This window comes from Brumimicrobium salinarum (assembly GCF_002844555.1).
Taxonomy (GTDB): domain Bacteria; phylum Bacteroidota; class Bacteroidia; order Flavobacteriales_D; family Crocinitomicaceae; genus Brumimicrobium; species Brumimicrobium salinarum.
In genome coordinates, this window is sequence record NZ_PJNI01000009.1 from 173,014 (window position 1) to 215,193 (window position 42,180).

Below are 42,180 nucleotides of genomic sequence, written 5' to 3' on the forward strand. Positions count from 1 at the left end.
ACCAATTGCAAAAAATTGGAAGACAGACTTTTTACGAAACATTTTCGACAGGTAACACCCAAGAAAACATGCAGAAATATTTAGACGAACGATTTTCCATTGAAAAGCTGACGGCTGAATTGAACGACAAAAACGCCATATTTTATTTTGTCCAACTTGAAAATAAAATTGTTGGTTATCTGAAAATAAATTTTGGCGATTCTCAAACGGAATTAAAAGACGACAAGTCTCTTGAAATCGAAAGAATTTACGTACTTAAAGAGTTTCAAGGAAAAAAAATCGGACAAATTCTTTATGATAAAGCAATTGAAATAGCCAAGCAGAAAGATGCAGATTATATTTGGTTAGGCGTTTGGGAAGAAAATCCAAGAGCAATCAAATTTTACAAAAAAAATGGTTTTGTAGAATTTGATAAGCACATTTTTAAACTTGGCAACGATGAGCAAACAGACATTATGATGAAACTAAAATTAACAAACTAACAAACTAAAACGGAAGAAAAGAAGGCAGCCGCTAAAACAATTAAGCATCAATGAGGTCAAGTAAGGCTTGAGTTCATTGTCTTGGTGTTGAACTCTGCCTTTGGTGGCGGGTTCGAAGCCTAAAAAAAACTTTAGCATAAATACGCGCTGCTTTAACTGCGAGTATCTGTCGTAAATGGTATACAAGGGATTACGGTTGTCTGGAATAAATGAACTTATTCTTTTTAACAAGCCATGTTTTCTCTCTAATTGCTCCAAATAAATCAAGGCTCCATCAGAACTTATCTCTTGAGCTGAAAAATCTACTAAAACCTCCTTTTTACCTCGATAAAATACTGTATTTTTGATACTCATAATTGGGTGTGCTAAAAGTGTATGTTTTTTATGTTTAAGGACTTTAAAAATAACACTTTGCACCCTTTTATCCTATCTTTCTATGAATTTTTCGGGTTATTTTTGTATCGTATAAAACTACCCCAAATTTGGGTATCAGTCCTTAATGTTTGAATTCTTTTGATTTTATATTTCAATTGTAATTTGTTGATATAGAATACTATTATCATCAAATCACGAATCTCATCTAAAATACAAAATAATCTCATGAACCGAGCTTGCGAGTTCAACGAAGTTAATAATTCTATCTAACAAATTGACTAAGTTACTAAAATCAGCTATTTTATATCACAAAAGCCCCGCTACTTTAGAATACAGGTAATATTTTGATTCACGATTTTTTTTGTCATCATTTTTGTATTGCTACGCGACAAAAATGCCGCCAAAAAGAATTATACCGATATTTATAGCCCCGCGTTGCGCTTTGCTTACACGGGGCTATAATTACTTGACACCTTCAGCGTCAGGTGTAATTCAATCTAACCCGAATTATTCACCAATCTTAAAGTTTAAGAATATTAACATTTGTAAGTCAGTATTTTAACTGTATTTCCTGTAAAATTTGAGAAACCCATTTTTGGGTATTTGTGTATTTGTAAGATTTTGATTTAATTTTGATCTATTCGTCGTTACAAGCCCCGCGAAATATACATATATTACTTTAGGTCTTGTGCCTAGAATAGATTTAAAATTAAATGCATGAATAATCCGGGCTAAAAAATTCGACGTAGTCGATGAAGTTTGCTATTTTATGTTACAAAAGACCCTGTCTTGGAATCCGGGTTATGCTGAACATTATTTTTTGTAATCGGCTCAACTATTGATAATAATCCTTAGTATAGTTTTTATTGCACAGCTGAAAACAAAGTATTTTTTATTTCGCAAAAAGTAAGGGGAATAAGTTTGTTGCCCTGCCCCGGCGGTGGCGAAAAGCTTGGTGCACTTGATGTGCTATTACTCACGTTTTTGAAGAGCGACCTTGGAAGCTCCTTAAAAAGCGATGAAGTAATGCGCATTCAAGAAGGCAACTTGGAGATAAAGACGGAAAAAGGCCTTAATTTACTTTCTTTTCCAGTACTGTGTCCTGTAGAACCAACCTAAATATCCACGCACAGCGAGCTTATTATCTTCCATAAGCCATATTTTAGCATCGTAAACCTTACCGTTATTAGGATCTAGAAGCACGTCATCTGCTGTCCAATACTTTCCATCTTTTGTTAATCCAGACATGATTTCCATTCCAATTACGGGCTGATCTTTTCTGTAATCAGTACAGTCATAACATTTTGCTTTTGAAATAGGGATATTTAAATTGTGCAATTCGACGATTTTTCCGTATAGTTTTCCATCTTTCAAGTAAATTTTAACTTCAGATTTTAACTGCCCACTTTCATCATCATAAGTTTCCCATATCCCTTCTATAGATTGGGCATTCGTGTGAAGGAAAATAATTCCAAATAAGAGCGCTAAAATATATCTCATTGCGTTTTTTTATAAAGCTATTAAAAATTTCTGAGTATTAAATGTTATTGTTTCCTTTTCCAATATTGGGTTTCATATAGCCATCCCAGATATCCACGCATAGCTAATTTGTTTTCGTTGATTAACCATATTTTTCCGTCGTATTCCTTGCCGTTTTCGGGATCTAGTAAAACTTCGTCTCCCTCCCATTCATCTCCCGACTTTGAAAGACCATTCATAAAAGTTAAACCTACTAATGGTTGATTTTTTCTTTCCCCTTTGCATTTCAAACATTTTTTATCATTTTGATTGGCTTTGGAGTTATAAAACTTGAGCATTTTGCCATATAACTTTCCATTTTTTACGTAAAGTTTTACATCTGATTGTAATTCACCTGATTCACTAAATGTTTGCCAAATCCCTTCAACAGTTTGCGTATGTGAAACAAAAGAGAAAAAAGACAACATGAGTATGAGTAAAGCGTTATTCATAATTAATTTATTTTCTGATTAACAATATTAAGTGTATTAAGTTTTTTGTAGAATACTCATAAATGTCTAATAAATTAATTTTCTTTCGTTAAGAAATCCTAAAAAAGCAGTCGACCATGTGATTAATAGTTCATGCGAGAAAGCACAAAAAATCTCGTTTTAATCCTTACTTTTGTATTAAAAATCAAATATGTTGAACGCACCCACTACCCCATTAGCAGAACGTATGCGACCAAAAAGTTTGGACGAATATGTGGGACAAGAACATTTATTGCAAAAAGGTGCCAGTTTAAGAAAATCTTTGGATGCTGGTGTTCTTCCTTCTTTAATTTTATGGGGACCGCCTGGTGTTGGAAAAACAACTTTGGCTACCCTACTTGCTAAACAATTAAAACGGCCTTTTTATACGCTCTCAGCGATTTCATCGGGTGTGAAAGATGTACGAGAGGTCATTAAAAAAGCTGAAAACCAAGGAATGTTTGAACGGGCTGGCGCAATTCTGTTCATAGATGAGATTCACCGATTCTCTAAAGCACAGCAAGATTCTTTACTTGGAGCGGTTGAAAAAGGCGTGGTAACTTTAATTGGTGCGACGACAGAAAATCCGTCTTTTGAGGTAATTTCCGCATTGCTTTCTCGATGTCAGGTTTATACTTTAAAATCTTTGGATAAAAGTCAGCTTGAATTGTTGCTTAATAACGCTTTGCAAAGGGATGAGTATTTGTCACAGCTCGACATTAAACTTAAGGAAACCAATGCCCTTATTCGCATTTCGGGAGGTGATGCTAGAAAACTGCTTACATTGCTAGAAATTGTGGTGAATACTTTTCCAAAGGATGCCAAAATAGACGTGAAAGATGATGATGTTTTTTCTATCGCTCAGCAAAACATTGCACGATATGACAAAGATGGAGAGCAACATTACGACATTATTTCGGCATTTATAAAATCTATTCGAGGAAGCGATCCCAATGCTGCGGTTTATTGGTTAGCCAGAATGATTGAAGGAGGTGAAGACGCTAAATTTATTGCTCGAAGATTAATTATTTCTGCCAGTGAAGACATTGGTTTGGCTAACCCTACAGCGCTCATCATGGCGAACAATACTTTTCAGGCGGTGAACACAATTGGTTTTCCTGAAGCAAGAATTATATTGTCGCAATGCACGGTTTATTTAGCAACTTCGCCAAAAGGTAATGCAAGTTATATGGCTATAAATCAAGCTCAGGAATTGGTAAAAAAACGGGGAACCTGCCCGTACCACTGCCTTTAAGAAATGCACCTACAAGATTAATGAAGGAGCTAGACTATGGGAAAGGTTATAAATATTCGCATGATCATCCGGGCAATTTTGTTACTCAAGAATTTATGCCTGATGAAGTTAAAGGAGCGACGTTTTTTAAAGCTGGAAGTTCAAAAAGAGAACAAGATATAGAGAAGGAGATCAAAATGCGATGGGAAGGAAAATACTAATCAATTATTAATATTTTCACCTTCCCATTACAATGTTACGCATTGAGAAGCACCTTAAATGCATTTCCTATTTCTTCAATTATCGTTTCTGCTGTCATGGCGTATTCCGTTAAGCGTTCTGCAGCAAGCTCACCTGCAACACCGTGCAACACCAATCCAACCTTTGCTGTTTCCTCTGGTGTATATCCTTGAGCTAACAATCCAGTTAGAATACCTGTCAATACATCTCCAGTACCTCCTGTTGCCATACCTGGTGTTCCATTAAGACTAAATAAACACTTTCCTTCAGGTGTACAAACAATGGTTCTTGCATCTTTTAAAACAATATAAACCTTGTGTTTCATTGAGAAGCTGGTCAACAACTCAAGTTGTTTTAGACTATCTGTGGTGTCACCTGCTAATCCTCTAAATTCTTTCACATGAGGTGTAAGAATACTGTTTTCAGGCACTTTATTTAATAGTTCTGGATTTTCAGCAATACAATTAATAGCGTCCGCATCTATTACCACGGGACGATCGATTTTATCAAGAAAATTAGATAAAAACTGAACGGATGCCGCTGAAGTCCCCATTCCAGGACCAATTCCGTATGTATATTTTTCATCTATTTCGATTTCACCTTCTAATTGATGTTCTCCATATCGTGTTTCACACATTGCAACAGGCACGCGTTGTTGAAGTATTTCTAAACCAACCGATGGAACTGTTGAGGTTATTAGTCCTACGCCTGAAAAGCTTGCTGCCTTAGTCATTAAAACTGCTGCTCCAATCATTCCCTTGCGGCCTCCTATTAGGTTGGCGTGTCCATAATTTCCTTTATGCGTAAAAATAGTTCGCTTCTTTAAAGATGTTCCAACTAGTTCAGTTGTCAAATAAAAATATTTACTATCTATATCATTTGCATAAGCGTAGTCTAAACGGATATCTAAAACGATAATTTTCCCGACTGAATTTCCACCTTCTAAAAAGAAAAATGAAGGTTTAGGAACGTGAAATGTTAATGTGGTATCGGCAAGAACAATCGTATCATCAGGACTATTTAATTGATCGCAATACAAACCTGATGGCAAGTCAATAGCAATAACACTTTGTGTTAAGGAGGTATTTATTTTTTCTATAAAACTTGCTACCATATTTGCAGCAGGACGTGACAAACCGATACCAAATATTGCATCTATTACAATTCTTCCTGTAAGGTTAACCTCTTCGAAATCTGCTTCTGTTTTTACAGATTTTATCTTACAGTCAGATCGTTTTAACTTTTCTAATTCATAGGTATATTCTGGCGTATATGTATCACTAACTTCAAGCAATACACATTCTACGTCGTAGTCATTTCGTGTTAAAAACTGCGCCAAAACTAGACCGTCTCCGCCGTTATTTCCTGGCCCTACAACTACTGTATACGCATATTTTAATCCTAGGTTATGTTTGATCCAAAAATATGTTTTACTTGCAGTTCGCTGCATAAGATCTGCACTTGTTATGTTTTGTCGCTCCATCGTAATGGATTCTAACTCTCTTATTTGCTGTGCATTTAGTAATTTCATATATCTATTTTTGTTTTTGGAATGTTAACTTATTTGGTCCTATAGGGTAAATGATATTGAGCACTAGCTCCTCTTCATTCAATTCTTCTATCAACAAAAGTTCTGTACCATTTGTTTCAAGAAACTTTGACTCATATTTATAATCAATTAATTTTAAGGTGTCTGATGCTATGTAAAACATGCGTTCATGCAAAGGAACAACAATTCTTCCTTGAGAATCGACGTTAAAAACTTGACCATCTTGGGAAAATTTTAATCCTGAATGAAATCGCTTGAATGGCTGTTCACTCTCCACTAATCGCCAAGATCCATCCATTAATTGTTCTTTGACATTATCTATATTTGATTTTTCATTTGTACATGAAATTAATAATACGAAGAACAATAGAATAAAATGAAAACGCATATCAAGTTTTTTATGAAACCCCAAAGATAATGAAAACTACTCACATTTTATGCTACAAAAGACCTCTGTCTTAGAATATGAGAAAAGTGACTTTTTATTTGTCATATTTATTATTCGTCACTTATGGTTTGAATCTAGGTTTCTATACAGAATCTCAGTAGGTCAAGTGTTTGAATTCTCATGTAATTAAAACACAATTCAAGTCATAACTATCTGATAATTTAGTGTAGCGCAAAACTTTCTCTTTTAATAAAAAGTGAAGATCGAAATGTTAAAATGAGGTATAAAAATTAAAATCCATTACTATTTATATATTTTTTAATCTACTTTTATCCCGATTAAATTAAATGAAAAGAAACCTTAAGTTTTGGGATGAACAAATGGATTTGTTGGCCCAGCAGGATTATGTAATTATCGACCAATTTCTAAACCCCGAACAATTAAAAAACATCCACTCATTTTTTGAGCAGAAACAGTACGAAGGTGCTTTTGATAAAGCTGCAATTGGTCAATCGGGTAGCGAGAAAGTCATCAAAGAAATACGAGGAGATTACACCTATTGGTTAAATCGAGATGTAGACACACAAATCACTCCTTTATTCTCTGTTTTTGAAGAAGTAAAAAACATAATAAACCAGCTCATGTATTTGAGTTTAGCCGATTATGAATTTCATTTGGCTCATTATCCAAAAGGTTCTTATTACAAGAAACACCTCGATCAATTTGATGGCAGAAGAAACAGAATGGTCAGCATGATTATTTATTTGAACAAAGATTGGCAAAAAGGCGATGGCGGCGAACTCAGGGTCTATCCTGAAAACAACGTTCCTATTGATGTTGAACCACTAGAAAATAGATGTGTTCTTTTTAGGAGCGATGTGCTTTTTCATGAAGTTTTACAGGCAAATACTTCGAGGAAAAGCATAACGGGTTGGATGTTGTATCAGTCTACTGAATTACCACATTTGATGTAAAAAAATAGTGCAACTGTTGAACCAAGGTATTGTAAAGAAAAATGTAAGTTTATTCGGACGCGCTTTATTTTTTTTAGAAGTTGTAGCGCGCTGAAAATCGCTAATAATGGCGGAAGCTCTGGAGCTTGCGGATGAGATCACCGACATTATCGACTTTTAGAAGTGAAGACAAGAAAAAATATCAGGCGCTAGATTTTTTTGTTTCTTTTTGGAGCAATGCGAAAAAGAAAAGAAGCTAATTCTAGCTGCAAGCCTTGTATAAAAGCTGTCTTGGATGATTGAGTGGAGAAATTTTTGAATGCGATTTAAATGGATAACCCTAATGAAAATTAAAAAAGGTGATAAAAAATCAAGATTTTTCATCACCTCTTATTAAAATTTAATTGGGCTAACAAGATAGGTCGTTAACTCTTTATGTTGCAAATTGTAATCGATAAATTACAATTTTTTCATTATTAACACACGTAATAAATTGATTTGTAAAGATTTCTCGTCGCCCCGAATTCTCGGGACTCTGTCGAAATGACAAGGTTGTAAAGATAGATGGAAAAAACGAGGAAAAGCTACGCTTTTCCTCGTTTTTTCCTTTACCAACTCTAAAGTGAATGTCATTTCGATCATCCCTAAAATCTTTGGTTTTTGGGATGGAGAAATCTTTTAGCAAATAGTGATTAATTACCGACTAATTTTGGTCACCCAAATATTTTATTTAAGCGAAAGCAGGAAAAGTGCTGAGTCCTATTCCCTCTCCTTAAAATGTCAACGCATTTTTAGACATTAAATCTAAAATGCATTATATCTCCATCTTGAACGATGTATTCTTTTCCTTCAATTCCGAATTTCCCTGCTTCTTTGCAGGCAGCTTCAGAACCGTATTTTACAAAATCTTCGTATTTCATTACTTCGGCACGAATAAATCCTTTTTCGAAGTCGGAGTGTATTACTCCAGCAGCTTGTGGTGCAGTTGATCCTTTGAGGACTGTCCATGCGCGCACTTCTTTTACTCCTGCCGTAAAGTAAGTGTCTAAGTCCAATAACTTGTATGCCGAACGAATCAAACGGTTTACACCTGGTTCAGTTAAACCAAGTTCTTCCATAAACATTTGACGTTCTTCGAAAGTATCTAATTCGATAATATCGGCTTCAATTTGAGCTCCAATGACCAAAACTTCAGCTTCTTCGTCTTTTACCGCTTCTTTTACTTGGTCAACAAATTTATTTCCGTCTTTTACAGAAGATTCATCAACATTACATAAATAAAGAACAGGTTTTACGGTAATGAGTTGTAATTCATTTACGTGTGGCCATTCGTTTTCATCGAATTCCATTGAACGCACAGATTCCCCCGACTCTAAATGATTCTTGATTTTTTCTGCTAATTCAAAAGCTCTTTTTGCTTCTTTATCGCCAGATTTAGCTGCTCTGGCCAAACCGTTTAATCTTTTCTCAACTGTTTCAAGGTCTTTCAATTGCAATTCATAGTCAATCACCTCTTTGTCGCGAATTGGATCTACAGAACCGTCCACATGAACAATGTTATCGTTCTCAAAACAACGTAAAACATGAATAATAGCATCAGTTTCACGGATATTTGCCAAGAATTGATTTCCTAGTCCTTCTCCTTTCGAAGCCCCTTTTACTAACCCAGCAATATCAACGATTTCCATTGTTGTAGGTACAACGCGCTCTGGTTTCACCAGTTCTTCCAATTTCTCTAAACGAGGATCTGGAACAGAAATCGTTCCTACGTTAGGCTCGATAGTACAAAACGGATAGTTTGCCGATTGCGCTTTTGCATTCGATAAACAATTAAATAAAGTAGATTTACCTACATTCGGCAATCCAACAATTCCACACTTTAATGCCATTTCAAAAATATTTTGACGCAAAGATAATGCTTGGGATTGATTAAAAGTAGAAAAGAGATTGGAATTTAGAATTAGTTCTTGACGCTGTGCGAATGCAAGCGTTTTGAACTGAATAATTTAACAATTCAAGGAGAACTAAACCATTATATGAACCAAAAGAGTCATAGATTTATGATTAGAATAAAATTCTCTAAATGGCTAACATCTGATAAGGTTTTTAGAAGCAAAAGCTAGATGTACTAATCTGGGCAGTTTATTGAGAGCATAGTTTCAAATCCATCTGAAACCTATAAAAGGTAAGTTGAAAGAATACCTATACAAATCCTCACTTCTAATATTTCACAAAAAAGATAAGGTATTTTTCAGCTGGAACACTAGAACTAAGTTCTTCATTGTAAGAATATAGAACCTGTCTTGAGATACCAATTTTGGAATCGGGTGATACGTTTCGGTACTCCTTAACAATTTGTAATCTTGAAACTTTTGTCCAAAGTTGCTCAATATCTGTATTCAGTTTTGAAGAGATAATTTGAAATTGAGTTGAGTCATAAGGCAATGGAGCATACTCAAAGAGAAGGTCATTAATATTAATCTCATCTTCTACAAAGTATGAGGAGCTTTCGTACGTCCAAAACAAAGTGTCATCGTTTGGTTGCATTTTCCAAATTCTATACTCTTGCATTCCTGTTCCATCAGTTTGCGACTCAAAGAGAATTGGCAAAGTATCATTGTTAACTTGAATCGTTGATAAATTATATTCATACGCAGCTTCAAGCGTGTCCCCAACTACAAAAAGTAAAAAATTCCCCTCCGATTGATAATGATTTTGCTCTGCAGGTGGGACTTGTTCTTTTTTACACCCAAAAAGAAAAAAACCAAGCAAAATAAATATATACAACTGTCACATATATGTTCATTAATTCTTAACAAAAAGATATCTATAATCATCACCGCACGAATTTCGTCCTACCTTTAATGTATCCGTATTGAAGGAATAAATCAGATGGTTATTTAACCATTTATTCCCTTCACTTCTGAGCCCACCTATTCCTTCTTCAAATTTCAATATGTCTTGTGATTTTACGAGTCTTCCCGATTCAACTTTATTACCACCTCGATATGCCTTATACTTACCTTGCCTGCATAATTCGAGTCTTAAATCTGGATTTATAGGAGTATCAACGACATTTCCACATCCACCGACTTGAAAAGAATGTATAGAAATCCAAGTTCCAACCAAGTTTTTATACTCTCCTTTTAACTTTTGTTTTTTACAACTTATAGTCAATGCAAATACGACGAAAATAAAAATAAAATGTTTTGATATTTTCATATTTTTTTGAACTAAAAATTATTTAATAAATCTTTACATCACTAAATTAGACTTTTTATAAATTCATCAGGTGTCATAATGGGAAGTAATGACTTTTTAAAGTCCTTACCATTTCTGGTTAATATTATATCGCATTCTGCTTCGGTTGCATTAAAATATTGCAAAGCATCTTCAAAATCAGCAAATGATGAATTTAATCCCTTCTCAATAGTTTGTTCATTTAATGAGCAAATTTCACTTATGATTTTAAACTTTTGCGGCGGCCTGTTTTTAAATCTTTTATCGAAGATACAAACTTTTACATATACATTAGTGTAAAAATCGAAGGGTTGCACAGGCTGACCATCAAAGGATATGTTACCTGCTGCCATTTAATTAATCGACAAATGTTTCTCTTATAACTTGCTTACATAATAATATTTCATTGTCCGAAAGAGTGCCTAGGTTTTTAATGACCCTGGTTTTATCAATGGTTCGAATCTGATCGACTATCACCCAACCAATTTGTTTGTTGTGTTTAACTTTTACTCGAGTTGGGTACTTCTTGCTTTTCGTAGTCATTGGTGCAATCGTAATTGTTCGCAAATTATCATTAATCTCATTTGGGGAAATAACTACACACGGTCTTGTTTTCTTTATCTCACTACCTAGCGTTGGGTCTAGATTGACTAAAACGATGTCGTATTGTTCTAATTCCATTCGTCGAAATTTTCATCCTCAAAAACATCCTCAAAGAAAAGTTGGTCGTCACCTTCCTTATTCATTCTTTTGAATGCGTTATCCCAACCTTTTCTAGGCTCACTAATAGGCTTAAGTATAATTTGTCCTTTTTCCATGATCAATTCAACCTTATCTGAAATATTATATTTCTCTAAGATGATTTTGGGTAGCCGAAAGCCCTTTGAATTACCTATTTTTATAATCGAAATCTCCATAACATAAACTATTGTGTATATACAAAGTTATTACATCCTAGGCTTTAAAACAAGTTTTATTATACTTTTGTTGTGGACGGTTTGCAGGTAAAAGCTAGCCAATCGTATTACGTTTAGCCAACCTGTAAGTTTTATTCCAAATTTAACAATTAAATCAATAAAACAAGCTACTGGAAGTTATTCATTACAAAGCACTCATCTGAGTTCTATGATGTAACTCCCCCCATCCTTCCCCACAAATTATTCCCCCAAAAAAAAAGCGGCTTTGAATAATCAAAACCGCTTTTAAAAAATTATCTATCTGAGAATAAGTTACGCTGCTTTCATCTTTGCCATTTTTGACTGAGAAAACTGTTTTTCGGCATATTCTAAAGTAACTCTGTATTCTTTTTCTGGATTTTCTTGTGCTGGAATTTCGTACATCGCTTCTGTAAGGATGGCCTCGCAGATTGAACGTAAACCACGCGCTCCTAATTGGAATTCGATGGCTTTTTCTACGATGAAATCTAAAACTTCACTGTCAAATTTCAAATCAATTCCGTCAATTTCAAAGAGTTTAACGTATTGCTTGAAAAGTGAGTTTTTCGGCTCCGTTAAAATTCTACGTAACGCTGCTTTGTCAAGCGGTTCTAAGTAGGTTAACACAGGAAAACGACCAATTAATTCTGGAATCAAACCAAATGTTTTCAAATCTGTTGGATTAACGAATTCCAGTAAATTATCTTTGTCGATGCGCTCTTCCTCTTCGTTGGCAAAACCAATGGTTTGACGATTTACACGACGCGCAATGATTTTTTCAATTCCGTCGAAAGCTCCTCCACAAACAAACAAAATGTTTTTAGTGTTTACTTTCACCATTTTTTGTTCTGGATGCTTTCTTCCTCCCTGCGGTGGAACGCTAACCTCTGCTCCTTCTAGCAGTTTAAGCAAAGCTTGCTGTACTCCTTCTCCAGAAACATCTCTTGTAATGGATGGATTGTCGCTTTTTCGTGCAATTTTATCAATCTCATCAATAAAAATGATTCCACGTTCTGCGGCTTGTACATTATAATCTGCAGCTTGCAACAAACGCGATAAAATACTTTCTACGTCTTCACCAACATAACCTGCTTCAGTTAAAACTGTTGCATCGGCAATACAAAAAGGAACATTTAGCATTTTAGCAATGGTTTTCGCCAATAATGTTTTTCCTGTCCCTGTTCTTCCCACCATTACAACATTAGACTTATCAATCTCAATATCGTCGTCACCTACTTTTTGGTTCAAACGTTTATAATGATTGTAAACCGCAACAGATAAGGTTTTCTTTGCAGAAAGCTGACCAATTACATACTCGTCTAGTTTTGTTTTTATCTCTGTTGGCTTCATTAGATTTAGCGGTGCATTTTCACCACCTTCTATTTCTAAATCACCGTTTGGAATTTCCTCCTTTACGATTGATTGTGCCTGAATAATACAGTGATCACAAATGTGTCCTGATATTCCAGCAATCAATAATCTCACCTGACTTTTAGGTCGGCCACAGAAAGAACAAATTGTTTCTTTTTTACTCATATATTGTGTCAAAAAAAGGTCAATAATGGTATCGACCTTTTGATTTATTTTGCAAAATTAAGCAATTCTATAAAGCTACCCAAAAAGCAACCTTTGAACTACTCTAAAATTAACCTATTTTTTCTTACGTAGTAAAACTTCGTCTACCATTCCGTAATCCTTAGCTTCTTGAGAAGTCATCCAGTAATCACGGTCAGAATCTTTCTCTACTTTTTCGTATGTTTTACCTGTATGTTCCGCAATGATATCATAAAGCTCCTTTTTCAACTTCATGATTTCTCGTGCTGTAATTTCAATATCAGAAGCTTGACCTTGAGCTCCACCTAATGGTTGGTGAATCATCACACGTGAATGCTTTAATGCAGTACGCTTTCCTTCTGCTCCAGCACACAATAAAACTGCTCCCATTGAAGCGGCTAAACCTGTACAGATTGTAGCAACATCTGGCGAAATGTATTGCATCGTGTCATAAATTCCAAGTCCAGCATAAACACTTCCTCCAGGAGAGTTCAAATAAATCTGAATGTCTTTTTTAGGATCTACTGATTCCAAAAATAATAACTGTGCGTTAATAATATTGGCCACTTGATCATCGATTCCTGTTCCTAAAAAGATAATTCTGTCCATCATCAAACGAGAGAATACATCCATTTGAGACATGTTTAATTGACGTTCTTCAATAATGTAAGGCGTCATTGAAGACTCAATATATTGACCAACGTGCATACTGTTAATTCCTAAATGCTTTGTAGCGAATTTCTTAAATTCATCTGTATTATTCATAATTCTTTGTTCTTTTTCGTAATTCTCGATAAATATACAATTCCCAATTAAAATTGTTCCTAATTTGAAAATTGATTTATCAAATATCGTGCTTTTATAACTTTACTTTAAAAAATTGATTCTTCTACGTCATTATGGCAGATTTTAAATCAATTAGGATTTGCGAATTAAACCTGACTTTCTGTACCTTCGATAGGCTCAGTCACCGAAAGGATACTGCGTTGACTGAGCCTGCCAAAGGCAACATTGTGGTGCATTCAACAATTTGTAATTGAACAATTCATAATTTCCTTACCTTTGTCTGCTATGGATTTACAAGTAAAAGACATCACAACAGTATTGGAGAATTTGGCTCCTTTGAGCAGTCAGGAAAGTTATGACAATTCTGGGTTAATTGTAGGTGATAACAATATGCAAGTCACCTCAGTTTTGCTTTCTTTAGATTGCATTGAAGCAACGGTTAACGAGGCGATTCAAGTTGGGGCAAATTTAATCATTGCGCATCATCCCATAGTTTTTGGAGGTTTAAAAAAGTTGAACGGTAAAAATTATGTGGAACGAACGGTCATAAAAGCGATAAAAAACGACATTGCTATTTATGCGATTCACACAAATATAGACAATTACAAATTTGGGGTGAATTATGAAATTGCCCAACGTTTAGGAATTACGAATCCAAAGATTTTGGCGCCTAAAAAGAAGGTGTTAAAGAAACTCGTTTTCTTTTGTCCAACAACAAATGCCGATGAAGTATCACAAGCAATTTTCAAAGCGGGTGGCGGAAATATTGGAGAATATTCGGCGTGTAGTTTTGAAAGCTTGGGAACAGGAGCATTCCAGCCTAGTAAAAATGCAAATCCGACAATTGGAAAAGCGGGCAATAGAGAAAAGGTAGAAGAAAAGCGCATTGAGGTTTTAATTCCAAGTCACAAAGAAGGAAAAATCATCCATGCAATGCAAGCTGCACATCCTTATGAAGAAGTAGCTTATGATGTTTACCCGATTTCTAATGTCAATCAAGATGAAGGAGCCGGAATGATTGGCGAATTGGAAGAAGCAATGGACACTCAACGGTTTTTAAGTCATGTTAAATCGGCGTTTAATTGCGGAACAATACGGCATACGGCATTGATTAAAGACAAAATAAAAACGGTAGCCTTTTGTGGAGGTTCAGGAAGTTTTTTATTAGGCAATGCTAAAGCAAAGCAGGCAGACATTTATATAACAGGCGACTTTAAATACCATGAGTTTTTTGATGCCGAAGACAAGATAATTATTGCAGACATCGGACATTTTGAGAGTGAGCAATATACTCCGAACTTAATTCTTGCGATATTGAAGAAAAATTTTATTAACTTTGCCTTCCATTTAAGTAAGGTGAATACAAATCCTATTAAATATTTTTAGCATATATGGCAACAAAAGCAAAAGCTAAGTCAAGCACAACAGTCGCTGAGCGCTTAGAAGCATTAGAGAATTTACAACAAATTGACTCGGAAATAGATCGTATTTTAACTATTCGAGGAGAGCTTCCTTTAGAGGTTGAAGATTTAGAGGCAGATATTGAAGGTCTTGAAAAAAGAGTTGAAAAATTAACTAATGAGTTAAAAGAGGTAGAAACGGAAATTAGCGATCGCAAGAATGAGCAGAAAGATGCTCAGGCAGCTATTTTACAATATAAGGAGAAACAAAACAACGTTAGAAATAACCGTGAATTTGAGTCTTTAAGTAAGGAAATTGAATATCAAGAGTTAGAAATTCAATTACACGAAAAGAAGGCCAAAGAGGCAAAATTCACAATTGAAAACAAAAAAGAGAAGATAAAAGAAGTTGAAGATCAATTAGCAGGACGTAAGAAGGACTTAAAAGCTAAAAAATCTGAACTAGATAATATTATTGCAGAGACTGAAAAAGATGAAGAAAAACTTCGTAAAAAGTCTGAAAAAGCAATGAAGAAATTGGACGATCATTTAAAAACTGCATACGCAAGACTTCGTTCAAGTGCTAAAAATGGACTAGCTGTTGTACCAGTAGATCGTGATTCTTGTGGAGGATGTTTTAATAGAATCCCACCACAAAGACAATTGGATATTATCCAAAAGAAGAAAATCATCATTTGTGAGCACTGTGGTAGAATTTTGGTTCCTGGCGAAGAAATCGTTGAAGAAGAAAAACCAAAAAAGACAAGAAAAAAGAAAAAGAAGTAGAATTAACTTCATAATATTTAAAGCCTTGGTAATTTATCAAGGCTTTTTTTATGCTTTTTTATTCAAATACCCTCCTCATTCCCTAGGTGTAAAATAAAAAAATAAACGTACACAGTTTTAGCATTCTACCGCATACAATTGTGTGTAAAATTTCATCAAAGAAACCGAAAATTGGTTGTCATATTCGAAATTAATATTAATATTGTGATTTAAAGTTGCTTAGAAGAAGCAAAAAGTGAAGAAGTAGTTTATTTTAAAATTATAACGAATCTTTTGCAAATTAAACTAAGCGTTTTAGAAGTAGAAATAAAAACCATTAATTCAACAATTAAACTTAAAAAAAATGACTGAAGTTAAACAACAAAACACAGAAACTACCGTAGGAGTGGTAGCTTACATTACATTAATCGGCTTTATAATTGCGTTAGTGCTCAATAATGACAAAAAGGGAGAAGACAAAGCTTTTGGCGCCTTTCACCTGCGTCAAGCTTTAGGATTAATGCTAACAGGAATTGTTGTAATGGTCGCATTAATGATTGTAATTACAATTTTCATGTTTATCAGCATAAGCTTTGGAGGTTTATTCGCAACGATTTTATACCCGGTTTTATATTTAGGAATGCTTGCACTTTTGATAATAGGTATTATTAATGCTGCGAATGGTCAGAAGAAAGAACTACCTGTTATTGGCCCGATGATCAGCAAAATTTTCGGAAAAGCTTTCGAATAGCATTAAAATACATACAACATATTATGAACCACTTCAATTTTGAGGTGGTTTTTTTATATTTTTGCCTAAAACAAATAAAAAATGGCGCAAAAACCGAGTATTCCAAAAGGAACCCGTGACTTTCTTCCGTTTCAAGTTAATCGAAGAAACTATATTTACGATACAATTAAATCTGTTTTCAAAAAATATGGCTTCGCCCCTATTGAAACGCCATCCTTTGAACTTTCCTCAACACTTTTAGGAAAATATGGAGAGGAAGGAGATCGTTTAATTTTTCGTATTTTAAACTCTGGAGATAAAGTGAAGAAAGCAGACTTGGAAGCTTTAGCAGAACATAACCTTCCGCGTTTTGCAAATTCACTTTCTGAAAAAGCACTGCGTTATGACTTAACTGTTCCCTTTGCTCGCTTTGTAGTGCAGCATCAAAATGATCTTACCTTTCCATTCAAGAGATACCAAATTCAACCTGTGTGGAGAGCTGATCGACCTCAAAAAGGACGATATCAGGAATTCTACCAATGCGATGCTGATGTTGTTGGGAGTGATTCTTTAATGTTTGAAGTTGACTTTATTCAAATTTTTGATGAAGTGCTTTCTGCATTAAAAATCCCAGATTTTACAATACAAATCAACAACCGAAAGATTCTTTCAGGGATAGCTGAGATTACAGGTGAGCAGGATAAAATAATCGACATTACCGTTGCCATCGATAAACTTGATAAAATTGGAGAGGAAGGAGTCATCAAAGAACTTCAAAGTAAACAGGTTAGTTCAGCCGCCATTGAGCAAATTAGACCTCTTTTTAGCTTAACTGGAAATACAGATAAAATGCTTAGTTTCATGCGAGAGTTCTTATCCGATAGCGCAATTGGAATGAAAGGAATTGAGGAACTTGAGTATGTTTTTGAAAAAACGGCACTTTTAGGACTGAAAAAGGCAAAATTAGACTTTGATGTTACACTTGCCAGAGGACTCAATTATTACACCGGTGCTATTTTTGAAGTTAAAGCAAATGGTGTTAAAATGGGCTCTATTTGTGGTGGTGGACGATATGATGATTTAACAGGACTATTTGGCATGAAAAATTTATCTGGAGTTGGAATTTCTTTTGGTGCCGACCGTATTTATGATGTACTAACAGAGCTAGATCTATTTCCAAAAATGTGAGTCAAACGCTTGATTTCTTATTCATTAATTTTGGTGAACGAGAAATGAATTATGCTCTTCCAATTCTTCAAAAATTAAGAAACGCAAATATTCCTGCTGAAATATACCCAGATCAGGTGAAGCTCAAAAAGCAATTCAAATATGCCGATGACAAAAACGTAAAGCATACGGTTATTATCGGAGATACGGAACTTGAAAGCAACACTGTTACTGTAAAAGAGATGGTTTCAGGTGAACAAACAACGTTAAGCATTGAAGAATTTGAAAAAAATATTGTTAGAATGGATAAACTTATACTTGATCAACAAGCATTTAAAATAGATGAATTATTTTCATTTATTACATCTGAAAAACAACTTGAACTAGGTGAGAAGGCGCGTCAGGATGTTAAAAAATGTAGGTCTTATTTGGATCATAAAATTGAATCGACATCAGGCAATATTTATGGAATCAATACAGGATTTGGTTCTTTGTATGACCAATCTATTTCCAAAGACAAACTAGCAGACCTACAAGTAAATCTAGTGAGATCTCATGCTTGTGGCACCGGACAAGAAGTGCCCAAGTCGATTGTCAAAACGATGTTATTATTTAAAATTATCGGACTGCATTATGGCCATTCTGGTGTTCAAGTCAATACAGTTGAGCAACTTATTTTCTTCTATAACAACGATATTATTCCCGTTGTTTATGAGCAAGGAAGTTTGGGTGCCTCTGGGGATTTATCTCCCTTAGCTCATGTTGCTTTAGCTTTGATTGGGGAAGGTGAAGTTTATTTTGAAGATAAGAAATGTTCAACAAAAGTTGTTCTCGAGCAATTAAATAGACCATCTTTAAAGTTACAATCTAAAGAAGGGCTTGCTTTGTTAAACGGAACTCAATTTATGAGTGCATACTTAGCACATTGCGTATATGAAGCGAAGATTCTATACGCACAAGCCAACCTGAATGCAGCAATGTCGCTAGAAGCTTTCGATGGAAGAATAGATCCTTTCACTCCATCTGTAAATCGCGTAAGAAATCAGGAAGGTCAAATAAAAACTGCTGCTGAGATATCGGAAATACTATCGAATAGTCAATTCATCACCCAAGAAAAAGTACATGTACAAGATCCATATAGTTTCAGATGTGTTCCTCAAGTACATGGTGCAAGTTGGGATGCCATTCATCAAGCTGCAACAATTGTTGAACGAGAAATTAATGCTGTTACTGATAACCCAACAATTTTCCCTGATGAAGATTTAATTGTTTCGGCAGGTAATTTTCACGGACAACCTTTAGCTATTTCCTTAGATTTTCTTGCAATTGCCTTAGCTGAATTAGGAAGTATTTCGGAGCGACGGGTGTATAAACTCATGTCAGGTCAAAGAGGTCTTCCTGCGTTCTTAGTTGCCAAGCCAGGACTTAACAGTGGATTTATGATTGCACAATATACAGCTGCATCAATTGTTAGTCAGAATAAACAATTATGCACTCCAGCATCTATAGACTCAATAGATTCCTCAAATGGACAAGAAGATCACGTAAGCATGGGAGCAAATGCTGCTACAAAACTTGCTCGGGTTACAGAAAATTTATGGCAAATATTGGGCATTGAATTAATGGCCGCTGCGCAAGGAGTAGAATTTAAAGGTGTGAACAAGACAAGTTCGCCTCTACAAGAAATTCATTCTGCCTATAGAAAGCATGTTCCTTTTATAGAAGAAGATGAATATATGTCAGTATATTTGAGAAAAAGCAAATCGTTTTTAAAACAAAAAAATAACTCACTATTATGAATGATGAAATAACAACTATAGACGAATCAACTAATAATACGCCTAAAAAAGTACCAAATTTCTTATTGGTATTAGTGGTTCTAAGTGGATTGTATATCTCCACAAGCTTAATTGGAAGTGTGATGTCAATATTTAGCGGACCTCTTTCCGAGGAAGCACTTGAAGAAGAGTTGGCCGTTTTATACACTTCAATAAGTGAGGTAAAAGCGAGTGGTTTAGGGGAACAATTTGTACAAATTTTAGAAACAGTTATAAACCATACTATATTCGTCAACAACGAAGCATTTTATATGACACATCTTACCACATTAATTACCTTATTGGTAGGATTGGTAAGTATTGTATTTATGTTAAAATTGAAGAAGATAGGATTTCACCTATACATTCTGTATAGTTTTTTACCAATTGTTTTCATGTACATCATAACGCCTTCGGAACTTATTTTAACGTTTTCGGTGATTATAACAGTTATAACTTCAGCACTTTTTGCGCTTTTATACGGTTTAAATCTAAAACACATGAAATAATAACATTAACTAAGATCACTCGCGAAATTCAAAAAGAACTATGCAGCAGCGTTCTTTTTCACTTGTCTGATTCTATATTTCAGCAGATATAAAAGCGCTAATAAACTTCCAGAAAATGCCAAAACCGCTCCAACAAGTGTAGGTGTATTATAGGCAAATCCTAACCCAATAGGAATGGCTCCAAAATAGGCACCCAAACTGTTCCCGATATTAAAAGCGCCTTGTCCGGCAGAGGCAGCAATTGTTTCTGCTCCTTCAGCACTATTTATAAGCATCATTTGAAGACTTGCACCAATACTAAAAGCAACTGCACCAGTGATAAAAGCCATCGGGTAAGCCGCCCATGTTACGCCTGAAACGAAGTAGTTAACCAAGAGACAAATAGTCATTGCTAAAAATGAATACATAGCCGCTTTTGTAGGAATTACAGTATCTGCAAGCTTCCCTCCTATTAAGTTTCCGATAAACATTCCTGATCCAACCAAAAACATAATTATAGGCACATTTTTTTCTTCTACTCCACTTACTTTTGTAACCAGCGGCGCAATGTAGCTCATCCATGAAAATAAACCGCCGGTGCCAATGGCGATTACCGCAATAATAAGCCACGCTTCTTTGCGTGAAAAGTAATTTAATTGTTTTTTGACATTAACATTTGGCTTTTCAATAGTTGGCAACCAATAATAAATAGAAATTGCAGTAACCAAACCGAGTCCGCTGATGAGTATATACGTGAGACGCCACGAAAAATGTTGGCCTAAATAAGTTCCCAATGGAATTCCAGCTAAATTAGCAATGGTCATTCCAGTAAACATAATAGAAATGGCTTGTGCTTCTTTTCCAGGTTTTGCGAGCTGTGCAGCAACAACGGATCCAACACCAAAAAAAGCACCATGTGGTAATCCAGAAATAAATCTTGAAACGTAAAGACCTAAAGGACTCGGAGATAAAGAAAAGACAATGGTAAAAACTGAAAACAAGAGCATTAGATAAAAGAGAACGCGTTTAGGTGGCATATTGGCAGTAAGCACTACTAATGTTGGAGCGCCGATCACCACACCTAGAGCGTAGATTGCAATCAGATTACCTGCTTCAGGAATAGATATTTGAACGTCGTTCGCAATTTCTAGGATTAACCCCATCATGTTAAACTCTGTCATTCCCAGTGCCAAGCCACCAAAAGCTAATGCAATTAATCCTTTGTTCATTTATTTATCACTCTATTTAAAAGAGCGCAAAGGTATTGTTTTTTTTAGGGTAGTTCAAACAACTGTTCATTTTAACCCGAAATATTAATTTATTAAAAAAAAGAAAATGCGTAGACATCTAATTTTTAATTTAAAAATTAATCTTATTACTCATGCGATGAAATAAAAAAATGAAACAATAATTTTTAGTATTTTTACTTTTCAAAACTTTAATTAAGATGATTAAAAATGTTCAAAAATCTATAGCCCTGTTACTAGCGATGACATTGTTCCTAACAAGTTGTGCTAGTACAACAATGATTAATTCGGTGCCTAGTGGTGCAAATGTCTATATCGATAGTGAACCCGTTGGAACGACACCTTACAGTCATACAGACTCCAAAGTTACAGGTAGCACAACACGAATTAAGTTAACAAAAGATGGGTATGAAGATTTTTACTACCCAATGACAAAAGATGAAGAAGTTCATGTTGGTGCGGTCGTTGGAGGATTCTTGATAATGATTCCTTTTCTATGGACATTAAAATACAAGCCAAGTAGAACATACGAGCTTATTCCTTTAGATAACGAAATTAAAGAAGAAGTGATTGAAGTTGAAAAACAAAAAGAGATACATACTTCACCTAAAGAAACAGAATTCAAAACGGAAAAGAAGAAAAGCTCAATAACTTCAAAAGCAGATCGTTTGAGAGAATTAAAAGCTTTATTAGATGAAGGAATTCTGACCCAAGAGGAATTTGAAAATGAAAAAAAGAAAATTTTAGAGGAGGAATAGATAATTTTCAATAAGCTATCACAACTTCTGCATTTAGATTGTGATTACTCTTTTTAACATTTATTACACATTATGGATTTTAATCTGAAGTGATAAATATAGATTTCTCGTCATTCTATAAAAATGGGATTCAATCGAAATGTTAAGTGTCAGAAGAACTTAATGAGTAAAATAAACAACCGAACAATTGCATAATTTTAAATGCTTGTCCGCTTGTTTCCACACGATAATTTTCGATTAGTAAAAAATTAAAAGCCCCTTCGGAGTTTCACTCCAACAGAATGACCGATTCAGTAGAAAATTGGGTAAAGTAACGGATAAACATTTAATCTTATTTATCCACGAATCTATCTGTCTTTGGATCGTAACCGTAAGGGCAATGTTTACAACCATTTTTACAACAATATCCACGGCGTAATAAATATTGTTCAGTAAAAACAATGTAGCCTTCTTTCGTTTTATAATAATCTCCTTCTACAAGAGGAATTTTCTTTTTAAACATATTATCTATTTCTATTGAGCGGAAAAAAGAACGTTATGCGATAAATTAATGGAACATACTTCCCCATATTTGGGTTGGTAGGATCGGATATTTTCAAAAAATAATCACGACTCAAAGGACTCGGATTCGAAAGATTGGGATTATTTAAACCATCCACCACATCATATAAAATCCCCGCATTTAATCGCACAAAACCAAAGTCTCTTGAAATACCACCACCTATAAAAGCAGTTAACGTCCATTTTTTGTCTGGCACCATGTAATTAAAAGGATTTTTGAGTACCTCTAATTCAGTACCCAAATAAAACCAATCTAAAAATCGATAATGAAAAAAACCGCCACCTCCTAATGTAAATGACTTTCCTGAAGTTCCTAAATATGTATTATTTGAAAACATGTATTGATATCTCAAACTAGGTCCGAAGGCAATTGTTTCTTCCTCTACAAAAGCGAACTTTAAAGCGCCACCAAAAGTTCCACCTTGAGCTGAAAAAGATGCCGCTTGGATCTCAACCCCTAATTCAGAATGATAAGATTGTGCGCTACTAAATGTATACGAAAAGACGAATAGCAAACAGAAAATAAACCGATTCATAAAAATAATTTTCATCTAAAATATAAAATATATACCACTTCTCTTATTTGTTGTTGAGTAAATACCTTCTCTTGATAAGCATACTTTTCCAGTGTCCTGACTTGTAATAAATAAATCCAACAGCTGCCGCCAACACGTTAGAGATTGGAAAAGACCACCATAAACCGACCTCATCTAATGATGTATTATTAGATAATAAAAATGCTACAGGAAAACGAATCATCCACAAGCTAAAAATGGAAATTAAGAGAGAGACTTGCGTAAATCCAGCACCATTAAAAACACCATTCATAACCTGCTGTAGTCCGAGCACTCCAAAACTTGGCGCCATAATTTTAATAAACAACGCACTATCTTTTATAACTTGCGGATCATTGGGAACAAAAAATGCAGTAATTGGTTCTGCAAATACAAAAAGTAAAAGACCAACTGATGTTAAGCCAAAAAATGCAATTTTTGCACTTAAATTCCCCACTTTTTCGGCACGTTTTATTTGTCGCGCCCCTACATTTTGACCAACTAAGGTTGTAGTAGCAATTGAAAACCCTAAAGCAGGTATCACAATCAAACTTAAAACACGAACACCAATTCCATAAGCTGCGACAACTTCACTACCGAAGCCCGTAACCAAAACCACAAGCATTGTCATTGCTCCTGCACGTGCAGATTGTTCCAAACTAGAAGGAATTCCTAAAGAAAACATTCGCTTAGTCCATTCAAAGTCCCACTTCATTTGAGAAAATTTTACTTTTATTCCTCTTTTCCCTTTTAGAAGAATAAAAAATCCAACCAAGGCAGAAATACCTTGTGTTATTACACTCGCCAAAGCTGCTCCTGCTACCCCAAGTCCCTCAAAAGAACCAAATCCAAAAATAAACAAAGGATCTAAAGCCAAATTCAACAAAACTGTTCCCAAAACAATGTACATTGGTAGCCATACATTCCCTATTCCACGCATGAGGGATTGAAAAACAAAAAACATAAAAAGAAACATAAATCCAAAAGAGGAATATTTAAAATAAATCACAGAATCTGATAAGATTTCAGGTCCTGCCCCAACTAATTTCATTAATGGTTCAGCCACAAAATAGGTTATAATCGATAACAAAATGGAAAGAAAGAAGATGACAAAAACGGTTTGAGAAGAACTATAATTTACATTTCTTTGATTTTTTGCTCCTTTTGCTTGAGCTACAATTACAGAACCTGCAAGGGTTAATCCTGCACCCAAAGAAAGAATTAAGAATAAAATTGGAAAGCTTAAACTTACAGCCGCAACAGCGTTGGCACCTAATCGTCCTAACCAAAAAGTGTCTATTAACTGATACATACTTTGAAGGGCATTTGCTAAAATAATAGGTACCGCCAAATTAACCAAGGAGCTTAATATGCTTCCTTCTGTTAAATTTTTTTCTTTATCTGGTATGTTTTTCTTCTCTCTCATTGTTTTTCACCTCTTAATATCCCTAAACAGACTTTAATTTCAAAAGTTTAATTGAATTTATGGTTTTACCATAAAATGTTGCACCGCAGTTAATACGTCACGATAGGCCCAATGAATTATTTGATCTTCTTCAATAAAAGATAAACCTCCTGCCAAAAATAAGCTTTGCACGACATCAAAAATAGCTAAATGAGCTTTACCTAATTCTGTCTTAATTTGCATTGCATCTTGTTCCAAAAGTTGGTTCTGTTTACTTCGATTCTCTGTTCTCTCAGCCAATTGATACAACCTGTTCGCTGTAGATCTTATTAAAGGTTCTAATTCATTTTTTATGATAGATGTAACCTTAGACTTACTATTTTCACGTAAACAATGTCTCATTAAACAAAGAACAACTCCTAAAAAAGAAGCACTCATGCACAAACGCGCAAACGATTGAAATGGTATATGAAAAACGCCATAATCTAAATGATTCTTAACTTCATTCATTTTAAAATCATATCCGATAGGAACTGTGGCTTTCTGTAAACTTATTCCAAATGATGAAGAGTTACGCATTCCCATGATAGGCCATTTTTCTTTAGAAAGCATCACCTGCTCTCGTGGAACAACAAATGTTTTGGGCTCTTCATCTGAGTTTTTAGCGGTGATGCTAAATAATGTAGCATGAGCAGCCCCAGTGCACTTACTCCATTGTCCTGTAATTTCAAATCCCTTTTTTACATCTTCCCAACTACCATTGACAGTTCCACTTCCAGCAATCACAGCTTTTTCGGGTGAAAATAATTTATTCGCAACTTCATCATCAAAAAATCCAGCAAACCAATTTGCTCCAGCCCCTAGATTAACTGTCCATCCCAGACCTCCTTGAATTTCAGCAATTTTCAACAACTTTCTACATCCTTCTTCCATTGAAAGTTGTAATCCATTGTAAGTTTTGGGAACAAACATTTTAAACCATTTTTCGGTATAGCATTCTTCTAGTCTATTGGTATTAAGGTGAAACTGCTGGTATTCTTGAATTGTAAATGGACTCATTTATTAATAACTTAAAGTATCAGATATTTTTTGATCATTTTCCAATCATCTTATCAATCGGATAAAATTAAGCATTGTTTTTCCTTTTGACATCATGTTTTTAATGAGAAATATGTTTGTTTCTTGTTTAGAAATGTAAAAATTTCAATTGAAAGAGAGGAAATAATACCTATTAATAATTTTTTGCAATGGATTTTAATTGATGTAGGGTAAAAGTTAATCTGAATATTCTAAAAAGTTACGAAGAAAAAATTATAAATATTTTTATTAGAACGCAAAAAAACAAATCTATTTTTTATCTTTGCGCATCTTAATTTAAGCCCAGGTGCTGAAATTGGTAGACAGGCATGGTTGAGGGCCATGTGTCCGTTAGGACGTGAGGGTTCGACTCCCTCTCTGGGCACTATCAAAAACCGTAATTAATTCATTAGCAATTGATTGCGGTTTTTTTATACTATAAAATGTACGATTTCTGTACGGTTGTCGAAATTAAAGCGGTTTACTGTAAAAAAACGAAAGGCGCAATTAAGCACCTTTCTAATTCAAAAATTAGCACGTTGGCGAACGTGCTACGACAAATATAGTAAAAACGTTCAACTAATCACAAAAACAAAATAGAACGTAAATACTTTACGAACTAAATACAATCTAAATTACTATAAGGTTTGATCTACCTACTAAGCAAGGTTTAAAGATGCTTCTTTTTATTATTATCACAACTGTATCACATGGATTTTTAAAAGTCCACATATTTTAATTTTCGTGCTTTCGCATTCATTGCACTAATAATAAAGACCTTCAGAGTACCTAAAAGGATTTGATACTATCTAAGCCAGTATTTTATTTCTTGCAAATGGTTTGCGCCTGGTCTTTTAATCCACTTTGGCCGTACCCATTCGAGTGGGCAACGTTCCGCAATTTGGTTAAAAGTCGCTGTTGTTCTTTCAATCTCTCGTTTTGTTTCTGCAATTCGTTTTCTAAGTTCTTCAATTCGTTCATAGTCTTTTATGTTATTCTCATTTGATGCGGTTATTAATTCATTTGTTTGATTCTGTGGATTGATGAAGTTTAGTTTTTCTTCTAAATCCATACTTAAAAATTCTTCTTTCTCTACATTCATAACTCATTGATTTTTAAATGTTTACCTAACCGTCTAATTATTAAGTACTTATAAGGTGTTAGCAAAATTTTAACAGATGAAAATTTCTATTTGTTAAAATCGTCTGTACGTCTTTGTTTACGGGGTTTTTAGGGATAATAGAAATTTTTAAAACCCTTAGTAAACTAATATTTTCATTATCCTTTATTTATCACTTTTATAATACCTGTTTTGAAGTCTTTTTTAACCCTAATTTCAAACCATTCTAAAACACGTTTTACACGTTCAAAACTGTAAGATTCTTTTTTGTAAACTCTCAAATCTTTCATCTTTTTACTCATTTGATTAGTTGTGAATTCTGTTTGATTCTTAGCCCATTCAGCGAACTTTATCACGGTGCTTGCTGTAACCTTGTCAGCTTTGTTTTTAGGCTCGAAAATCATTTTATTAAGTTGTAATAAAGTCAATTCATCTTTATAACTCTTATCGCTGTTTACCTTTATGCCGTCCGAAACATCCAATAAAATCGTATTGGGGTCTTCTGCTCCTAACTTCTTTAGTTTCTCATTGCGTTTAAAAAGTTTCTCAAAGTCTTTTATTTGTTTTATTACTAAAGTTTCTATTTGTGGATTTACTTTTGATTTATCCACGTAAATAGCTTTACGGATCGGATTGTCTAAAGTGTGTAAACCCAACGCTTGTAAAACCTCATCTTTGCCATAATACCAAGCCTGACCAATCAAACTTTTTATTTCATTGCGTTTATCTTTCTCATCGGTTTCTAATTGTAAAGGGGCAAAATCTTTGTTTATGGTAAACTCTAAATTGTAATTGACTTCTAAAAAGTTGATGAATTGATGAATATTGAAGAACATAAACAGTTTTTCTGTAATGCTGTACGCTAAAAAATAAGGGTTAACGGTGTTATTTTTATAAAAAAAGTCTTCATTGCTAAACACATTATTATAAGTTGTTTTCATGCTAAGCCCTGAATATTGTAAAGCTTCATCTTTTAACGCTCTCAATGTTTCTTTATAATCATAAAACGGATTGTATCGAGTTGGGTTTTGATTATTCTTTGTTCTTAAATAAAGATAGTTCTTTCGGTTGGGGTCTTCATTCCTGAACCTTGCAAAAAATTGTTTTACCGCTTCGGGTCGTGGGTTGTAATTCGTTTCTATAAATACAACGTCTGTAAAATTAGCCTGTTCTATACTTAACCCCTCATCTATTAAAGAAGTGGTTAATACTACTTTGATTTTATCGTTAAAAATTCGGTCGTGTGCTAATTCTAAAAAGTCTTTTGAAGTTTTGATTTCTTTACTTGAATGAAGCACTAAAATTTCATTGTCTTTATAGAGTTTTACCGCAACCAATTGCTTTTTAATATCTCAATCCCTTTAATATCGTTTAGGCGTATCAAAGCCTTTCCAGTAAGTTGTTTCAAATGACTTAACGCTAAATCAAAGGGGGCGCAATTTGAAAAACGAATTTCGGCTTTTGTCTTCTTTGGCTTCGCTACATCTATATTCACAAGCTTGTAACCAATAGCTTTAAATATTGCGTTGGGTGTTCCAGTTAGTCCGATAACCTTTGAACTATTCAGATGAGGTGTTAAATTAGAAATAGCATCACTTTTAAAGCTGTTTGCCGTTATTAGCTGGTGTACTTCATCCACGACAATACAATCAAACTTTGATAGTTCTAAAAGCTTTGCGCCTTGTTCATAAGTTGCCAGTACTAAATTAGCCGTCTTTGCGTCTTCATGTTCAAAGTCATCACTAAAACCGTCTAAATAGATAGCCTTGTTTCCGTACTCTTTTCGGTTTTGCTCTAAAATGATTGTAAGAGGCAAAAGGATTAATAAACGTTGGTCGGGTCTATACTTGTGAAAATCTCTAATAAATGCCGTTGTTTTTCCTTTTCCAGTTTCAGCTCTTAATATTATTTTGTTGTGCTTATCTACATAGTTTAAAACGCTTTCCAGTTGTTCAGCTACATAGTTCTTTATGGTAAAACTCTTATCGTAGCTTATTCGATAGTCAGTAAGCTTTAAATACGCTTTGAAGAACTTTTTTAGGTTATCACTCGGGCAATTCTCTTTTATGAAGTTTTGCTTTTGCTCATTGCTTAACGTCTGCAAGTCGTAACAATGTTTAAAAATTATTTCGCTTGCTTTGTCTTCATTATTAACGTTTTTCAATTCATCCAGTAAGCTTTTAGCGGTGCTTTTAACGGCTTCTTTTGTGGGTTGCTCCTCTTTATACCCTAATTCGTTTAGGTGCTTATAAAACTCGTTCCAATCGTTGTTTAATTCACAATAACAAAGTAACTGCGAAGGGCTAAACGCTTTTTGTTCTGAAAAACTCCCTGAATGATTAAAATAAACGTTTTGCGCTTCATCTATTACGCCACTTGTTGAACTTGTTGTAAATGGGTGCTTAATCCTTACTTTGTTTCCTGAACTTAAAACAACTGAAAAACCGCACCTTTGCGCAATACTTAGAATATTGTTATCATTATCAAATTGGGCTGTAAGTGTTCCGTATGCACCTTTATAATTCGTGGGCTTGTATTTCTTAACTCCATTATCAAAAGTCTTTATTTTCTCATCTACCTTATAAGTAAATTCAAACGGATTACTATTTAAGAAACGTTGTTCTTTTTGTTGGGCTAAAAAACGAACTTGTCTAAATTTACTTTGTGCATTATCGAAAGTAATACGTTCAATTCCTGTAACATTATGCAAGTACTCACTTAAATAACTTGTTATCCTTTTTCCAACCTGTAAATGCAAATCTTTATCATTCTCTAAATAGTTTGCTAATTGTGGAACATAAAGCACGCCAGCAATTCCATGACCTGAATTTGACCGCCAGCAAATAACCGATACTTTTTGAAGTTCTTCAAATATTATTTGATTGGTTTTAGAGCGCAATAGATGAGCGTTTTCTTTTTTCTTATCCTTATCCTTTACATCAATATCAAAGAATAAGTAAGGCACGTTTTTATAACAGTCAGCACCGTTAAAATTATCTTTATACAGACCTTTTAACAAACAACGGTCTTTTAATTTACCGCCGTCCGCATTGCTATATTTATTTATCAATTGTTCAAGCTTATCTAAGCTTATTAACTCCATGCCTTTAGCGCTTCGCATACTTTTTAAGTACGTAAACACTTGATCTGAATAATCTAAAGAAGAACTAACTTCTTTATGTTTAACCTCTGAAATTTCGTAATAAGTTTGAACAATTGGCGTTATGCCGTTGCTCATTACTTATCGGTTTTGTAGTTAATAATTGCATAAAATAAAGCTTTGTTTGTGGTGTAATAGTGTGCTTTTGCTCCAGTATAAGGGCAAATTTCTTTATTTGGTGTACTCACTAATAAACCCGCTTTTTCAAGTTTTCGCTTTCTTCTTGTTCCAGCTTCAACTGGTATATTTAAGGCTTCGCAAATTGCTTTATTTGTGGTCGTGAAATACCTTAGCCCTATTCGATAACGTTCGCTTTGTGTTCTATGCTTTAGTAGTTGTCCATAAGTTAAACCCGTCTTTTTTTTAATGGTTTTACGTATGTAATTAACAAGTAATTGCTTATCTTTGCCTTGCTTCTCATCCAAAGAAACTTTAAGGCTATTGATTGAATTTAATTCTTTCATAGCCTTTTTTATTTCAGTTCGGTTAAAGATTCCAACAACTCACTACGTTTGTAGTATCGACTTCCAGCAATGCCGTAACATTTAACTTTTCCTTTCTTTTGCCACCTCCATAAAGTAGGTATAGAAATTCTAAGAAGTTTTGCGGTTTCCTTTGGGGTCAATAGGTCGGTTTCATCAATAGGTTGATGAGGTTGTGGACTTCTACGGCTCTCGATTAATTCAGCCGTTCTTTGTGCAATTTGATTGATTAAACTTTCTGTATCAATCGGAGTTAAAACTACATTATTCATTTTACTATGATTTAATTTTCATAGCAAATGAACAAATTCTATTTCATTGAATATCAATAAGTTAGTTACGCAAACTGCAATATTGCAAACTACGTAATTGGCGTAATCATTTTTATTGCAATTCGGTTACAATCGGAATGAATTTATAAATTGTATCGTTATCATTAATAATAGTTTTTTCAGCAATACTTTGACTTAAATCAACGTTAAACGTGTTTTTGCTAATTAAAGGTATCTCTTTATTCTTTGCTCTTCTTGACAAGTAACCCTTATTATAAAGATCCTTAATCAAACCAGCAACAAATTTATTTCTTCCATTTGTTTCATCTTTCCAAATTAGCGTACCTTTTTCAATATAGTTTTCACCAATTAGAATATCAATAACCTTATCGTAAAGGCTTTTATCTTTGAATAAGTCTTTTTCATCTTTAAATAAGTCTTTTAAATGTTCTGCTGGGGGTTCTTGCTTTTCTTCAATTTGATGAGGTGTTGAAGTTTCTGTTTCTAACTCCTCCTTTAAATACTGTTTATATTTTAGCCACACTTCATTTTTAGTCTTACTTTCTTCAATATTACCAATAAGTCTTTTTAATAACATAGATCGGTCGTAGTTATACAATGGATAAGCAATATTATAAAAAGCCTCTTTATACGCCTCTTCATCAGACTTAAACCTATCTTTTTCATCCAAATTAATAGGTTCAACGTATTGCCATTCTTCTAAAATTAATCCACAAGCATTTTGCCAATCCTTTATACCTATTGACTCCCTAACTTGTTTTATATTATTTTCCGCTGTGATATTTCTTTCTTTTTTATTTTGATTTTTCTTACTGTTCATTTTCCAAAGTATTTAAAAGCGTCCATAGCTGTATCGGTTTCAGTTTTACGAATGTATTTTAAAAACATTTTTTCTGTGGAATGTCCTGTAATTCCAATCAGTACGCTTGTCGGAACTTTGCCGTAAAAGTTAGTTGCAAAAGAACGTCTTCCAACGTGTGAAGAAATTAATTCGTATTTAGGGTAAATTCCTTTTACCATACGATAATCATTTTTTGTCTTACTTATATTCTCGGTTATTGGTTGCTTTATAGTTCCCTGTGTTGGTTCATCAATTCCAGCCAGCTTACAAAGTTCTTTTAAGTAGTCATTATATTTTGGGTGGCTCAATGATTTAGGAAACAAGCCGTTTCTTTTATTTACAATCTCTCGGGCTTCATCTAAAAAGGGTATTGTAACTTTTTTATTTCCTTTGCGTTGTGTGAATGATAATAAATATTTGTCGTTTCGCTTCTCAATCATTGAAGCATCAAAGCGCATAAAGTCGCTAATCCTTTGCCCTGTGTAACATGAAATTAAAAGCCAATCCCGAACGTTATCTAAACGCTCATTACTGGATAAATCTAAGGCTTTGATTTGCTCCAGTTCTTCAAATGATAGGTAAACGGCTTCGGTGGGTTCTTCTTTTACTTTTAGGTTATTTAATTGCTTGTGTGTTTCAATGTCGCATTGTTCAGCATAACGGCAAATTGTTTTAATTATAGCAATATCCCCACTAATTGTATTTATTGAATAGTGTTCACTTTCGCAATAGTCAACGTACTGTTTTTTAAAGAAGTCGTTCACTTCAATAATAGAATATTTATGATTTGTAGCGTTTTCAAAGCGTTCTAACTTTGCTTTTATTACTTTGATTTTCTGAATACGGTTATTTGTTAAATCGTTGCCTTTTACGCTCAAATAATAGTCAAAGAATGGTATTAACTTAGTTGGAACTTTAACGGTTTGTTTGGGGTTGTAATAGCGTTCTAATTGATTCTTTAGCCAATCTTTATCGACCTCATCAATATTGGTTTTATCGAAGTTCTTTAATAGATAGTTTTCCAGCTTTAAAAGTTCAGCTTTGATTTCTGTTTGATAGTTCTTTAAATCAATGTCATTTATACGCTGTTTGTTGTGGTGGTTCTTCCAATAATCTTTTGATACGATTGTTTTTGTTTTCCCTCCGATAACTTTGTCTTTGCCATCGTGGGCAAATAATAGCCTAAAATTTAAAGGTGCTTCATTTCGAGCGGAACGATAAAGAAAATTGATTGTTGCCATTTGCCTAATTTTTGAATTAGTACAAATATAAAAAATCTGTACGGTTTCTGTACGGTTAATTGATATTAATTGTAATTGATTGAAATAAGAAGAAGCAAAGAACAAACACACAACCCAACAATAACAAGGGGTAAAGTACGTTTATTAATTTCAAAGGTTTTTGTACGATTTCAATATTATTACTCCCTCTCTGGGCACTATCCAAAACCGTAATTGATTCATTAGTAATTGATTGCGGTTTTCTTATACTATAAAGCTTTGATGGGATCAAGACTAGTTGTTGGGGATTAAGCATAAGTATTTGTCAATCTGTTTAAAAAATATTCAACATTTTATATTCTCCTATATCTTGACCTAAAAGTTTTTTATAATTTTAGAGTAAATTATATCATTAAACTTTAAGCATAAAAGTGGTTAAAACCACACCTTACCCAATTTTTGAGACTGATCCAAAAAAGACTTTTCTCCAACCTTTCTATCATCTCATCAAATACATCTTGCCCCAATTCTTTTTGAAATATTGATCAGCACCCGTAGAACGATGTTTTATATCCTCTCCATCAATTTTCGCTTTTACACGATATAAATAAACACCATTAGCTAGAGGATCTCCAAATTCATCGCGACCATCCCAAGCATATTCAGATATATTTCTTCCGATCCGGATAAATCCCAGCTCATCCTCTGTAATTTCTCGCACAATTCGACCAGTAACTGTCATAATCTGAATAATCATTTCATCGGGAACCTTGGAGCCTGTCAAAGTAAAAACAAAACGGGTTTGTGTAGAAAATGGATTAGGATAATTCATTAAGTGGGTAATTGTAGAGGCTAAAATAACCTCAAATGAAATTCGATACTCTAGTTTTCCAGAAAGGTTTCCTGATTGATCTGATCCTTGCACCATTAACTCATAGGTTCCAGAAGTTTCAAATTCGGCATTATAAATGATTTTAAATTTTAAGTTTTCTGCATCAGCAGGTATCCACATAAGGTTTTCTTCTCCGTCTGCATTTGTGAAAGGAATACGTTTTTGAACACCGTCTGGAGAAGTTAAGAAGATCCCAAAATGAGAAGTATCCGCGTCTTCATTCATGACCAAAAAAGGATTATCATCCGTCAAACTCATTACAATTTCAGCATTAGGACTTACAATATCTCCATTGAGGATGTGCGTACCATCAAAGGTAACATCCAAAATTGGGTTTACATCATCTGTTTTTAAATCAAAAGGAATCTGGAGTAAGTTGTTAAAATGCGCTTGTTCTGGCTGATCTTTTATTTCGTTATTTACTCCTTTATTATAGGGATTTACTTCCATCCACAAAGTATTAGCGCCGCCTAAACCATTCGTTGAAAAGGTAATGGTATCCCGCAAAACTTCATCTACTCTTAGAGAGTCGCTTCGTTGATAATCAATGATGTGTTTCACTTGATTCTTATCTGTAATCCAATAATTAACAAGTAGAGAATCCATAGGTAAATCACTAATATTTTTAACATCTACAGCGAACGCCATTTCAACTCCCTCTTGTAAGGAATCATTAGAATTTGGCAAAAACGTAACTCCTCGCGTTCCGTCTATTGCGGCTTCAGGCACTTTATCGTATAATACATGCCATCGGTCAACCTGTGCTGGAGTTAAAGTAATATCATCAAAATAATTAGCCTGGAGTTGCAAATATGGATATTGTTCCGCAGGGATAAGGTTATTCAAATTAAGTATAGAATCGTTGTGCGTAAAAACTGTATCAATTTCTACCGCTACTTGCTGACTGGCATTCAATCCACGAATAAGCAATTGTGTAGAATCATTACTTGGATTTTCAAGACTATTTTGTTTCCAATACAAGGTGTTCCAGTTTAGTGCCGGCCCAATAATAGTCGAAGATTCAACGCCATTTCCTACAGCGCCCGTAAATGATTTACTCGCTGAAATAAACTCTCCAGCAGTTTGCGCATGAACGATTGTTGCTGAGGATGGGTCTCCTTTTTTAACAATTAAAATAAAAGCGCGCTCTGGTGCTGTTGGCGAAATTCCTGTAGCTCCTAAATTCGAGAGCGTCGTAAATAAATTTGGATATAAACTTTGCCATTGATTATATAAGGCCCTACCTGTGGTGTAAATCACAAGATAATGCCCATTAGGGACTTCATTTTCAATCATATTTTCAAAAGCTTGTAATTGAGCAGTTGAATTTTGTCTAAAAATAAAATAATACTCAATTCTATTTCGACATGAAGCGCCATTATTAACATTTCCAAATTGGTGGTCCGAATTAACTCCATTATTAAATGTTCCCCAAGGTTCTGTACTTGAAGGACCAACCACACCTACGTGCAAAGAAGGAGTTGTTGTACATAAACCATATTCAGCATTCTGCCCATTTAACTGCCATAAAGTTGCATTGTATTTAGCAACCGAATTCGCATTGTCATACACCTGTGCTGACACTTCTGTTTGTTGCGGTTGAAAATTTCGTTTACGTTGTGCTCTATCATAGGCTACACCGTTAAAACCTCCATTTTTAAATTGAAAAAAATGATCTTGTCCCCAGCCAGATTTCCCGTTGATATATTGAAAAGAATGTTCTCGCCAATTAAGTACAGAAGAATCGACTGCTACACGCCAAAAATATGCTGTACTATCTGTTAAAACTAATTCTTCATTCATATTATTCGTGCTGTTTCTCCAATCCGATGGAAACACTTCTTTAACTCCACCTAATCCACTTTTAATGGCATATTTTTTAAATGGACTATTAAATAAGTCTGTGGTATCAATTTCAAAACGATACGTATTAAAATTTGCGATCGGGTTTATAGTTGAAGCTTTTAAAACCACTGAATCATTTGGCACAACAGCATAATCATAAGGTAAAACGGGAACAATCCCTTCAATATTGATAAAGAAATTTGTGCTCACCTCATTATTCCCCATTTCATCGTATTGCTCTGGAACAAAAGAAGGCAAATCTGCTTGAATAATAAACTGATTCATACCTGAAGCTATATCAGCTTGCAAGGGCATTTTAAAAATAATTGTATCTCGATAGTCCAACCCTTCAATTGAAATATTATAAACAGAATCAACTGTTGACATTGGAAAACGGCGTGTAATAGTTAGAGCAAAAGTGTCAGTTATACTTCTACCTATATTTGTCAATGCGATATTTACTGCGATTGAGTCTGTTGTAAGGTCAATAGTTGCAGGTGAAAAGAATATATCTTGGGCTGTCAAATCGATCTCAGGCTTGGCATGCCAATTTAAACGCAACATCGGATCTCCGTGCAATATCATCTGAAGCGCTGTTACTTCGGTTAAAAATCCAGGATTTACATTTTCTAAATTATTAATGGTCGCATTCATTTGTTCCCCCATGCTGGCGCTATAGTTTTCTGGACTCATTTGTCGATATAATTCGGACGAATACATATTTAGATAAGATGCGTACCCTAACTTTGTGGAAGACAAGAATCCAATTGATCCTAAATCTTCAATTAAAACAAATTTTTCTGCGGTAGATGAGTTTCCATTTTTAAAAATATCTCCTGTGTAACATCCATTTCCAATCACCATTGGGTATTTTCCTGAATTCCTCCAGTTTTCAGGTTCGTCAACATTCTGATCAAAGCCATCAGCTGAAGCATGACCAAAGAAAGTCATTAAAGAAACACCATTTTCAAGTGACTCATTAACTTGAGAAGATTGAACAGGATTGAAGGGATTAGAAGTTTCTTTAAAATAAGAATTTACATTTCCTCCATAATCAGGACCTTCAATTGTATTCTTCATACCATTGAGGTAACTCTTTAGCAGATCTTGTTCTGATGAATTAATCCCACCTCCAAAATGCAGCACTTGTTTTTGCCATTCCTTATTTGGCTTATTGTACACTGCATTTTGATTTTGAGCGGCTTCATAAATTTGAATCTTATTGAGATACAACAATAATTCAGCATTGTTTTTAGCAGCAATTCTTCCTGTTGGAATAGCAGGTGTAAAGCTCGTGGATCCATTCCATTTAGCAGTAATACATAAGTCACTCGATGGGTTTCCATAACTCGGCACTAAATTTAATGCATTTACCACACTATTTTTTCGGGGCGCACCACTTGAGTTTGTATTGGGATCGCTGGCTTCTGAGATTCCCTTCCCTGCAATAAAAAGCGCTTTGGGCTTTAAAACCGCTAAATTATAAATGTGCTGTATCGCTCTTCTACTGCCCAGTATATGTTTTGGAACTCCACCTCCATATTGCAGCCAAGCATCGGTTACTTCACATCGAATCACGTTATTGCCACCACCATTAGCAGACTCTCTATAATTAGCATATTGCGTAACAGAACTCTCCATTACTTGATTATAAAGTAAAATATAAGCCTCTTCAAGATTCATTGAGGCGTAATCCACAAAGTTCCCTGTGCCATTAACAGCCACAATTTTATTCACTGTGTTAATCTCGGAATCACTAGCAAGAATCAAACGTTGTGTATTGCCATTACTCGAATTAGGAACAAGTCCATTCCATGTTCCACTTATATTCTCAAAAGGTATTTTTCGGGCAACGCCTCCGCCTAAAACATAAGCGCTTGGATTGTTTAAATTAGGATTCGTAATTGAAAGTTTAATTTTTGCTTGTCCTTGTTCATTTTTCAATTCCCAATCAATAAATGAAGCGTTTGAAGTGGTCGTTCTCGGATATTTTAGTGAAACATAACTAACAGACTGATAATCTGTGGCCGCACCTTGATCTCCAATTATTTTAAAATATACATTTGTAGAACCTGGTGATAATTCTGAGGATGCAATATTTTTATTTACAACAGTTTGCCGAAACCCTGTAAAAACCTCATCATAAAGCTGTAAATTACTCCCTCCAATTTCCCAACGCAAATGATGATTGCCAGTTCCGGTAAATGAAGCGTTAGAGTTAGCATTCGACTTAGCGTGGAACAAAGCATCTGGTGCATTAGGACCTGTATATACCCGAGGAGTTGGTACAGGAATTGTCAAAGAAAAATTCGAAGCTCCGTTATAGTTAGCACTTCCCCACCCTTCTCCTGGAGAGAAAAAAGAACTGTAAGAAGAATATGCAGAATAACCGCCATAATATTGGTTGTTATAGTTAGTTTCACTAAGTGCCAAAACATAAGGCGCTGCGGTATAGATGGAGAAATTCACATCTGTTTCATTCACATATCTTTGCGTAGGCCCTGTGGTCCATGTTAAAAAATAGTATAATGTATCACTATACAAAGAATACGCAGGATTACCAATATCAGTAGGTTGATCGTAAAGTAAAGAATCCAACCAGCCATCATTTTTTTCTGCAAAAAACTCAATATACTCCCCTGGATTGATGTTATTATCACCTCCATCATTTACGTAAATAGGAATTTCTTTTTGCTTTCCAAAAATTTGAAACTGATTGCTACCTATACTTGCAACAGGAATTCCTGCATCAATTAAAGTTTGATAAGTGATTTGATAAACGCCAGTTTCGACAATGGGAAACTGATAATACTTCTGACTATGCGTCACCCATTCATTGCCGTAAGGCTGCGCCAATGAAAAAAAGGCACTCCAAAACAACAAAAAGGAAAGAATCTGCTTCATAATTTGTGATAACTGTACGCAAAATAAGAATTTCTGTGCTTATTTGAAACCAAATTTAAGCGAAACTACATGAGAAAACAATGCTTCTGATTGATTTCCAATATTTGTAAAAGCATAATCCAAAGTAATTCCTTTAAAAGTAACTCCTAATCCAACATTTGGTTGAAACACTAGGGACTGACTATCGTCAAAGTTTTTTACATATTGGAAGTTATTTATACCTGTTCTTATGGCAACGATATTTCTCCATCCAATTTCTAGCCCAGCCATAGGATCAATACTAACAAGCCCTGATTTTATCAAGGTGTTTCTCTTACCATCTGTTGTAATTACAGCATTAATTTCAGGCGATATAGTAATGTCTTGCCAACCAATATCAAACTTACGTTTAGCAGCTAAAATCAACCTAGGCATTGTTAATTCTAAACCATTTTCTGGAATTTCATTTCCTGTTTCTAAGAAAACTTCTTGCATATCTGTGTCGAGATTAAAAATCCAAGCATTAAAAGTTGATGTTATATCTCTTGCCATTGCTCCAAAATACCATTTATCATTGATCTTATATTGGAGTCCCGCATCAAGTCCAAACCCCCAACTTCTTGCAAATTCTCCTGCACGTCGATGGATTACTTTAACCGTTCCGCCCACACTCAAACCTTCAACACCAAGTTTCCGACCGTATGAAAATAAAAATCCATAATCTGCTGCGGTAAAAGTGGTTATTCTATCGTAATCAATATTGCCCTCATTATCGATGAGCTGAGTAGTATTTGGAATATTATCCACTCCAAATCTAATGGCCGCAAAACCAATTGAGCTTTTATCATCAATGCTATGCGCCAATCCCAAATAATCATATTTCGCAATGCCAGCAAAGTATTCTGAATGCATTAAACCAACATCTAACTTTTTATTTACACCCGTTAATCCGGCAGGATTCCAATAAACAGAGGTCACATCATTCACACCTGCAACGATTGAATTCCCCATTCCTAAGGCACGTGCACCAACACCAATTTGCAAGAACTCATTGGAATATTTCGGCGCAATGGTTTCATCTTGTGCTAGCACATGCTCACTCAAAATGAGTAAAAACAGTAGCAAAAACAAATAACTTCTTTTCATAATCAATGTAAAAGCGAAACTTTGATAGAATTATTGTGTAAAATTATAACTTTTATTAACAGTAAGATGGAATAAGAGAAGAGTAAAATGAAAAATATAAAATAATTCGTTTCTTTGCAAACATGTTTACAGTAGCAAATATTCTTACAGGCTTCAATTTACTCTTTGGAGTGTCGAGTATTGTCTTTACTTTTTCGGGAAGGATAGAATGGGCTGTTATGGCAATTATTGCAGGTGCATTGTGTGACTTTCTCGATGGATTTGTAGCGCGTTTAATGAAACAACAAGGAGAATTAGGCAAACAGTTAGATTCTCTTGCTGATATGGTAACATTTGGAGTCGCTCCTGGTCTTATTGTGTTTATTTTGCTTATTATTTCAGGTGCTTGGGATATTATTGCAATTAATGATGGAATGTTAGACGACTTATGGTCGGAAGGAACGTTAGGCAACAACATTCATTATTGGACCTCTGTTTACCTTAACGATTTGGTCGGAAATAATTCAGCTATATACCCTACCCATTTCTACGGATGGTATAAAGTAATGCCTTTCTTTGCTCTTATTATTCCGTTTTTAAGTTTGTTCAGATTAGCAAAATTTAATCTTGACGAAAGACAGGCCACAGGTTTTATAGGCTTACCAACACCCGCCAATAGTTTATTCTTTGCATCATTCGCTTTATTGATTTGGGATGGATTTGGCCAAGATAATTGGAAAACTGTCCTTTCAATGACTTTTCTTAAAGACCAAATACTGCTTACATTTGTTATTCTCTTCTCATTACTTCTCGTAGCAGAAATCCCATTATTTGCCCTAAAATTCACCACCTTCAAATGGCAAGGGAACCAACTCAGATACTCTTTCCTAGCTGCATCTTTAATTCTAATAATTGCATTGTGGGTTTGGGCAATTCCAATTATTGTAATACTTTATATTGTTTTATCGGTATTGAACAGAGTAGTTCAAAAATAAAAAGTATGAATTGAAGGTTTTTAATCCATCGTTGATCATTAAGCTTTATAATTTTAATCTCTTTTATTTTTTAAACAGCTTTCAGGAAATTCTTTTCGTTGTAGACAAGGAACTATGTTTGGAGATTTAAAGTCACGAGAAGTTGTGCTGAATCTTGCAGCAGGGGATTTATATATGGAGACCCAAGACCACGAGAAGCTGCGCCTGTTCGCGCGGTAGCTTGAGACTTTTCATAGCTGACCAATATTGGAACTCCCTGCTCTACCGTTTGCTCTTCAAAAGCTATGCTTTTTCTTGTTGCGGAGTTATGTGGAGTGTGCATTTAATTATTTGCATACGGGAAGTTTTTTCCAACCCACTTTGGGTGGTAAGCCCATACATGATTTATATTCTTTATCTTCTATAATAATACTTTTTTCAGGTTTAGAGGGGAGGAATTTAATGACGATTGTGTCTCCGATTTGATGTCTATTAAAATATTCCTGATTAACATCAAATTCATTTATATATGTTTTACCTCCAATTATAAATTCATATGTAAAACTCCTAACGCTTTGCCTGCCAACAAACTCATCATTAATGATAGAATATGAGAAATTCCCATTTCTTAGAATATTCTCTTTTCTGTTATTAAACATAATGCTTCCAATAACAACAAATGTTATCATCCCCGATATAAATAATATTGCTATAATATTACCTACCTTTCTTTTCATAATATCTACTTATTCCATACTGAGAGAATTGAGAAGATGGCAGTGTTAATCCTTCTATAAGAGCATTGTTTATTCCTGTTTTTCCCAACTGATTTTTGAATAAATCTGATTTTTTACCAAATCCGATACCTATAGTGCTATTAAATAAAAATTGTTGTCCATCGATTCCGTTTCCTAAATAATTAAATTCATTATTAAGGGTTAATACCCCCCGCTACCGCGAGATTTTATCTCGTGGTTGTCTGAATCCTTTACTTTACTTCTTCTAAAGTACAAATTTTTAAATTATTCGTTGATAAAGTCGCTGAAATAGATTGTTTTAGTAATAGTTTTTTTAGATTATGATTCTTGAAAGAGTTTTTTGTATGGATATCCAAGGCCACGAGAAGCTGCGCTAAATCTCGCGGCATCTTGGGAATTGTTTTTCATTTGCTCTATGGTAAATTGAATCTCATATATTTGAATGTTATCTATAGTTCCTTGAGCAGCTATTCTCTCGCTAAAAAAGTCCTGTTTTAATGCTCTAAAGGCATCTTTGGGAATTTCAGCTTAAACACAAAGTTTTGGAAAGACTCTTTATTTTAATAAATATTCACAATCTGGCTCTGTTTCTTCGTACTCTATTACTTCTCCATTAGCTTTATATAGTTTTAGAATCCTTGAATTTTCCTTTTTGTAAAGGCTATCACCTATGACAGATTCTTTATAAATTTTCCTTTCTAAACCAGAAATCATAGGTCTTCGAGTATTATTGTTAAATAAAATTGTTCTAAAATTATGATTCTTTTTATCAATATATTTATCATTGATTCTTCCAATAATATTTTCTTTAATAAACCATTCTTTTGAAGGAGTACAATCACCTCTATACCAAACTGAACCAAAACCAATAGAAAGCATTAGAATAATTAATGC

General features: G+C 34.4%; 40 protein-coding genes, 1 tRNA gene and 1 pseudogene (1 of these 42 only partly in view). 12 read left to right on the forward strand and 30 right to left on the reverse strand.

Annotation, left to right across the window (positions count from 1 at the left end; translation table 11 throughout):
* Positions 1–482, forward strand: the 3' portion of a protein-coding gene (locus CW751_RS09550) for a GNAT family N-acetyltransferase (RefSeq protein WP_101334821.1). It extends 43 nt beyond the left edge of the window; the window shows 482 of its 525 coding nt (coding positions 44–525); the start codon falls outside the window, past its left edge; it ends in the stop codon at positions 480–482.
* On the opposite strand, the gene CW751_RS09555 is transcribed toward CW751_RS09550, so the two are convergent.
* The 3 genes from CW751_RS09555 to CW751_RS09565 form a co-directional block, all read right to left on the reverse strand.
* Complete coding sequence (locus CW751_RS09555) at positions 471–836, reverse strand: transposase (RefSeq protein ID WP_101334779.1); 366 nt, start codon at positions 834–836, stop codon at positions 471–473. The two genes, CW751_RS09550 and CW751_RS09555, sit on opposite strands and share 12 nt — an antisense overlap.
* Positions 837–1,934: 1,098 nt before the next feature.
* Entirely contained in the window at positions 1,935–2,357 is a 423-nt protein-coding gene (locus CW751_RS09560; protein WP_101334780.1) for a DUF2147 domain-containing protein, read from the reverse strand.
* A 44-nt stretch (positions 2,358–2,401) separates the two neighbouring features.
* The gene (locus CW751_RS09565; RefSeq protein ID WP_101334781.1) at positions 2,402–2,827 is read right to left on the reverse strand and encodes a DUF2147 domain-containing protein; all 426 of its coding nucleotides are present in this window, start codon (positions 2,825–2,827) and stop codon (positions 2,402–2,404) included.
* A gap of 190 nt (positions 2,828–3,017) precedes the next feature.
* Here CW751_RS09565 and CW751_RS09570 point away from each other — a divergent pair.
* Positions 3,018–4,300: pseudogene (locus tag CW751_RS09570) on the forward strand (replication-associated recombination protein A).
* 35 nt (positions 4,301–4,335) lie between these two features.
* Here the strand turns inward: CW751_RS09570 and CW751_RS09575 are convergent.
* On the reverse strand, positions 4,336–5,850 hold the full coding sequence (locus CW751_RS09575; protein ID WP_101334782.1) for an NAD(P)H-hydrate dehydratase: 1,515 nt from the start codon (positions 5,848–5,850) through the stop codon (positions 4,336–4,338).
* A 4-nt stretch (positions 5,851–5,854) separates the two neighbouring features.
* Positions 5,855–6,256 (reverse strand): hypothetical protein, encoded by a 402-nt coding sequence (locus CW751_RS09580; RefSeq protein ID WP_133122190.1) that lies wholly within the window; start codon positions 6,254–6,256, stop codon positions 5,855–5,857.
* A gap of 347 nt (positions 6,257–6,603) precedes the next feature.
* On the opposite strand from CW751_RS09580, the gene CW751_RS09585 reads away from it, so the two are divergent.
* Complete coding sequence (locus CW751_RS09585; RefSeq protein WP_240612557.1) at positions 6,604–7,230, forward strand: 2OG-Fe(II) oxygenase; 627 nt, start codon at positions 6,604–6,606, stop codon at positions 7,228–7,230.
* 770 nt (positions 7,231–8,000) lie between these two features.
* Here CW751_RS09585 and ychF read toward each other — a convergent pair.
* From ychF to clpP, 8 genes are all read right to left on the reverse strand, one after another.
* Entirely contained in the window at positions 8,001–9,098 is a 1,098-nt protein-coding gene (gene ychF / locus CW751_RS09595) for a redox-regulated ATPase YchF (protein ID WP_101334785.1), read from the reverse strand.
* 331 nt (positions 9,099–9,429) lie between these two features.
* Positions 9,430–9,981, reverse strand: coding sequence for a hypothetical protein (locus CW751_RS09600; protein ID WP_205677811.1), 552 nt, complete (start codon positions 9,979–9,981; stop codon positions 9,430–9,432).
* Positions 9,982–10,014: 33 nt separating this feature from the next.
* A complete protein-coding gene (locus CW751_RS09605; protein ID WP_101334787.1) occupies positions 10,015–10,431 on the reverse strand; it encodes a hypothetical protein in 417 nt (138 codons plus the stop codon).
* Positions 10,432–10,472: 41 nt separating this feature from the next.
* Positions 10,473–10,802 carry a PIN domain-containing protein gene (locus tag CW751_RS09610; protein WP_240612558.1) on the reverse strand — a complete coding sequence of 110 codons (330 nt, stop codon included), beginning with the start codon at positions 10,800–10,802 and terminating at the stop codon, positions 10,473–10,475.
* Positions 10,803–10,806: 4 nt separating this feature from the next.
* On the reverse strand, positions 10,807–11,130 hold the full coding sequence (locus CW751_RS09615; protein ID WP_101334788.1) for a type II toxin-antitoxin system PemK/MazF family toxin: 324 nt from the start codon (positions 11,128–11,130) through the stop codon (positions 10,807–10,809).
* A complete protein-coding gene (locus CW751_RS09620; protein WP_101334789.1) occupies positions 11,121–11,366 on the reverse strand; it encodes an AbrB/MazE/SpoVT family DNA-binding domain-containing protein in 246 nt (81 codons plus the stop codon). The genes CW751_RS09615 and CW751_RS09620 overlap by 10 nt, the downstream gene beginning before the upstream one ends.
* 312 nt (positions 11,367–11,678) lie before the next feature.
* A complete protein-coding gene (clpX, locus tag CW751_RS09625; protein WP_101334790.1) occupies positions 11,679–12,920 on the reverse strand; it encodes an ATP-dependent Clp protease ATP-binding subunit ClpX in 1,242 nt (413 codons plus the stop codon).
* 114 nt (positions 12,921–13,034) lie between these two features.
* Positions 13,035–13,703: an ATP-dependent Clp endopeptidase proteolytic subunit ClpP gene (gene clpP / locus CW751_RS09630; protein ID WP_101334791.1), complete on the reverse strand. Its 669-nt coding sequence runs from the start codon at positions 13,701–13,703 to the stop codon at positions 13,035–13,037.
* 306 nt (positions 13,704–14,009) lie between these two features.
* On the opposite strand from clpP, the gene CW751_RS09635 reads away from it, so the two are divergent.
* The 6 genes from CW751_RS09635 (at position 14,010) to CW751_RS09660 (ending at position 20,112) form a co-directional block, all read left to right on the forward strand.
* Positions 14,010–15,110, forward strand: a complete 1,101-nt coding sequence (locus CW751_RS09635; protein ID WP_101334792.1) for a Nif3-like dinuclear metal center hexameric protein — start codon at positions 14,010–14,012, stop codon at positions 15,108–15,110.
* Positions 15,111–15,115: 5 nt separating this feature from the next.
* A complete protein-coding gene (locus CW751_RS09640; RefSeq protein WP_101334793.1) occupies positions 15,116–15,910 on the forward strand; it encodes a zinc ribbon domain-containing protein in 795 nt (264 codons plus the stop codon).
* A 343-nt stretch (positions 15,911–16,253) separates the two neighbouring features.
* A complete protein-coding gene (locus CW751_RS09645; protein ID WP_101334794.1) occupies positions 16,254–16,640 on the forward strand; it encodes a DUF4870 domain-containing protein in 387 nt (128 codons plus the stop codon).
* Between the two features lie 81 nt (positions 16,641–16,721).
* The gene (gene hisS / locus CW751_RS09650) at positions 16,722–17,807 is read left to right on the forward strand and encodes a histidine--tRNA ligase (protein WP_101334795.1); all 1,086 of its coding nucleotides are present in this window, start codon (positions 16,722–16,724) and stop codon (positions 17,805–17,807) included.
* Positions 17,804–19,585, forward strand: a complete 1,782-nt coding sequence (gene hutH / locus CW751_RS09655) for a histidine ammonia-lyase (protein ID WP_101334796.1) — start codon at positions 17,804–17,806, stop codon at positions 19,583–19,585. The genes hisS and hutH overlap by 4 nt, the downstream gene beginning before the upstream one ends.
* A complete protein-coding gene (locus tag CW751_RS09660) occupies positions 19,582–20,112 on the forward strand; it encodes a hypothetical protein (RefSeq protein WP_101334797.1) in 531 nt (176 codons plus the stop codon). Before hutH ends, CW751_RS09660 begins: the two co-directional genes overlap by 4 nt.
* A gap of 38 nt (positions 20,113–20,150) precedes the next feature.
* On the opposite strand, the gene CW751_RS09665 is transcribed toward CW751_RS09660, so the two are convergent.
* Entirely contained in the window at positions 20,151–21,320 is a 1,170-nt protein-coding gene (locus CW751_RS09665; RefSeq protein WP_101334798.1) for an MFS transporter, read from the reverse strand.
* Positions 21,321–21,538: 218 nt separating this feature from the next.
* Between CW751_RS09665 and CW751_RS09670 the strand changes: the two genes are divergently transcribed.
* Positions 21,539–22,096 carry a PEGA domain-containing protein gene (locus tag CW751_RS09670; protein ID WP_101334799.1) on the forward strand — a complete coding sequence of 186 codons (558 nt, stop codon included), beginning with the start codon at positions 21,539–21,541 and terminating at the stop codon, positions 22,094–22,096.
* Between the two features lie 331 nt (positions 22,097–22,427).
* Here the strand turns inward: CW751_RS09670 and CW751_RS15435 are convergent, their stop codons facing one another.
* From CW751_RS15435 to CW751_RS09685, 4 genes are read right to left on the reverse strand one after another with little or no spacing between them, the layout of a single operon-like run.
* Positions 22,428–22,598, reverse strand: a complete 171-nt coding sequence (locus CW751_RS15435; RefSeq protein WP_165779278.1) for a DUF5522 domain-containing protein — start codon at positions 22,596–22,598, stop codon at positions 22,428–22,430.
* Position 22,599: 1 nt separating this feature from the next.
* Positions 22,600–23,193, reverse strand: coding sequence for a hypothetical protein (locus CW751_RS09675; protein WP_133122191.1), 594 nt, complete (start codon positions 23,191–23,193; stop codon positions 22,600–22,602).
* A gap of 43 nt (positions 23,194–23,236) precedes the next feature.
* Positions 23,237–24,637 (reverse strand): MATE family efflux transporter, encoded by a 1,401-nt coding sequence (locus tag CW751_RS09680; RefSeq protein WP_101334801.1) that lies wholly within the window; start codon positions 24,635–24,637, stop codon positions 23,237–23,239.
* 57 nt (positions 24,638–24,694) lie between these two features.
* Complete coding sequence (locus CW751_RS09685) at positions 24,695–25,675, reverse strand: acyl-CoA dehydrogenase family protein (RefSeq protein WP_101334802.1); 981 nt, start codon at positions 25,673–25,675, stop codon at positions 24,695–24,697.
* Positions 25,676–25,994: 319 nt separating this feature from the next.
* Here CW751_RS09685 and CW751_RS09690 point away from each other — a divergent pair.
* Positions 25,995–26,078 (forward strand) — tRNA-Leu (locus CW751_RS09690).
* 420 nt (positions 26,079–26,498) lie between these two features.
* On the opposite strand, the gene CW751_RS09695 is transcribed toward CW751_RS09690, so the two are convergent.
* The 9 genes from CW751_RS09695 to CW751_RS09735 form a co-directional block, all read right to left on the reverse strand.
* Positions 26,499–26,795: a hypothetical protein gene (locus tag CW751_RS09695; protein WP_101334803.1), complete on the reverse strand. Its 297-nt coding sequence runs from the start codon at positions 26,793–26,795 to the stop codon at positions 26,499–26,501.
* A 176-nt stretch (positions 26,796–26,971) separates the two neighbouring features.
* A complete protein-coding gene (locus CW751_RS09700; protein ID WP_101334804.1) occupies positions 26,972–28,150 on the reverse strand; it encodes a hypothetical protein in 1,179 nt (392 codons plus the stop codon).
* A complete protein-coding gene (locus CW751_RS09705; protein WP_101334805.1) occupies positions 28,138–30,051 on the reverse strand; it encodes a DEAD/DEAH box helicase family protein in 1,914 nt (637 codons plus the stop codon). Before CW751_RS09705 ends, CW751_RS09700 begins: the two co-directional genes overlap by 13 nt.
* Entirely contained in the window at positions 30,051–30,437 is a 387-nt protein-coding gene (locus tag CW751_RS09710; protein WP_101334806.1) for a hypothetical protein, read from the reverse strand. The genes CW751_RS09705 and CW751_RS09710 overlap by 1 nt, the downstream gene beginning before the upstream one ends.
* An 8-nt stretch (positions 30,438–30,445) precedes the next feature.
* On the reverse strand, positions 30,446–30,727 hold the full coding sequence (locus CW751_RS09715) for a helix-turn-helix domain-containing protein (RefSeq protein ID WP_101334807.1): 282 nt from the start codon (positions 30,725–30,727) through the stop codon (positions 30,446–30,448).
* Between the two features lie 112 nt (positions 30,728–30,839).
* Complete coding sequence (locus tag CW751_RS09720; protein ID WP_101334808.1) at positions 30,840–31,568, reverse strand: hypothetical protein; 729 nt, start codon at positions 31,566–31,568, stop codon at positions 30,840–30,842.
* The gene (locus CW751_RS09725) at positions 31,565–32,830 is read right to left on the reverse strand and encodes a site-specific integrase (protein ID WP_101334809.1); all 1,266 of its coding nucleotides are present in this window, start codon (positions 32,828–32,830) and stop codon (positions 31,565–31,567) included. Before CW751_RS09725 ends, CW751_RS09720 begins: the two co-directional genes overlap by 4 nt.
* A 478-nt stretch (positions 32,831–33,308) precedes the next feature.
* Positions 33,309–38,450: a putative type IX secretion system sortase PorU2 gene (gene porU2, locus CW751_RS09730; RefSeq protein ID WP_101334810.1), complete on the reverse strand. Its 5,142-nt coding sequence runs from the start codon at positions 38,448–38,450 to the stop codon at positions 33,309–33,311.
* A 39-nt stretch (positions 38,451–38,489) separates the two neighbouring features.
* Complete coding sequence (locus tag CW751_RS09735) at positions 38,490–39,575, reverse strand: putative type IX sorting system protein PorV2 (RefSeq protein ID WP_133122192.1); 1,086 nt, start codon at positions 39,573–39,575, stop codon at positions 38,490–38,492.
* Positions 39,576–39,697: 122 nt separating this feature from the next.
* Here CW751_RS09735 and CW751_RS09740 point away from each other — a divergent pair, with 122 nt between their 5' ends.
* Positions 39,698–40,549, forward strand: a complete 852-nt coding sequence (locus CW751_RS09740; protein ID WP_101334811.1) for a CDP-alcohol phosphatidyltransferase family protein — start codon at positions 39,698–39,700, stop codon at positions 40,547–40,549.
* A 112-nt stretch (positions 40,550–40,661) separates the two neighbouring features.
* On the opposite strand, the gene CW751_RS09745 is transcribed toward CW751_RS09740, so the two are convergent.
* From CW751_RS09745 to CW751_RS15440, 3 genes are all read right to left on the reverse strand, one after another.
* Positions 40,662–40,871: a hypothetical protein gene (locus CW751_RS09745; protein ID WP_101334812.1), complete on the reverse strand. Its 210-nt coding sequence runs from the start codon at positions 40,869–40,871 to the stop codon at positions 40,662–40,664.
* A 4-nt stretch (positions 40,872–40,875) separates the two neighbouring features.
* Positions 40,876–41,265, reverse strand: coding sequence for a hypothetical protein (locus CW751_RS09750; RefSeq protein ID WP_101334813.1), 390 nt, complete (start codon positions 41,263–41,265; stop codon positions 40,876–40,878).
* A 576-nt stretch (positions 41,266–41,841) separates the two neighbouring features.
* Positions 41,842–42,180 (reverse strand): hypothetical protein (locus CW751_RS15440; protein WP_205677812.1); only part of this gene is annotated, 339 nt, incomplete at its 5' end.

Bases quoted from the DNA above. Each gene is read 5' to 3' on its own strand.
- CW751_RS09640 (WP_101334793.1), top strand. From the start codon at position 15,116: ATGGCAACAAAAGCAAAAGCTAAGTCAAGCACAACAGTCGCTGAGCGC.
- CW751_RS09670 (WP_101334799.1), top strand. From the start codon at position 21,539: ATGATTAAAAATGTTCAAAAATCTATAGCCCTGTTACTAGCGATGACA.
- CW751_RS09660 (WP_101334797.1), top strand. From the start codon at position 19,582: ATGAATGATGAAATAACAACTATAGACGAATCAACTAATAATACGCCT.
- CW751_RS09735 (WP_133122192.1), bottom strand. From the start codon at position 39,575: ATGAAAAGAAGTTATTTGTTTTTGCTACTGTTTTTACTCATTTTGAGT.
- CW751_RS09715 (WP_101334807.1), bottom strand. From the start codon at position 30,727: ATGAATAATGTAGTTTTAACTCCGATTGATACAGAAAGTTTAATCAAT.
- CW751_RS09675 (WP_133122191.1), bottom strand. From the start codon at position 23,193: ATGAATCGGTTTATTTTCTGTTTGCTATTCGTCTTTTCGTATACATTT.
- CW751_RS09745 (WP_101334812.1), bottom strand. From the start codon at position 40,871: ATGCACACTCCACATAACTCCGCAACAAGAAAAAGCATAGCTTTTGAA.
- CW751_RS09750 (WP_101334813.1), bottom strand. From the start codon at position 41,265: ATGAAAAGAAAGGTAGGTAATATTATAGCAATATTATTTATATCGGGG.
- CW751_RS09705 (WP_101334805.1), bottom strand. From the start codon at position 30,051: ATGAGCAACGGCATAACGCCAATTGTTCAAACTTATTACGAAATTTCA.
- CW751_RS09685 (WP_101334802.1), bottom strand. From the start codon at position 25,675: ATGAGTCCATTTACAATTCAAGAATACCAGCAGTTTCACCTTAATACC.
- CW751_RS09695 (WP_101334803.1), bottom strand. From the start codon at position 26,795: ATGAATGTAGAGAAAGAAGAATTTTTAAGTATGGATTTAGAAGAAAAA.
- CW751_RS09585 (WP_240612557.1), top strand. From the start codon at position 6,604: ATGAAAAGAAACCTTAAGTTTTGGGATGAACAAATGGATTTGTTGGCC.
- CW751_RS09720 (WP_101334808.1), bottom strand. From the start codon at position 31,568: ATGAACAGTAAGAAAAATCAAAATAAAAAAGAAAGAAATATCACAGCG.
- CW751_RS09555 (WP_101334779.1), bottom strand. From the start codon at position 836: ATGAGTATCAAAAATACAGTATTTTATCGAGGTAAAAAGGAGGTTTTA.
- CW751_RS09710 (WP_101334806.1), bottom strand. From the start codon at position 30,437: ATGAAAGAATTAAATTCAATCAATAGCCTTAAAGTTTCTTTGGATGAG.
- CW751_RS09580 (WP_133122190.1), bottom strand. From the start codon at position 6,256: ATGCGTTTTCATTTTATTCTATTGTTCTTCGTATTATTAATTTCATGT.
- CW751_RS09740 (WP_101334811.1), top strand. From the start codon at position 39,698: ATGTTTACAGTAGCAAATATTCTTACAGGCTTCAATTTACTCTTTGGA.
- CW751_RS09680 (WP_101334801.1), bottom strand. From the start codon at position 24,637: ATGAGAGAGAAGAAAAACATACCAGATAAAGAAAAAAATTTAACAGAA.
- ychF (WP_101334785.1), bottom strand. From the start codon at position 9,098: ATGGCATTAAAGTGTGGAATTGTTGGATTGCCGAATGTAGGTAAATCT.
- CW751_RS15435 (WP_165779278.1), bottom strand. From the start codon at position 22,598: ATGTTTAAAAAGAAAATTCCTCTTGTAGAAGGAGATTATTATAAAACG.
- CW751_RS09565 (WP_101334781.1), bottom strand. From the start codon at position 2,827: ATGAATAACGCTTTACTCATACTCATGTTGTCTTTTTTCTCTTTTGTT.
- CW751_RS09560 (WP_101334780.1), bottom strand. From the start codon at position 2,357: ATGAGATATATTTTAGCGCTCTTATTTGGAATTATTTTCCTTCACACG.
- CW751_RS09620 (WP_101334789.1), bottom strand. From the start codon at position 11,366: ATGGAGATTTCGATTATAAAAATAGGTAATTCAAAGGGCTTTCGGCTA.
- CW751_RS09645 (WP_101334794.1), top strand. From the start codon at position 16,254: ATGACTGAAGTTAAACAACAAAACACAGAAACTACCGTAGGAGTGGTA.
- CW751_RS09610 (WP_240612558.1), bottom strand. From the start codon at position 10,802: ATGGCAGCAGGTAACATATCCTTTGATGGTCAGCCTGTGCAACCCTTC.
- clpP (WP_101334791.1), bottom strand. From the start codon at position 13,703: ATGAATAATACAGATGAATTTAAGAAATTCGCTACAAAGCATTTAGGA.
- CW751_RS09605 (WP_101334787.1), bottom strand. From the start codon at position 10,431: ATGAAAATATCAAAACATTTTATTTTTATTTTCGTCGTATTTGCATTG.
- CW751_RS09575 (WP_101334782.1), bottom strand. From the start codon at position 5,850: ATGAAATTACTAAATGCACAGCAAATAAGAGAGTTAGAATCCATTACG.
- CW751_RS09615 (WP_101334788.1), bottom strand. From the start codon at position 11,130: ATGGAATTAGAACAATACGACATCGTTTTAGTCAATCTAGACCCAACG.
- CW751_RS09665 (WP_101334798.1), bottom strand. From the start codon at position 21,320: ATGAACAAAGGATTAATTGCATTAGCTTTTGGTGGCTTGGCACTGGGA.
- clpX (WP_101334790.1), bottom strand. From the start codon at position 12,920: ATGAGTAAAAAAGAAACAATTTGTTCTTTCTGTGGCCGACCTAAAAGT.
- hisS (WP_101334795.1), top strand. From the start codon at position 16,722: ATGGCGCAAAAACCGAGTATTCCAAAAGGAACCCGTGACTTTCTTCCG.
- CW751_RS09725 (WP_101334809.1), bottom strand. From the start codon at position 32,830: ATGGCAACAATCAATTTTCTTTATCGTTCCGCTCGAAATGAAGCACCT.
- CW751_RS09635 (WP_101334792.1), top strand. From the start codon at position 14,010: ATGGATTTACAAGTAAAAGACATCACAACAGTATTGGAGAATTTGGCT.
- porU2 (WP_101334810.1), bottom strand. From the start codon at position 38,450: ATGAAGCAGATTCTTTCCTTTTTGTTGTTTTGGAGTGCCTTTTTTTCA.